Raw genomic sequence first — 57,671 nt, 5'->3', positions numbered from 1 at the left:
AACTCGGAGCCGGGAGGAGGGTCAAGGCTTCTCCAACGAATCGCAGGCTAAAAAATACGCCACTGGCAGGCCCTCCATGCAGCCCTTTTGCCCAGATCCGGGCCAAGAAGACGCCCCAAACCGCATTTTCAGCATTCCCTTTCCAGCACTTGCGTGTATTTCCTGCGCCCATGCGTTACTGGCTGCTCAAATCCGAACCCGACGTTTTCTCCTTCGACGACTTGAAAAAACGTCCAAAGAAAACCGAACCCTGGAACGGCGTGCGCAACTACCAGGTGCGCAACATGATGCGCGACGAAATGGCCCTGGGCGACCTCGGTTTCTTCTACCACAGCAGTTGCCCCGTCCCCGGCATTGCTGGCATCGTCAAGATCGTCAAAGAAGCCTACCCCGACCACACCCAGTTTGATCCCTCCTCCGAATACTTCGACCCAGGTAGCAAGCAGGAAGAACCCCGCTGGCTCATGGTGGATGTGAAGTGGGAAGCTGCCTTCAAGACCTTCGTCACCCTAGAAATGCTGCGTGCCGAGCCCACCCTGGCCGACATGCTCATTCTCCGCAAAGGCAACCGCCTCTCCATCACAGCCGTGGAGCTCAAGCACTGGGAAAAAATCTGTGAACTGGGCGGGCTATGAGGTGACGCAGAGACCTACTTCTCCACCCTCACCTCCTTCACACGGACGGTCCCAAAACTGAAACCGATGCTCAAATTGGTCTTGGGTCGTGCAAGGCTGGAATGCTCATAGGTATGCTCAAAATCGCCCATCTTCACCGTGGCCTTCGTCCCTTTTAAAGTCACTACCACGGGCACCCAAGCGCCTGGTTTCAAAGCCGGCCCTTCTGTCCCCAGCGAGATGGATTTGTGATCCTTCGCGTCTATGGGGAAAGCGCGGATCCCCGTGCTCTTAGGCCCCGTGACAAACCGGAAGATGTGCCCATCTTCTCCATTCGAGGTGAAGACCAAACTCTTCACCGCCGCATCCGCCTGGTAGCTGAAGCGAATCGTCGCATCTTCATACCCTAAATCATAGAAGATGATGGGGCCGTGGTTTTTGAACTTTTTGTAAAGCTCATCATCCTGGGTGCAAGTGGCTATGCCTTCCACGAACTTCCACTCTCCTCGCGAGGCTCTGCGTGTTTCCAGCTTGGGATTGGCAAAGTCATCCTTCAGAAGCTCCTCCGCTGCGAAGAGGTAGGAGGAAAACAAAAGGGCTGCAAAAATAAGTCGTTTCATCATGTTTGGTTAGGCTAAAGACGAATCAAGGCAGCTTCTTCACCACGCCATCAAAACCCACGCGCACGGTGCCGTCGGCACGGATGAGGGGCTGTGGATTCGCCACACGGCCCAGCGGGCGCACGCCTGGAGCATCAGGTCCATCCAGGCCCAGGTCATCTTTCATCGCGTCCGCCAGGGCACGCAGGCGTTTGACTTCGTCGGGGTATTGCGCCGCCACATTTTTCTCCTCGGCGATGTCCTGGCCTAGGTGATAAAGCTCTCCCTTCTCCAGATGCAGCTTCCAAGGGCCGCCACGTACGGCCTGCAACTGAAAGCCCCGGTAATAATGGAACACGTCATGCCCGGTCGCACCATTTTGGCCTTGAAGCAGAGGCGAGAGATCTTTGCCATCCAGCTTGCGTGTGGGCAGCTTGGCTTCAGCCAAGGCCGCAAAGGTGGGCAGCCAGTCCATGTGGCTGGTGACCTCCTCCGTCCGCGAGCCAGACGGTACTTTCCCCGGCCACCAGGCCAGCGTGCAGACGCGGATGCCACCCTCGTAGGTCTGGCCTTTGCTGCCGCGCAGCGGCTGGTTGTTCGACCCATGCGGGATAGAGCCCCCATTGTCACTGGTGAAGACGACCAGCGTATTCGTGTCCAGCTTCAGCTCCCGCAGAACGTTCAGCACCTGGCCCACACTCGCATCTACCTCCTGCGCCCAGTCGCCTAACAAACCATTCGGTGACTTGCCCATGAACTCCTTCGAGGGATAAAGCGGGAAGTGCACTGCTGTGTGCGGCATGTAGATGAAGAAAGGGCCATCCTTGTTCTGGCGGATGATGTCACACACCTTGTCCGTGTAGCGCTGAGTCACGGTGAACTGCTCCGCTGCCTTCACCCGTTCGATCACGTTGTGATTCTCTAGCAATGGCAATGGCGGCTGCGTGGGGCCCTTGATCCCCGTCTCATCGTTCACGGCTATCGCTTTCTTTTTTGCCTGCCCTTTCGGCTGCGGCAGCGGCTTACCAGGATTGCTCTTGGAGCCATCCACCCCCGGGCCCATGTCGTTGGAATAAGGGATGCCGTAGTAACTATCGAAACCCTGCGCGGTGGGCAGAAACTCAGGCTGGTCCCCCACATGCCATTTGCCCACACAGGCGGTTTGATAGCCCGCTTCCTTCAGCACTTCCGCGATTGTCGTTTCATCTCCGCTCAGGCCCACCGCCGCGCCGGGGAATAACACATGAGGAATGGGCAGCACCCGTTTCGGGTAGCAGCCTGTCAGCAATGAAGCCCGCGAAGGACTGCAAACCGGGGCCGCATAGTGACTGGTCAGCTTCATCCCCTCCTTCGCCATGCGATCCAGATGCGGCGTGGCATTGCTGGAACCAAATGGCCCGATATCAGCATACCCCAAATCGTCTATGTTGATGAGGATCAGGTTAGGCTTCGCCGCACTGAGCAAAGCACAGGGAAGCAGAACAAAAGCGGAAAAACACAGGCGACGCAAACTCATGGAACGCACATCAACGACGCAAAACCGCAGGGCTTGCAGGAACTTCACCGACTGACTTTTTAAACCCAACGATGCACCCGACTATCCAGCTGAAACACCTGACCGCTGACGTTTTCCATGGTGTGCAGAAAGGCGATGAAACGTGCAGCCTCCTGCGGGGTGTTGAGCCGTCCCAGGGCATGCGCGGCCTTGATCTGTGGACGCTGTTTCTCTAGCAGAGGTTGGCTCATTTTCGTTTCCAGAAAACCCGGCAGCACGCAGTTAGCGCGGATGTTTCTCGGCCCGTATTCCGCCGCTAAGCTTTGCGTCAGCGCGATCAAGCCCGCCTTGGCTGCCGCATAGTTCGCCTGCCCTGCTGGAGCCGATAAGGCGCTGAAGGAACCGATCGTCACGATGTGTCCGTGACGCTGCTTGACCATGATTTTGAGAGCCGCTTGCGCCGTGAGAAATGCCCCTTTGAGATGCACCTGCAGCACCTCATGAAAGTCACTCTCCGTCATCTTCAGCAGGCTGGCATCTCGCAAAAAACCAGCATTGTGAATGAGCAGGTCCAGGCGTGGCAGCGCGCCCATGACGGCCTGCACCTGGGACTTGTCCGTCACATCCATTTTCATGCGGCTCGGCACATGCACTAGCCACCCCTGAGCCTCCAGTTCCGTACGCATGGCCTTGGCCAAATCGCCCTCACCACCCGTGATGAGGGCGATGGGGGAAGCGCGGGGAGCCGGATCTTGGAAAGACACGTGAGCGAAGCTTTAAGGCGCATCTTCCTTGGCTGGCAGGGCACGCGGCACATCCGGCGGGGCCACGGGTTTGGCCTTGGCCTGAAAGGAATCAAACACAAGCACGCCCTTCAGCGCATCCACCGCGCGCTCCAGTTGGCGGTCGCCCAGATTGGCGATCTCGATGGCCGCCGCCTCACCCGTGCCGTGGTTATTGCGCCACTTGGCCACCTTCATTTCTTCATCGGTGGTGAGAACAGAGACAATGTTAGGCTCCACCCCATGTTCATGGATGGTGCGATGGCTCGGCGTGTAATACTTGGCCGTGGTGAGGCGCATGGCAGCCCCGTTTTTCATGGGCAGGATGCTCTGGACGGAGCCTTTGCCGAAGCTGGTGGTGCCCACCACGATGGCGCGTTTCAGATCCTGCAAAGCACCGGCGGTGATCTCCGCCGCGCTGGCGCTGCCGTGATTGATCAGCACCGCGATGGGGTAGCGGCGCGGCTTTTTACCATCGCGTGAGGGCGTGCGGTAAGGCGGCGGATTTTGGGAAGCGATGCGCCCCTCCGTCGTCACCACCACCGTGCCTTCGGGCAGGAATTCGCCACACACCGCCACGGCACTGTCCAGCAGGCCACCGGGATTGTTACGCAGATCCAGCACAAAGGCCTGCATGCCTGCCTTTTCCAGTTCATCCAATGCCTCGCTCAAATCCCGCGTGGTGGATTGAGTGTATTGTGAAATGCGCGCATAGCCCACCTTGTAATCACCCGCCAGTTTTGGCACCAGCAGCATGGCATCATGGACGGAGGTCTCGATGAGCGTTTCACGCACCAGACTGAACTCCAGAAACTGCCGCGTGCCAGGGCGGCGCACGGTGAGCTTCATGCTTTCGCCGGCCTTGCCTTGCAGGAGTTGCACCGCCTCGGCCACACCCACACTGTCCGTCAGCACCTCGCCGATGCGCACCATCTGGTCCCCGGCCAGCACCCCGGCACGGGCGGCGGGGCCGTCATCGCGCACGGTGATGATCGTCAATGTGCCGTCCCGCAGGGAAACGGTGATGCCCACACCTTCTGAGGTATCGCTCTGCTCCCGCTGCATGTCCTCAAAGAGGCTGCGGCCCATGTATTCGCAATGCGGATCCAGGCGGCGCAACATGCCTTCCAACGCACCTTCCACCAGTTCCTCATAGGTGATTTTGGACTCATCCACATAACTCTGGCGGATGGTTTCCATGGCCCGAGTGAGCAACTCCATCTGCCGGTAGGCATCCTGCGGCGGCGGTTTGGGCGCTGGGGTGGGCGGCGGCACGGCGGCAGCTTTCGCGGGCGCGTCCTCCTTTTTAGGAGCGGCTGGGGTGGTGGCGGCAGGCTTGGGGGGCGTTGGAGCGGCAGGGGCGGGTGCGGCCACCGGGCTGGCTGCCTGGAGGCTGAGGCCTGCGGCCAAGTAGATGCAAGGAGCCAAAACAATGCGCATGGGAAAACAGTGCATCATCCGCAGCCAAAGCGACAGAGGAAAAATATCCCCTGCCCCAGACTTCGGGTCCCCACAAACTTCCTCCATCTTCCCATTGAAAAACAGACCTCTGGCGACGTTTTATTCCCATGGATTTTCCCGCCCCTCAGCCGCTCCTCCCCCTCAAGGGCCCGCGCCCGCATCCCCGTGCGGCACCCGCAGAGCAGCCTGCTGCCTCGCTGAATCGCCGTGGATTCATGAGCCGTCTCAGCCTGGCCTCCATGACCGCCGCTCTTGGGGCCGAAATCGTGTTTGGCGATCAAATGCCTGCTGGGCTCGTCCCTGCTGCGCTGGCTCAAAACGCAGCTCCCCAGCCCATCCCAGGCAAAGAAGCTCTTTCGGTCTTTAATAATCGCCCCCTCGTGGCCGAAACACCCGCCCACCTGCTGGATGACGAGATCACCCCGGCCAAGTACCTCTTCGTCCGCAACAACGGACTGGCCCCGGCCCCTGAGCTACTGAACCCGGAAACATGGACCTTGGAAATCGCTGGCGAAAGCTGCGTGAAACCAGTCACGCTCACCCTGAAAGAGCTGAAGGAAAAGTTCCCACATCACACCCTGCAAATGGTGCTGGAGTGCGCGGGCAATGGCCGCAGTGAATTCAATCCTCCCGCCACGGGCAATCAATGGACCACCGGCGGAGTCGGCTGCCCCACCTGGACGGGCGTTCGCCTGCGCGATGTCCTGGAGCACGCTGGCATCAAGCCCGACGCCGTTTACATCGGCTACTACGGGGCCGATTTGCATCTCTCGGGTGACATCCAAAAGGCCGCCATCTCTCGCGGTGTCCCCATCAAAAAAGCACTGGAGGATGAGTCCCTCCTGGTCTTCGCCATGAACGGCGAAGATCTGCCGCTGGAAAACGGCCACCCGCTGCGGCTGATGTTCGGCGGCTGGGCGGCCTCCACCTGTGGCAAATGGGTGAAGCGCATCGTCATCCGCGACCGCGAGCATGATGGGGAAAAGATGAAGGGCCACTCCTACCGCATGCCGCGTTATCCCGTGGCCCCCGGCACCAAGGTGCCTGCCGAAGACATGGACATCATCGCTGCCATGCCCGTGAAGTCCCTGGTCACCTTCCCCAAGTCCGGCAGCACCCACCCCACGGGGGACTTCCTCAGCATCCGTGGTCATGCCTGGACGGGCGAGGGCGACATCAGCGAGGTGCATGTCTCTGTGGATTTTGGCATCACCTGGCATGAGGCCGATCTGCGTGCCGCGAGCAATCGCTACGCCTGGCAGCACTGGAAGGCAGAGCTAAAACTGCCCCAAAAAGGCTACTATGAGATCTGGGCCCGCGCCACCGATAGCCAGGGCCGCAGCCAGCCCATGGTCCTGCCCGGCTGGAACCCGGAAGGTTATCTCAACAACACCTGCCACAGGGTTGCCATCCAGGCCGTCTAACCATGAGCCCTTTCTTCCGCAGCCTCGCCCTTGCCCTGCTTTGCCTCCCCGCTTTGCAGGCGGAAGACGTGCCCCTTGATCCCGTCACCGGCATGAAGATAGCCCCAGACTGGGAGATCGTGCGGAACCACTGCATCATCTGCCATTCCTCCCAGACCTTCCTCCGCCAAAAAGCCACTGAGGCCAACTGGACCTCCGTCCTCACTTGGATGCAGACCAATGGCGGCCTGTGGAAACTGGAGCCCGACGTGGAAAAAAAGATCGTCCAATACCTGGCCACCCACTACGGCCCGGGCGATACCGCCAACTATCGGCGTGCCCCCATCCCCGCCACGCTCATGCCGCCAAATCCCTACGCCAGTGAGGCCAAGCTGGAAGCCGAGGCGAAAAAACAGCAAGGCCTCATCAAGCCGCCCGCAAAGTAGCAGGCCCCGAGCCTAACCAACTTCTATTCCAAAGAAGCACGCTCATGTGAGCGCGTGGGCTGCTATTTTGAGGATAACAGCCAAGGACCGCTTGAGGCGACCGCCAATCGGCCCACCCCGCCGCCGATTTTTGGAAATCAGTGTAGGATGTTTTAACAGCTAGGCCACAATCTCAAAGATGGCCTCCACTTCCACGGCGGCCCCGGTAGGAAGTTGGGCAAAACCCAGAGCGCTGCGGGCATGATAACCATCGCCGTCTTTGCCAAAGATCACGTGCAGCAGATCGGAGGCTCCATTGATAACTAGGTGCTGATCTGTGAAGTCTTGGGTGGAGTTCACACAGCCTAGCACTTTGATCACGCGCAGACCATCCAGTGTGCCGTGAGTGTTCCAGACGGATTTCAGGATCTTCTCCACGCAGTTGCGGGCGGCCTGATAACCGGCATCCACCGTGGTGCCATCGCCCAGCTTGCCCTTGAGGTCACTGACGTGGCCGGAGGTGAGGAGCTGATTGCCAGACTTGATGCAGAGATTGAGGTAACCCGGGGTCTGCTTTTCAAAGACGATTCCCTGGGCTTCGGCGTTTTTTTGGTAGGACATGGTGGGATGAGTGAGGGTGCGAGATGAGGCAGGCTTGGGGGGAGGTCAAGAGGTCAAGGCTTTACCGTCAAGAAAGGGTCAGGAGAGGTTACTTGGGTATGGAGACGGAGGGCAAGGAGTCAAGGAGTCAAGGAGTCAAGGCTTTGCTGGTCAAGGGAAGGTCAAGAGGAAGAGCGGGGTTCCCGTCACTTTTGACCTCTTGACCTCTTGACGCTCACCACGTCAGCCGAGCGCGCTCATCATCTCTTCGAGCTTGGCCTTCTTCTCTTTCCAGTCGGCTTTCCGCTGCTGGTGCTCATCCAGCACTTTCTGCGGGACTTTGGCGGTGAAGTTTTCATCCGCCAGTTTGGCGCAAACCTTCTGGAGTTCGGCATTGGTTTTGTCGAGTTCCTTGGTGATGCGGGCGCGTTCGGCGTCCACGTCAATGAGGCCATCGAGCGGCAGGTAGATGGTGCCCAGCGGGGTGAGCGCGCTAGGCGTGCCTTTCGGCGCAGCGTAGTTGGCATCCACATCCAGCGGCTCCGCATTGAGCAGGATGCGCAGCACTTCGATCTCATGCGCAGGTAGTTCCTGGTTCGGCTTGAGGACGAAGCGCACCTTCTTGGTGATGTTGAAGCTGCTCTTCAGGCCACGGCCTAGATTGACGGCTTCATACTTTTCGTTAGCCGCTTTTTCGTCTTCCGGCAGGATGCCAAAGTAGGCGAGTTCATCGGCGTCCAGGGGCTTCGGCCAAGGCGCGAACATGATGCTCTTGCCGCCCTGGTTTTCCGGCAGGTCTTCATTGAAGCCCATGCCGTGCCACAGCTCTTCCGTGATGAAAGGTAGGAAGGGATGGAACAGGCGCAGGGTGTGGCCCAACACGAAGTCAATCACCGCCAGGGTGTTCTCCCGGCGCGTCGAAGCGACGCCTTCAGCCGTAGAAGCGACGCCCCCGTCGCTTAATCCGGTGTCAGCGGCGCCCTCGCCGCTTTCTTTCCCAGCACCCCCTTGCAGCACCGCCTTGGAGGCCTCCACATACCAGTCACAGTACTCGCTCCAGAAGAAGCGGTAGAGCGTGGCCGTGGCGTCACTGAAACGGTATTCATCCAGAGCGGTGGTGACTTCGGCAATCGCCGCGTTCAGACGCAGCAGGATCCACTTGTCGTCGCTGGAGAGCAGGGCGGGATTGATTTCCAGTTCGCGGTCGAAGCGGCGAGGCGAGGGCGCCTCGTTCACCGGATCAAGCGACGAGGGCGTCGCTTCTACGCCGGACTGCATCTGACGGAAGCGGGCAGCGTTCCACAGCTTTGTGCAGAAGTTGCGGCCCAGCTCAATTTGAGGGAACCGCCCCGGACTCAGAGGATTGGCCTCGAAATCGTAACGCTTTTCTTTTCCGTATTTGTCAAATTCACGATCTTCAAAGATCATATCTTGGCCTAGCGGCGTGGAACGCATCATCCCGAATCGGAGAGCATCTGCGCTGTAGCCATTGATCAATGCAATGGGGTCGGGCGAATTGCCCAAACTTTTGGACATCTTTGCCCCATTTTTATCTCGAATGATGCCGGTGAAGTACACGTTTTTGAACGGCATCTCACCCATGTATTCATACCCCGCCATGATCATGCGGGCCACCCAGAAGAAGATGATGTCCGGTCCGGTCACCAGATCGGTGGTCGGGTAGAAGGCCTTCAGGTCATCCGTCTTGTTAGGCCAGCCCATGGTGGCAAACGGCCACAGCCAGGAGGAGAACCAAGTATCGAGCACGTCGGGGTCTTGGGTCCAACCTTCGCCCTCTGGCGCATCCACACCACAATAGACTTCTTCATCGCGATACCACACCGGCACGCGATGGCCCCACCACACCTGACGGCTGATGCACCAGTCCTGTAGGCCGCCCATCCAATGGTCGTACACCTTGGCCCAGCGGTCGGGATAAAACTTCATCTCGCCCTGGGCCACCACGTCCTGGGAGGCCTGCACGCTTGGGTATTTGAGGAACCACTGCTCGCTGAGGCGAGGCTCGATGGGCACGCCGGCACGCTCGGAATAACCGACGTTGTTCTGATGCGGCTCCTCTTTGATGAGGGCCTCCATTTCCTTCAGCAGCTCGACGGCTTTCTTGCGGCCTTCGAAGCGATCCAGTCCGGCGAGGTCCACGCCTGCGAGGTCATTGAGTACGGCATTCGGATGCAGCACATCAATGATCTCCAGGTTGTGACGCTGGCCGATCTCAAAGTCAGCCTTGTCATGCGCCGGGGTCACCTTCAGCACGCCGGTGCCGAATTCGAAATCCACGTGCTCATCCCCTACGATCGGGATGGCAGCCTGGTTTTCCAGCGGCAGCGGGCGGCGGATGTGTTTGCCGATGAGGTGCTTGTAGCGCTCATCGTTCGGGTTCACGGCCACGGCGGTGTCGCCAGGAATCGTTTCAGGTCGCGTGGTCGCGATGGTCAGCCAGGTATCCGGCTCCTCCACCACCTGCACCTTGAAATGATACATGAAGCCGTTCTGCTGCTTCATCTCCACTTCCTCATCGCTCAGCGCGGTGAGGGAGGAGGGGCACCAGTTCACCATGCGTTTGCCACGGTAGATGTGGCCTTTTTTATAAAGGTCCACAAACACCTGCATCACGCAGCGGTTGTAGTCTTCATCGAAGGTGAAACGCTCGCGGCTCCAGTCGCAGGACGCGCCCAGTTTCTTGAGCTGCTGGATGATGATGCCGCCGTGCTTGTCCTTCCACTCCCAGATTTTTTCCACCAGCTTCTCGCGGCCCAGGTCGTCGCGATGCTTGATCACACCCTGCTTCTTGAGGGTCTTTTCCACCACGTTCTGGGTGGCGATGCCGGCGTGGTCCGTGCCGGGAAGCCACAGCACTTCCTTGCCCAGCATGCGGGCGCGGCGGCAGAGGATGTCCTGAATGGTGTTATTCAGCACGTGGCCCAGGGTGAGGATGCCCGTGACGTTCGGCGGCGGAATGACGATGGAGTAAGCCGGACGTTTTTCGCTGACGCGGGCCGGGTCGGCTTCAAAGCACTTGTCGTCCAGCCAGCGCTGGTACCAGCGTTCTTCGGCTTCGCTCGGCGTGTAGGTCTTGGGCAGTTCAGGCATAAAAGGGCCGCCAAGATGGGGGAAACTGCGCCTTTTGCAAATGGCGAGCGGAGAAGACACGCCGCAACGACTCAAGGAGTGAGGGCTTCCAGCCCTCATGATGAGGCCAAGATGGCCTCACTCCTTGTTAGATATCGAGGCTGCGAACCCATTCTGATTCAAAATGGCAGTATTCCTGAGGTTTGAGTGCTGCTTTTTCGGGATTGCGGCGGATGTAGCGGACACAATTTCCAAAATGATCTGAACTACGCACGATTCGATCAAAGTAAGTTCGTTGCCAAAGGTTACCTTGGGTATCGAATTTTGGATTGATCTTGTTAGCGGTGAAGCTCTTCCAAGAGTGGAGAATGTCACTTAAACGATGGCCTTTGATGGGAGTGAACAGTACGTGAACGTGATTGGGCATGACAACCGATGCATGACGAATAGATCGGTTATCTTCAAAGAAATTTAGGGCTGAATCGACGATCCGTGCACATTCGGGCTCCCGGAGAACGCATGCTCCATATCCCCGGTCCAACCAATGTTCGACGGTCTTGGAAAAACGTTGGTGGTATTCTTCCTCGATATCAGACGTCCACGGCGGAGGATGAAAAGCCATCCAAGCCTCTCGTTCAGCCTTCCACTGACCAAGTTTTGACTGAGGGATGGAATCCGCCAGACGAAATGTGACAAAATACGTGACTTCATTTTGCTCCCAGTGGGGAAGGACATGATGTTGCCTGACAATGTCCTTGTGTGGGTTGAAGTAATGGAACTCATGATCGCGGCCATCCATTGAGGATAAGCTAATTGGGCATGAATAGGATGCAACACAGACATCAAGGAGTGAGGCCATCCCTGTCCCGCGACTGCGGGATTGAGAGGGCTGGAAGCCCTCACTCCTTGAATCTCAAATCAATCCCCGCCTCACTAGCGACTCCTCCATCGCCTGCTCCACCAGGCGAACGGCCAGTTCCTGGGTGGCATCATCCAGGGCCTGATTAGCCGCTTTGAGGGCCTTGGCATCGTGCTCGGGGGCCTCCAGGGCGGTGCGGACTTTCGCGGCGGCGGTCTCGATGACGGCACGTTCCTCAGCCGTGACCGCATCGCCGAACTGCTCCAGCGCGGCAGCCACGGCGGGAAGGAGTTCCTCCGCCTTCAGCCGGGCCTCCGTCCACACCCGCTCGTTCATGTCCTCAAAGGCGTATTCCACACTCTCGGCGATCATCTGCTCCACCCGCTCATCGTCCACATTGACGGCTGTGTTTTGGATCTCCAGGACAGTGTCCGTGTTCATGGCCGTATCGCGGGCCAGCACCTGCAGGATGCCATTGGCATCAATGGCGAACTGCACCCCCACACGGGCACTGCCTTTCGGCCCTGGGGGAAAGGGAACCTCCACACGGCCTAACTCCCAGTTGTCCTTGGCCAATTCACGCTCGCCCTGCAGCACGCGGATGAGCATGTCCGCCTGATTGGCCACGGCATTGGTAAACATTTCCCCGGCCTTGCAGGGAATGGTGCTGTTGCGCGGGATGATGATGTTCATGAGGCCGCCAAAGGTCTCGATGCCTAACGACAAGGGTGTCACATCCAGCAGCAGCACATTTTTCAAAGAACCGCTCAAAATTCCCGCCTGGATAACCGCGCCCAGGGCCACGGCTTCATCGGGATTTTGGGAAGTGTTCGGCGCGCGGCCAAAGATCTCCTCCACGTAACGATGCACCAGCGGGATGCGCGTGCTGCCGCCCACCAGGATGACTTCATCCAGCTCTTCCGGCTTCACCCCGGCATCGCTCAGGGCCCGCAGGCAGTGGGCACGGGTGCGCTCAATCAAAGGACGGATGAGCTTCTCAAATTCAGTGCGGCTGATCTCCAGGCTGAGGCTGTTCGCGCCATCGAAAAAGGGCAGTTCAATGAGGGTGTTCTCCTCGGCAGACAGGCGCTTTTTGGCCACTTCAGCAGCGACAAGGAGTGAGGCCATCCTGGCCTCATCATGAGGGCTGAAAGCTCTCACTCCCTGGGTGCCTTGCAAAACGTGCTCCACCAGGACGCGGTCTAGGTCATCCCCTCCGAGCTGCGTGTCCCCTGCCGTGCTCAGCACCTGAAAGACACCCTCCCGCATCTCCAGCACGCTGATGTCAAACGTGCCACCGCCAAGGTCATACACGGCGATCTTTTTCCGCTCGTCCAGCTTGTCCAGGCCATAGGCCAGGGCCGCAGCGGTGGGCTCGCTGACGATGCGCTCCACCGTCAGTCCGGCCAGCTCCCCTGCCTGCTTGGTGGCATTGCGCTGGGCATCATTGAAGTAGGCAGGAACCGTGATCACTGCCCGCGAAACCGGCTGTTCCAGCGCCCGTTCGGCGATGGCCTTCAACCGCCGCAGGATCTCGGCAGAGACTTCCACGGGAGTTACACCTAGTTGACGCAGGTCATAGGGCGGCTGCCAGCCCCCCTCCCCCGCACGGCGGCCGATGAGGCGCTTCACACTGGTGACGGTGCGCTGCGGATCCAGCGCGCGCTGACGTAGAGCGGGGGCACCGACGGTGCGAGCGCCGTCCTGGCTGAAATGCACCGCTGAGGGCGTCAGCCGCTGGCCGTGCTCATCCGCCAGGAGGATGGGAAAACCGCTGTCCACCACGCCAACGAGGGAATTTGTGGTGCCGAGGTCAATGCCGAGGATGGGAGAGGGATCAGGCATGTTTTTTCCTCTCATAGCCACGCCTTGAGCCGAAAGACAAGGAATCGTTGCGCGCTGGCGATTGCCAAAAGGGGTCTCCTCTGTCAGCATCCGCGTCCCATGCAGACCTTACTCACTCCCCTCGCAGAAGGCAAAAGCCTGACCGAAGCCCAAGTGCGCGAAGCCGCCGCCTTTCTGGTGGATGCGGAAGAGTCTGCGGAAACCAAGGCCAACCTGCTGCGGGCCCTGGCCAAAAAAGGCGAAACCCCGGCTGAAATCGCCGCCTTCGTCCAGGAATTCCTCCGCCTGGCCGTGGACCCAGGACTGGACCGCGCCAAACTGCCCGGCCCCATGCTGGACGTGGTGGGCACGGGCGGGGACAAGCTGCACCTCTTCAATGTTTCCACCACCGCCATGTTCATCCTGGCCGCGGGCGGTGTGTGCGTGACCAAGCATGGCAATCGCGGCGTGACCAGCAAGGCCGGTGGAGCCGATGTGCTGGAGGCCCTGGGCATCCGCATTGATCTGCCAGTGGACCGCGTGGCGCGGGGTATGGAGACCAATGGCCTCGGCTTTTTCTTCGCCCCCCTTTACCACCCTGCCTTCAAGGCTGTGGGAGAGGCCCGCAAGATCCTAGCCAGCGAAGGCCAGCGCTCCATCTTCAATCTCCTAGGCCCCCTGCTAAACCCTGCCCGGCCCGATTACCAGCTCCTGGGTGTGTTTGACCCCACCCTCACCCACTCCTTTGGCGAGATCTTGCGCACGCTGGGGCGTAAAAAAGCCTGGGTCGTCCACGGCACGACTCAAAGTGGCGGTGGCATGGACGAACTGTCCACCCTGGGCCACAACCACATCTGCGAAGTGAATGAGGGGAAAGTGACTGACATCGCGCTTGATCCTAGCACTCTCGGGTTTACCCCCGGGCCGCTCGAAGACCTCGTGGGTGGCGACGCCGCAGAAAACGCCGCCATCATCGAAGGCATCCTCAGCGCCACCCTCAAAGGCCCCAAACGCGACATCGCCGTGCTGAATGCCGCTGCTGGCTTTGCCATCACCGGCATCACCCCCGACCTCACCGAAGGCAAAACCCTCGCCGAATCCCTCCTCGATCGCGGCGCCGCCCACGCCAAGATGGTGACCATGCGGGACTGGTGCTGAGGGGTTAATCAAGGGCTTCGTAGTAGCGGTATTGTCTTTGTGCCGGACGCAGGGAATCATAAATTGTTCGTGGAGGCAGAATTCTCACCGAAGAAGGCTCGCCTCCGGGCGATTTCTGCTTCATAGCAGTCATGCCCGCATCCCAACAATGTAGCTCCCATGCGCCGCAGCATGGCTTTTACCTCGCGTAAGTCTCGGTCAAACCAGTCACCGGATATTCTCCGCTCATACAGTAGGGAAAAAAGCAAATCCCGGCTACCACCAACTTCGCTGGCAGGCAAAGGTGGAGGAATGCTTTGAAACACAATTTTTCTCCGGCCTCTGTTGAATACAAACGTTGAGGCAGTTGCTTCGTCTCCATTTGGGCGAAATGGACCGGACGCCTCAATCCTCATGCCAGGACGGCCTGGAATAGAATCAGGGAAATTACGGCAGGCCTCCTCGGATAGGCTGTAAATTTCGTGGATCATTGGGTAGAGACCTCGCTATAAAGCTCATTGAAATCCAGGAGACGATGCCCGTGGATAACAACGTGCCGTCGGTCCACGACAATGACGAGAAATACATTGGGGGTCTGGGTGCAAACGTGAACCAAGTCGTAACGGTCGTTCCCTGAACGATAAATGAACTCTACGAACTTATCCCATAGTTCATGTCCGCCCATCTGAGCCGATGGGATCGCATGAACGTACGGCCATATGTCGAGCAATGGATTTGCCATATCGGTCACATTTCTCATGGGCTCAACAAGCAATGCCACATAAGCCGCTTCGTCGAGCGGATGAGTTTGAAGGGACTTTGGACTCATTTGGGTTAGTTGATTGACTTGCCCTGTATGCCACTCCGAGACTGTCTCAAGCAAGCCAGGAATAACACCCAGGATTGCAGTTGAGTGCCTGCCAGGGCCGCGTAATGCTTGCCCTCCCGCCATGTCTGACCTTTTGCGCCATCCTCTCTGGGAAGCTGATTCCCTGGGATCTCCCCTGCCTGACAACGACTTCGGAGTCAGCGTCTCCCTGCCGCTGTGGAAGCATGTCGTGGGCTATGAAGAGGGGGATCCGGATGTCGTCTCCAAATTCCGCTCCGGATATCCGCGCTTTTGCTGCCCGCCCGCTATCAGCACGCTGTTTGTCCAGGCAGAAAAGGAGATTGGACAGGAGGGGGAGCGCGCCATCGTTTTCCCGCGCCTAGTTCATGCCCAACGCTGCCTGGAGTTCATCGCCCGCGACGGTTTTGCCGGGCGTACCTTGGAATGGCGCGAGCAGAAGTTGGGCGTGGCTCTTTTCCCTGCCGAGGCCTATGTGAAAGCGCGCAAGTTCTGGCGCTTTTGCGGTGAAGTGGTGAGCACCCGACAGGCCGCGCATGTGCTGGGCCAGACGACGAGCAGCACCTCCGCCCAAGCCGGGGCTGCGGCCAGTGCGGCGATCCGTCAGCGGCTGGCTGATCTGGCCGGGCAGCAGCCAGAAGACATCTTTCTTTTCCCCTCAGGCATGGCGGCAAATTATGCGGTGCATCGCATGCTCACCACTCTGCGCCCAGCTAGCCGCACAGTGCAGCTGGACTTTCCCTATGTGGATGTGCTGAAGCTTCAGCAGACCTTCGGCAGTGGAGCCCATTTCCTACCGCTGATTGATGACAGCGAGTATGAACAACTGCGCATCCTCCTGGCGGGCGAACCCCTCGCCGGGCTGTTCTGCGAAGCGCCGAGCAATCCCCTGCTGCGCTGCGTGGACCTGCCGCGCCTGCTGGCCATCCGGGCTGAGACACAGCCGGAAGTTCCTATCATCATTGACGATACGGTTTCCACCTCCGTGCATGCGGATGCCTGCCGCGTGGCTGATGTGGTGACTAGCAGCCTAACCAAAAGCTTTTCCGGTGCGGGAGATGTGCTCGCAGGCAGTGTTATCCTCAATCGTGCCTCCCCACATCACGTAGCCTTTTCCGCTTTTCTGAAAGAACATGCGGACCATGAGCTGTGGTTCGAAGACGCGGTGGCGCTGGAGCAAAACTCGCGCGACTTTGTCCAGCGTGCCGAGACCATGAGCCGCAATGCCCTGGCCCTGGCGGAATACCTGGCCCAGCACCCGAAGGTGGAGCGTGTGTGGCATGCGAAGCAGCAGGGCGGGCCCGGTTATGAATTCGTGAGACGTGAAGGCGGTGGTTACGGCTGCCTGTTCTCCTTTGTACTGAAGGATGCCGCAAACACAAGCGCACCATTTTACGATGCTCTGCGAGTCTGCAAAGGCCCCAGCCTGGGGACCGACTTCACCCTCGTCTGCCCCTACACCCTGCTCGCTCACTATGAGGAACTGGACTGGGCCGAAAGCTGCGGCGTGCCCCGCCATCTCATCCGCGTATCCGCCGGCCTGGAAGACATCGCCGATCTCATCACCCGCTTCGACGAAGCGCTGAACGCCTAACCAAAAGCGCGGAGCGTCCCGGAGTGCGGTGGCAGAGAAGCCGGAGCCGTGAGGCTTCGGCGACACCGCTCTCGTGCGGTATCGGCGCATCCTAAACACTTGCCGAGCCCGAGCGTGCTAATCTTCGAGACTTTCCTCAGCTCGGGCTCCACCTCTTCCCTGCCTCAAAAGCGGTGTCGCCGAGGCCCAGGAGTCCCCTGGCCTCTCTGCCTCCGCACTCCAGGACGCTTCGCGGATTTTGGCCCCTGAATTTGCCGCTAAAAAAACGCAGCACCGTTGCCGATGCTGCGCTGGGGTTTGGGGTTTTTAAAAGATGGAGGTTATTGGACTTCGATCCGGCGAGGCTTGGCGGCTTCCTTGAGGGGGAGCTTCAGCGTCAGCACCCCATTTTCGAGGTTGGCGGTCAGCTTGTCCTCATCCACGGGCGTGTTGAGACGCAGTCGGAGTTGGTAACCGAGGGTGGAGAGCTCGCGATGGAGCGTTTTCCAGCCTTCAGGGGTGGCCGACTGGCGCTCGCCACGGATGGAGAGCACATTATCCTCCAGGTCAATCTTGACACCGCTCTTGGCGACCCCAGGCAGTTCGACACGGACTTCGTAGGCATCGGCATTGCCGATGACGTTGTAGAGGGGTTTTTGCAGGCTCTCTGTCACGCCCACGCTAGGGGCAGATTGAGTGGCGGTGGAGGCAGGGTTGCAGCAGGTAGCGTTCATAAAAAAGATCAGGTCGTTTGTTAAATCGAGGTTGGGTGAAGGAAGGAGGCGGGCTGTGTGCCCGCGCTCCCTGGGGGTTGGGGGTTAGTTGACTTGGATCAGCTTGGGTTTCCTCTCTTCCTGCTTCGGCAGGGTCACGGTGAGGATGCCGTCTTCCATCTTCGCGGCGATGGCATCGGCACGGACGCTTTCCGGAACGGAGATGGAGCGGCTGAGGCTGTAGGATTCCTCCTGCCCTTCGTCCTTCGTTTGGCGCTGGGTGGAGACGGTGAGGAGGCGGTCATGTACCTCCACCTTCACGTCTTCCTTCTTCACACCGGGAAGTTCAAAGCGGGCGTAGTAGTTGTCCTGGTCCTCATAGACATCGGCAGCGAGGCGACCGGCAACGCCGGGCAGAAAGTCACCGAGGAGCTGGCCCACGGCGGGGAAACCAGCAAACGGATGACGCAGCCATTGGTCAAAGTCGGCGACTCGACCGAGATCAAAGGAAGGAGTGTAACGTGCGAGTTTCATAGGTTTGAATGAGTTTGAGTTGATCAAGAATGTCTTGTTAAGACGGTTCTAAAGAAGTGCATCCTCTGTGCCAAAGTGAGGCGCTTGGATTTAATCCACTGGTAATCAACAGACTAAGTGAAATTGACTTTTACGAGACGGCATTCATTAAAGCCATTATGTCACTATTGGAGAAACCTCCTGTCACACTCAATAGCCAAAATGGCGCAGTGCATGGGCATAAAAAACCCCGAGCCAGATCGGCCCGGGGTTTTTCAAATAAACGCGAGGATGAAAGGGGGAAATTACTTCCCTGCGGCCAGAGCAGCGGCTTTTTTCTCGGCCTTGCTCTTCATGCGAATGTTCAGAAACTCCACCATGATGGAGAAGGCCATGGCAAAATAGACGTAGCCTTTCTGGAAGTGAACGTGGAAGCCCTCCGCAATCAGCGTGGTGCCGATGAGCAGGAGGAAAGAAAGTGCCAGCACCTTCACGGTCGGGTGCCTGCTGATGAAGTCACTCACCGTGCCCGCGAACACCATCATGAAGCCGACAGCGATCATCACAGCGATGACCATGACCATGATGTCATCCACCATGCCGACGGCGGTGATGACAGAATCCAGCGAGAAGACGATGTCTAGAATGGCGATCTGGATGAGGATGGAACTCAGGGCTGCGCGGCCTTTGCTGGCGGTGTGGGCCTCTTCGTGGGCACCTTCGATCTTGTGGTGAATTTCCTTGGTGCTCTTCCACAGGAGGAATAGACCACCCAGGATCAGGATGAGGTCCTTACCCGAAATCTGATGGCTGAAAACGGCAAAGAGCGGGTTTTTGAGCTGCATGACCCAAGTAATAGAGAGCAGCAGAAGAATGCGGGTGACCATCGCAAAGGCCAAGCCCAGGAAGCGGGCACGGGCGCGCTCGGCCACAGGTAGCTTATCCACCAGGATGGAAATGAAGACGATGTTATCAATCCCCAGGACGATCTCCATCACCGTCAGAGTGGCGAGCGCGATCCATGCCTCCGGGCTAGAAACCCAAGACATGTCGAAGACATTGACGGCGAGGAGAGGGAGGATATCCATAGGGAGTGAGAGAGTGGGCCGATGCTAGCGCATCTTGTGCCAACGGCAACGCGGGACACACAGATTCCAGACAAAGGCCAAATGTGTAATGACCAGCGAGTTCGCAACCGGGATGCTTTTTGGATTTACGGAAGCGATCTGGCCTGATGAATTTAAAGACCTATGACCGCCGCTGTTTGCCTGGAATGTGGACGCATGAAAACGGGTGCCTGGAAGGCCTGCCCGGTGTGTCGGTTTGTGCCTGAGAGTCTGGAAGATCGGGCGCGGCATCTCATCACGACGGATCATTACTTGAAGCCGGACAAGCTGGAGGCGATTTCGCGCGAGATCCAGGCGGGGCAAAAGCCGCAGTTTGTGGACGAGCAGGTACGGGCGGTGATGGAGCAGTTGGAGCAGATTGATAAAGATCCGCGTGAAAAGCAGCGCATGCAGCGGGTGAAGCTCCAGGTTCGTCTGGTTTTGATCGCTCTCGGTGCGCTCATCCTGTCCGGGATTTGGCTGTGGGTAAACCGAGGCTGATGGGCATTTGAAGATTTGCGATTCCGCGACTGTTCACGTTAGTCTGCGGTCATGAATCGCGATGCCAACCCTGCCCCCACAGAGACCCTGCATGGGCTGGTGGAGCGGGTGGTGTATCACACGGAAGACACGGGCTACTGCATCCTGAAGGTGATCCCCCAGGGGCGGCGGGAGGCCGTGAGCCTCATCGGCAAATCTCCGCGTGTAGTGGCGGGTGAGCAGTTTGAAGCCCAGGGCCGCTGGGAGGCCACGCGGGAGTATGGACAGCAATTTAAGGCGGACACGCTGAAGCTGACGCGGCCAGACTCCAGCGAGGGCATCGAAAAGTACTTGGGCAGCGGTTTGATCGAAGGCATCGGCCCGGCGTATGCGAAGCGGTTGGTGAAAAAATTCGGCAAAGGCATCTTCGAGATCATCGAGAATGAATCCTCAAAACTGGAAGGCGTGGAGGGCATCGGCAAAAAGCGCCGACAGGAGATTCGTGAATCGTGGATGAAGCAGAAGTCTGTGCATAACATCATGCTCTTTCTGCATCAGAACGGCATCAGCTCTTCCCGGGCGCTGCGCATTCACAAGACCTATGGGGAAGAGGCGCTGTCCGTGCTGACGACCAATCCTTATCGCCTCGCCCAGGACATCCACGGCATCGGTTTTAAAACGGCGGATAGCATCGCACATCAAATGGGCGTGGCCAAAGATGCTCCCGAACGTCTGCGTGCAGGTCTGCTGCATGTGCTGGAGACGGCGGCCAGCAGCGGCCACTGCTGCCTGCCAGAAGGACGGGTCATGGAGCAGACGGCGCAGCTTCTGGGCGCGGCAGATTCCTTGTTGCAGCCGGAGGTGGAAACACTCATCACCGCTTCGCAACTGGAGCGCCATGCGCTGAATGGGCAGAGCTTTCTTTATCTGCCCTACCTGCGCGCGGCGGAGCAAAGCATCGCCCGCTCCATCGCCACGCTGGTATCTTTCCCGCCCGCTTACCCTCGAATGGATGTGGAGGCTGCGATGGCGAAGGCTGCCCAGGATACCGGCAAGGTACTGGCCGAAAGCCAACAGCGCGCCGTCAAAGAGGCCCTGAAAAATCGCTGCCTCATCATCACCGGCGGCCCAGGGGTGGGCAAGACGACCATCCTGCGTACCATCCTCACAGTACTGCGAGATCAAAAGGTGAAGATGGTGCTGGCTGCACCGACGGGCCGTGCGGCGAAACGGCTGAATGAGAGCACAGGCCTGGAAGCGAAGACATTGCATCGTTTGTTAGAATATCAGGGTCTGGGAAACTGGGGACGGCACAATGGCCATCCGCTGACGGGCGACCTTTTTGTGGTGGATGAGTGCTCCATGCTGGATGCGCCGCTGATGGCACAGTTCCTCTCGGCCCTGCCCGCAGGGGCGCATCTGCTGCTGGTGGGAGATGCAGACCAGCTCCCCTCCGTGGGCCCGGGCATGGTGCTGAATGACCTCATCTCCAGTGGCAAGGTGCCCTGCGTGCAGCTCACGGAAATCTTCCGCCAGGCTGCCACCAGCCGCATCATCACCAGTGCGCATGAGATCAATCGTGGCTGTGTGCCGGACCTGAAACCGCAGCGGGAGAGCGACTTCTTTTTCTTGGAGACTCAATCGCCGGAAGAAACCCGCGACCTCATTGTGCAACTGGCGCACCAGCGCCTGCCTGCAAAGTATAAGTTTGATCCCATCCAGGACATCCAGGTGCTGACGCCGATGAATCGCCATTGGTTAGGCACGCGCAGCCTCAATGAATCTCTGCAATCGGCCCTCAACCCGGCGCATGAGATGAAGTATGAACTGGAGCGTTTCCAGACCACTTACCGAGTGGGGGACAAGGTCATCCAGACGCACAACAACTACGACAAAGAAGTCTTCAATGGCGACATCGGCCATATCGTCACCATTGAGACCGATCCGCTGAAACTCAGCGTCCGCTTTGAGGGAGATCGCCTAGTGGACTATGAGCCAGGGGAGCTGGATGAGCTGCAACTGGCCTACGCCCTCACCATTCATAAAAGCCAGGGCAGCGAGTTTCCCTGCGTCATCATTCCCGTGAGCACCCAGCATTATGTCTTGCTAGAGCGTAGCCTCATCTACACCGCCGTCACACGGGCGAAAAAGCTGGTGGTGCTGGTGGGGGATCCACGCGCCCTCAGCATGGCCGTGGGCAGGCAGGAAAGCCGGAAACGCTGGACGGGGCTAAAGGAGCTGCTGTGACTACTGGCCGCTGGGCTGGTAGGTGCCGGAGGTGGTGACCTTGCTGAGAAACTCACCCACAAGGAACAAAGATCCAGTGACCAGCACGCGCTCGGGGAATTGGCGAGCGACGTCGTAGGCATCGTCCAGACTGCGGGCCTCCATCGATTCGATGTCGCCTTCGGCATCCGCCATGGCTTCGGCCAGTGCTTCAGAAAGGGTCTCCACGGGCACGGAGCGCGGTGATTGAAAAGGGGTTAGCACCCAGCGTTCCGCGATCTCGGCCAGGGGCCACATCACATCCACCAGATCCTTGCCCGTCGAGCCGCCGAAAATGACAGTGGCTTTTTGCCCGGGGAACTCCGTCTTCCATGTCCAGGCCAGAGCCAGGGCCGCATCGCCATTGTGCGCCCCATCCACCACCACGCGGCCTTCTTCCAACTGATGAAAGCGCCCAGCCCAGTGAACGTTTTGCAGGGCAGATTCCAGCACCACGGCAGGCACACGGATGCCTGCTTCCCGCAGTCCCTCCAGGGCCAGTGAGGCATTCCAGGCCTGGTGCGGCCCCATGAGGCCTAACTTCACGTTCGACAAAGGACCATCCACTAAAGTGAAAGGGGCTTTCAGGGACTTGGCGGTGCGCTCGATCACTTTCAGGGCAGACTCCTCCTGCGGGGCTGAAACCACGGGCACGCCTTGTTTGATGATGCCCGCTTTTTCTCCGGCGATTTTGGCGATCGTATCGCCCAGTTGATCCCGATGATCCAGGCCGATGCGGGTCAGCACACTGACCTCGGGCGTGATGGCATTCGTGGCATCCAGGCGGCCACCCAGGCCCGTCTCTAGCACCACCCATTCATTGCCGCGCAGGCGAAACCAATCCAGCGCCAGGGCCAGAGCGATCTCAAAAAAAGTCGGGTGTGGAGTCCAGTCGGCCACCAGCGTGCGGATCTTCGTCAGGCCAGCCTCCAGTTCCTCATCAGAGATCTCACGCTCTGTATCGCGGATGCGCTCGTTGAAGCGGATCAAATGAGGCGAGGTAAAGAGCCCTGCGGAGATGCCAGACTCCTTTAAAATGGCGTGCATGAAGGCACAGGTGCTGCCCTTGCCATTGGTGCCTGCCACGTGGATGAACTTCATGCCCGCCTGCGGCAATGCCATGGCCTCCAGCAGCTTATGGACATTCTCGAGACCGAGTTTGATGCCGTAAAGTTGCGTGCTGTAGAGCCAATCGAGTGCGGGTGTGGACATGTGAGGATAGAATTTGCTGAAACTGGCCCCGCCTTGTAATCTTGTCCATCATGCAAGTCCTTGAAGCTCCATCAAATGCCGGGCTAAAACTGCCTGGTCTGCCGCGGAGGTTCGTCTTTACGGCAGATGCGTTTCATGAAATGGCCCGCACGGGGCTGCTGGGGGAAAATCATGCGCGGCTGGAACTGCTAAATGGAGAAATCTTTGAGCTTATGCCCATTGGACATAGACATGCGGCCCAAACCAATCGCCTCACCCGAGTGCTCAGTTCTTTTTTGCCTAGTGGGGTCACACTTCAGGAGCAAAACCCGATCCGCATCAGTCGTGTTTCGGAACCTTTGCCTGACATCAGCATTGTTAAGGGCTCGGAACTCGATTTCCTCAAAGCGCCTCCAGGCCCTGAGGAAACGCTTCTGATCGTTGAAGTCGCAGACACCACGTTGAGTCATGACATCGGCGACAAAGCTCGGGTGTATGCCAAGGCTGGCATTCAGGAGTATTGGGTCATTGATCTGGAAAGCAGCCGAATCCGCATGTTTCGCGATCCTGAAGGTGAGGAATTCCGCCAGACCCGCATCGTCGCTCATGGCGATTCCGTGGCTCTAAGCTGTCTCCCGAGTTTAGAATTTCAGGTCGCAGACTTACTGCTCCCGGCCTGAGAACTCATGCCCCAGTACTGCCAGCGCAGAGACCACGGCGGTTTCGGCGCGTAAAATCAAGGGGCCGAGCGTCACGGGGATGAAACCTTGCTGCTGGGCCAGGGCTTCCTCGGCCGGGCTAAAATCTCCCTCAGGACCGATGGCGATGTAGGCCTCGCGGTGACCGCTGGCGATGCCATGCAGGGTGCGGCTGTGCTCGCTGAGGGCGGGCAGGACTTTGAGGCTGTCTGCGGGCAGGCTGGCGATCACTTGGGCAAAGGACCGGGGTTTTTCCAAGCGGGTCACAAAGGGCGTATGGCACTGCTTGGCAGACTCGATCATGTGGCGGCGCCATTTGGCCATCTTTTTGTCCAGATGCTCGCCCGCCAGATGCACCACGGTGCGCTCGGTGACGAGGGGTTGAATGCTCGTCGCACCCAGCTCCACCGCTTTCTCCAGCAGCCACTCGAAGGGCTCGGCCTTGATCATGGCAGGCAGCAGGTGGATGCGATAGGGCAGAGGCGCATGGCGCGTGTCCGAGGTAGGGCACAACTGAACGCTGCTTTTGCTCACCGCCGTGATCGTGGCCTGGGCCACACGGCCTTCGCCATCGAAGACTTCCACCACATCTCCCACCTGCCTACGCAGGACGCGAGCACAGTGGGCGGCCTCGTCCCCGGTTAGGCTAAGGGCCTCTGGCTGCCATTCGGAGGCGGGGAGATAAAAACGACTGAGGGACATGGGCGCACTTTGGCCGGAGATGGCGGCAGGGCAAATGCTGTCACTCCGCCCCTAGCCGGATGGCCACCACCTTTTCCGTATCCCGCGCATACAGGACGCCATTGGCAAAGGCCGCATGGCTGCGGTGGCTGGAGCGCAGGATCTGCACGGTGGCGACTTGATCAAACTTATCTGGAGAGCCTTTGACGATCCATAGCTCACCCTGCTCCGTGACGACGAGGAGCTGATCCCCCACCCGCAGCAGTGTGCCGCCGGGGATGCCCGGAGAGTCCCAGCAGACCTTGCCTGTGGCCACCTCGATGCAGCGCAGCGTCTGCCCTGTTTCCTGGCGGCCATCGAAGCCGTAAAGATGCCCGTCTTTAAAAATGGGTGTGCTGTAGTGGCAGTCCAGCGTCTTTTGCTTTTGCCATACCGCCTCAAACGCAGGCTGCTGAAACGGCGTGATCTTGAAGAGATTCGCCCCCACGCCATAACCTGCCGAGACAAACCACTGGCCTTCGCCGCAGGGGACTGGAGTCGCAGCATTGACGGAGGCCTCCATGCTGGCGCGCAGGGGCAGGGAATCGAGCACAAAACCCGTCTCTGGATTGACTAACCAAAGTTTGTTACGCATCCAGGCCAGCACGGTTTCACCCAGCATCACCGGGGAGGCATAACCAGCTTCATCTTCCACACTGTTCCAGACGAGTTTGCCCGTTTGGGTATCCAGCGCGATGAGGCCCGCTGGTTTGTCGCCCAGGCTGCCACCCGCGGCGATGATGACTTTTCCGGCAACCACCAGAGGAGAGGGTGCACGGCCAAAGAAACCCGGCTGCGAATTCACGGCGGAGGCGGTGTCATAGGCCCACAGTTCCTTGCCCGTCTCCAGATCCAGCGCCGTCACACGCCCCTCTGGACCATGGGTGAAGACCTTCCCCTCAGCCACGGCAGGCACCGCGCGCGGCCCGTTGTCAAAACCGAAGCTGTCCACGTAGTCCGTCACATAGGTGGTGCGCCACAGGGGTTTGCCCGTCTTGGCCTCCACCGCTTCCGTGGTCATGTCGCTGCCTTCGCGGTGAAAGAGGATCACCTTGCCGCCGCTGACGACGGGGCCCGCAAATCCCGCCCCGACCGATTTTTCCCAAAGCTGATCTGGCTCACTCTTGAAGGGACCTTTTAAAGCAGGCTCTTCCGCTGCTGCGATACCCTGGCGCTGAGGCCCGAGAAACTGAGGCCAATCCGCTGCCACCAAGGACGATAGGCTGAGACCGCAAAAAGGAAGAAGGAAAACGAACCGCATGGGATACCATACGCCGCCCGCCCACCGCGCCAGCACAAAGCGTGTCGGGGAAGGTAAATGGCCGATTTGTCCTAAAATTTGTCTGTTAGCCTCTCGGTCAGAGTCGGTACTCTCTCTATCAACCATGAAGATGTCCCTTTTACTGCTGCTGACCTCCGGGCTGACCCTGGGCAGTGCTCATGCCAAGGAATTGGTGGGGGCCTACACCCCGGCCTCCGAGATCTGCCCCACGCCAGAAGAAGCGCGGGCGAAAATGACCGTGCCCGAGGGGTATGAGGTGCGCTGTTTTGCCCATGAACCCATGGTGCAAAATCCTGTGGCCATGACCTGGGATCACCGGGGCCGTCTTTGGGTGGTGGAGGCTTACGAATACCCGAATGGGTCAGAACATCCCGCTCCCTTTGGCGGCGAGGCGAATGATGACCAGTACCATCCTCTGCCTCAGACCAAGGGTGCGATCCCGAGAGATCGCGTCATCATTCTGGAAGACACGGACAACGATGGTGTGGCGGACAAGCGCACGGTTTTTGTCGAGGGACTCAACCTAGCCAGTGCCATCCTGTGCGGGGACGGTGGCATCTATGTGGGCCAGCAGCCGCACCTCATTCATTTTCGTGATGAGGATGGCGATGACAAACCGGAGGCCTGGCGCGTGTGCCTCACGGGCTTTGGCCGTGAAGACACGCATGAGCTGGTGAATAGTTTTACTTGGGGCCCGGACGGCTGGCTTTACATGACCCACGGCGTCTTCACCAACAGCAAGGTGCGCCGCCCCGGGCAGCCGGAAAAGGAGGGCTTTAAATTTGATGCGGGCATTGGCCGAGCGCGGCCCACTTCGCGGGAAAAAGAAAGCGCATGGGAGTTCGAGGTCTTTGCCGATGGCACCAGCAATCCCTGGGGCTGCGACTACGATGCGGCGGGGAATTTTTTCATCAGCGCCTGTGTCATTGATCACTTCTTCCACATGGCCCCCGGTGGCATCTACGTGAGGCAGGGTGGTGCGCCGGAGAATCCTTACTCCTATGAGCTGATCCCCAGCATCGTGAAGCACAAACACTTCCGTGCCGCTTATGCCGGCGTGCAGATTTACCAGGGCGGTGTTTATCCGGCAGACACGCATGGCCATGCCTTCATTGGCAACATCCATGACAACGCCATCCATGAGGAGGTGCTGACCCCCGTGGGTGCTACCTTCAAGTGCGAACCCCGCCGCGACTTCCTGCGCGCCAACGATGGCTGGTTCCGTCCCGTTTCCACCCAGACCGGCCCCGATGGAAACCTGTGGATCATGGACTGGTGCGACAAGTACCCATGCTACCAGAATGCCAAGGCGAACCCTGAAGGCGTGGACCGAGACCGGGGCCGTATTTGGCGTATTGTAGTCTCAGCCGGTTCTGAGCCGCCTAAACGCGGAACTACAAAACAGGAACCCCTGGACCTGAAAAAGCTGACGGTGGAGGAGTTAGTGAAGAACCTGGAACACCCGAATAACTGGATGCGGCGCACTGCCCGAAGGATGCTCGTGGAAAGGCCAGACGAGGCTGCTCAGAGAGAAATGGAAACCTTGTTAGGCCAAACCACTTCCCCAGCCCTCGCTCTCGAAGCTTTGTGGAGCCTCCATCAAACGAATCAGCTTGAGGCTGCGTTCCTCGACCAACTCACTCAACATGCCGCCCCTGCCGTTCGTGCCTGGGTGGCAAGGTTGAGCGGTGAACGTTTCCATGCGGCGGATCTGCATCTGGCGACTGTTTCCGACAGCGATGTTTTAAAGTCGTCCCCAGCCGAGAAAGAGGCTATGGCAGCCCTGACGGTAGATTTACAGCGTCTCGCTAAACTGGAAGCCGATCCAGAGATGAGTGTTCGCTCGGCTGTAGCCACGGCCATGCGGCAGGGGAGTGCGGGGGATCTCACCACCAACCGACCTCTGGCCTCCGCTAACAAACATTGGCGACCTTTGGTGCGGATGCATAACCAGATGGGGAACCTCGTCAAAACTTCCGCCAGCCAACATGATCGCCTTCTGGCTTTGCAAATTTGGATGGTCATCGAGCACGGGCTTGCCACAGATGCTGAAGAGACACTGCTAGGAGTGATGGCCTTGGCTCCAGAAACACAACCTCTCTCCCACATCCTGAGTCACAAAGCCATGCGCCGCCTGTGCGACACGCGGGATGCTAAGAACTTGGATCTTGCTATCGGCTTTTGTCAAAAGATCGCGGCGCATGACACGTTGCTGGCACAGGCACTCGAAGGCCTGGTGAAAGGCCAAGAAGGCGGCATCATCAAACCGACGTTGGATGCCTCCGCCAGTCTCTCTGAATGGCGTAACCATAAGGATGACAAGGTGAAGGCCCAGGCGCAGCAGCTTTCCGTCCTGTGGGGTGACCCCGAAGCGATTGGTCAGGTGGTGCAGACCTTGCTGGACGGCAAGCAGTCTGTCAGCGCGCGTCGAGCCGCCTTGCAGTCCCTGCGCCAGGTCAAAACGGAGGCGGCCAAAGCAGGCTATGCGACGCTGATGAAGAACAAACCGGAGCCTGCCCTCATGATCGAGGCCATGCGCGCGGCGGTGGATCTGGGGGGCGATGCCTTTGCCCAGGATGCCCTGGGTTTATGGAAGGCGCTGAATCCGCAGGAACGCATCGCCACGGCGGAGTCGCTGGCTTCGCGGTCCGTGTGGTCGCGCGCTTTACTGGAGGCCATGGCCGCAGGCACGGTGGCGCGTGGGGATCTGCCCATGACGGTGGCGCGGTCTTTGACGAACCATTCAGACCCGAAGATCAAAGCCCGAGCGGGAGAAGTCATCGGCGTGTGGAAAGACTCCTCCGAGGATGTCAAAGCCCTCATTGCCGCGAAGAAAAAAGCCGCTCTGACGGGCGAGCCAAACCTGGCCGATGGTAAGCTGATGTTCCAGGCCACCTGCATGGTCTGCCATGAGTTCCACGGCGGAGGTCAAAAGGTGGGGCCAGACCTCATCGGCAGCGGACGCAGCAACCTGGACGCGCTTTTGGCCAACGTCATTGATCCCAACCAGATCATCGGCAACGGCTATGAAAACATCATCGTGGCGACGAAGGATGGCCGCACCCTCGCCGGACGTATGGTAGAGGATACGCCCAGCCATGTGAAACTCCTGGGCGCAGGTGGGGCCGCGCAGATCGTATCGCGGGATCAGGTGGCCAGCCTGACGAATACGAAGCAGAGCCTCATGCCCATGGGTTTTGGGGCGCTGCCGGATGAGATGTTCCGCGACATGATCTGGTACATCCTAGCACCACCCGAGGAGGGGCCGCTGACGAAAGAGAAAAAAGACCTGCTCACTCGCGGGGTCGAGGCCGCCCCGGCCACCCCAGGCAAGCCCAAGACCAACTGGCGAGCCATTGACTGGGAAAGCGTGAGTTTGTGGAACCCCGACTGGAAGGTGGACGCGCCCGATTTCGAGCGCACGCCAGTGAAACTGGCGGACTACTACGGCCGCAGCAATGTCCTCATGTTTCACCCCTTTGAGGACCGCAAGAAACCCGCCAGTTTCGAGCGCACGCTTACCCCCTCACCGGGAAAAAAACGCTTACGCTTTGCCGTGGCGGCGGATGATCGGGGCGACTGGAAACTCATCGTCCGCGTCAATGGCCAGATCGTCCAAGAAATGACCGTGGGCCATGACAAACCCCGGTGGAAGGAGGTGGCGGTGGATCTCAGTGCCCATGTGGGGAAAAAAATCACCGTGAAGCTGGAGGCCCAGGCCACTGACTGGCACTTCGAATTCGCCTACTGGCACGAAATCAAGCTGGGGAACTGATTTTTCGAACAAGATGGAGCAGAAACGCGTCCATTGACGGCTCAAGAGCGGTAGAAAAGACGTATTTCGGAAAACTTCCGCCTGCGGGCTTGACTTCCCGCTCGCTAGTTGCTTCAACAGTTGTCCGATTAAATCATCATGCCTGCCTTTCTCCGAGCTCACGACAAAGGAGTGGAGTACTCACTCGAGGACTTCACTCTCCTGGGCCGTAGCCCCGATGCCACCATTCGGCTGACGGATGCAGGCGTTTCCCGGCAGCACGCCACCATTCGCCGGGATGGGAACCTTTTTTGGGTCTCAGACCTCGGCAGTGCCAATGGCAGCTTCGTCAATGACGTGGCCGTGACAACAGCCCGGGCGTTGCGCCATGGGGATCGTATCCAACTGGGCACCTGTGTTTTCATCTTTGAAACGGACGAGGGAGAGCATTCCCAAAACACCGGCAGCGGCACCCAGATGCTGCACACCATCGCCCTGCCCATGCGCACGGTGAAGGCGACTCTTTTGGTGGGAGACCTGCGTAATTTCACCAACATCTCGGCCCAGCTCAGTGCGGAGCAGGTAGCCACGATGTTGCGGGAATGGTATGCGGACTGTGAGCGCATCCTAAAACCCCGTGGGGCGATCATTGATAAATTCATCGGCGATGGCGTCTTTGCCTACTGGGTGGGAGACAGTGATGAGATGCGCAGTCAGGCCACCGAGGCCGCGCGCCTGCTGAGTAGCCCTGAGGCTAGCGAATCCCCCGTGCGTAAAATGATGCGCGATGAGATGAACATGGAAGTCTATTGCCACGTGGGCCTGAATATCGGCGATGTGGCCCTGGGTGCCATGGGCCGTGGAGTGAATACCGCTGTGGGGGAAGCCGTGAACGTGACCTTCCGCATTGAGAGTCTCACCCGCAAGCTCCAGGTCCCGGTCCTGGCTGGTTCTTCCTTTGTGGAAGGCTGGTCCGATGGCACCAAAGAGTACAAAAACGTGGGCATCCACGCCGTCAAAGGCCAGCCTGAGCCCGTGGAAGTGTACGCCCTGGTGGAAAGCAATCCGGTGCTGTCCTGAGCCCCGGCTCAATCCGGGAGGAGTCGCAAATCATGACCCCCACCCCCGAATTCCGCCAGCATCTGCGACTGGCACCGGCGCTGCCTAAGATCATGTTCCAGCGGTGGGAGCAGCTCCTTTTCCTGCATTGGAAAATGGATCCCGCGCTGATCCAGAAGACCCTGCCAGAGGGGCTGACGGTGGATACCTTCGATGGCCACGCCTGGGTGGCGGTGGTGCCTTTTTTCATGCGCGGCATTCGTCCGCGTTTCCTCCCCGCAGTGCCGGGCATCAGCGATTTTTTAGAGCTGAATCTCCGCACCTATGTGCACGATGCCCGGGGGCGGCCAGGAGTGTGGTTTTACTCACTGGATTGCAATCAAGCCCTGGCCGTGTGGATCGCCCGTACCTTTTTCCACCTGCCTTATCAGCGGGCGCGAATGAGCCAGCAGGTGAGCCCGGATGGCGGCGTGACCTACACGTCCCAGCGGCTGGGAGAGGACCACACCGCGACCTTTCGCTATCGTCTGGCTCAGGAGACCCGCGAGGCCGAACCTGGGAGCCTGGATTTCTTCCTGACGGAGCGTTACCTGCTGTTTTCCCAGACGCCCAGCGGCCTGCGTCTCGGCCGGGTGCATCACCGCCCCTATCCCCTCTCAGAGGTGACCCTGGCGGCGTGGGACGCACAACTCTTCGCCCTCAATGGCCTGCCCGTGCCTGCCACGCCGCCAGACCACATCATCGGCTCTGCCGGGGTGGATGTGAGCATTTACCCGCTGCAAAGCATTGCATGAAGGGTTGCAAGATTTAGGCTGGGCCTGGGTTTCCTCTATCACCATGCAAGACCGCCGCTCCTTTCTGAAAAATGCCGCCCTCATCGGCGGTTCCCTCGCCCTCAGCAGCACCCCAGCCCTGGCGGCCAAGGCGCGACCCAACAAGCTCTGCTTTTTCACCAAGCACCTCCAGGGCCTGTCCTATGACGACATCGCCAGCCTGGCAGCAGAAATGGGCATGGACGGCATCGAGGCCCCCATCCGCCCGAAAGGTCACGTGGAGCCCGAGGCCATCGAGACCGAGCTGCCGAAGTTCGTCGAGGCCCTGAAAAAACAAGGGCTGGAACTCACCATCATGACCTCTGGGATCAATGAGGTGAGTGCCGAACAGCACACGGAAAAAGTCCTGCGCACCGCCGCCGCTCTGGGCGTGAAGCGCTACCGCATGAATTACTTCAAGTACGATCTCACCCAGCCCATCTGGCCGCAGCTCCAGGAGATCAAACCGAAGATCAAGGACCTCGTCCAGCTCAGCTCTGAACTGGGCATCCAGCCGCTGTTTCAAAACCACTCTGGCAAGGACTACGTGGCCGCGCCCATCTGGGACATGTACTCCATCATGCGCGAGTACACGCCGGCGCAGTTCGCCTTCGTGTTTGATATCTTCCACGCCACCCTTGAGGGCGGTTACTCCTGGCCGATGAATGCCAAACTCACCGAAGGGCATTGGGGCGGCGTTTATTTCAAGGACTTCCAATGGCAGGGCCGCAAGGCCGAAGGCTGCCCGCTGGGCCAGGGGCAGGTGAGCCCAGACTTTGCCAAAATGGTCGTCAAAAACGGCTACTCCGGCCCCATCTCCCTGCACGTGGAGTACCTGAAAGGCGATGCCAAAAACCCTGCTGTGCTCAAGGAATTCCGCGAGGCCCACCTGCGCGACCTGAAGGTGCTGAAAGAGTGGATGGGGTGGAGCTGATCGCCTGCCCAGCTATGCGCGGAGGTTGCGCAACGGAATGCGTTGAGCCATAGGAGGCTCGACGCATGGGCAAATCCAGGAAACCGAAGAACCAAACGCTCCAACTCATCAGCCACTGGCTGGTGTATGCGCTGTTTCGCTGCATCGAAGGCCTGCTGTGGCTGCTGCCGGTGGAGATGGTGTGGTACCTGGGGCGCATCCTGGGCACCATCGGCTTTTACGTTTCGCCGAAGTATCGAAACTTGGCCAAGCACAACCTGCGCATCGCCTTTGGCCGGGAGAAAAAGGAGCACTGGATCCACCACACAGCCAAGGCCCACTTTCAGTCCCTGATCTCCAATGTTCTTTGCGGCTTTAAGCTGCCGATGATGGCCCAGGCCGAGGTGGAAAAGCGCGTGACGGTGGAGGGCATCCACCACACGCATGAGGCCATGGCAGTGGGTAAGCCCATCCTCTATCTCGTCTGCCACCTGAGCTGCTGGGAGATCCTCACCCAGGTGCCCTCCCTGTTTGTCTTCGGTCGCCAGCCCGCCACCGTTTACCAGCCGCTGCGGAACCCGTTTTTGAATGCCCTGCTCATCCGTCGTCGTCGCAAGCTGGGTTACACGCTTTTCGACCGTCAGGATGGCTTCACCGGCCCCATGAAACACATGAAGGAAGGCGGCTGCCTGGGTGTGCTGGTGGATCAGCACGCGGGCGACCACGGCGTGTGGGCACCGTTTTTTGATCGCCTGGCCTCCACCACCCCCATCGCAGCCATGATGGCCCACCGCGCACGTGGCGTGCTGATGCCCCTAGCCATCTACGATGACGGCCCGGGTCGCTGGCGCATGGTGTGCAGCGCCCCGGTCGTCTCCCCTGAGGCCAAACAGACCGTAGAAGGCCTGACCACAGAGATGAATCACCGGGTGGAGGAGATGGTGCGCCGACAGCCCGAAAACTGGTTTTGGGTGCACAACCGCTGGAAGCTGCCGAAACCCCGCTTCCTACTGCACGACTACAAACGCGGCATCGCCCTTCCTGCCGGGTATGATCCCGCCCGTTTGCAGCCCTTTGAGCTTCTGGTGCGGTCGCCCAACTGGCTGGGCGATGCCTGCATGGCCTTCCCGGCGGTGCGCGCCATGAAGGCGGGCCGTCCCGACCTGAAGCTGACCGTCTTTGGCCCGGAAAAACTGCGCGAGCTGTGGGAATCCCAGCCTGAAGTGGACCGCTACATCGGCAAAGACAACAAGGAAGGCCTCTTCAGCGTGGCCTGCCGCATCAAAAAGACCGGTGTCCGTTTTGATGCTGCCATTCTGCTGACAAATTCCACCCGCAGCACCCTGGAGTTTTGGCTCGCTGGCATCCCACGGCTGGTCGGCTACAAAGGTTCCCTGCGCTCCCGCCTGCTGACCCAGATCATCAAAGAGCCGAAGAAAGTCGAAGGCCCACCCATGCACCACACGCTGCGTTACCTGCACGTGGCGCGCAGTTGCGGGGCGCAGACGGAAGGGTGGGATGCCACCCTGCCCGTGAACACGGTGCCCGCAGGCAGCCCCCTGCGCGTCGGCATCTGTGCAGGCGCCGAGTACGGTCAGGCGAAACGCTGGCCCATGGATCGCTACGCGGCAGTGATGAAACAGGTGTCTGCGGGCCATCCGCAGATCGAGTGGGCCTTCTTCGGTGCTCCGGGTGAAGCGGCCATGGGGGAGCAGCTTTCTCAAATGGTCGGCCCGGAGGTTCCTCACGTGAATCTGGTGGGGAAAACCAAGCTGTCCGGCCTCATCGAGCAACTGCGCACCTGCACTCTCCTGGTCACCAATGACACCGGCACCATGCACCTCGCCGCTGCCCTGGGTGTGCCCACGGTGAGCATCTTTGGTTCCACGGAACCTGTGCTCACCGGTCCCCTGGGACCCCAGCACACCGTCATCCGCCACCACGTGCCATGCAGCCCCTGCTTTAAACGCGAGTGCCCCTATGGCCACTATGACTGCATGACCCTCGTCACCCCCGCGCGGGTCGCCGCAGCGGTGGAAGACAGGCTTGCCTCATCCCGGGTTTCAAAGTAAACGTTGGTTCATGTCCACCGTCGTTTCCAAAGCACGCTCCAAGGGGGCTACCGCTGCGAAGATCAACGGACGGATGATCACTTCCGAAGAATTTCTGGACTGGCTAGAGCCTGGCACTCTAGCTGATTTGATTGGAGGCCAAGTTTTTATGCATTCGCCTGTCAATTTGCGTCACGCCAGTCTGGTGAATTTTTTAGACCGTCTCCTGGCGGCATATTTGGAAGAAGCCGATGTAGGCGGAGTTCTTCATCGAGAAACCGTCGCTGTGCGCTTAAGTGCGCGAGAAACCTTCATGCCGGACCTGGGATATTTCACCGCGTCTCAGGTTTCTCGCATGGGTAGCACGCATGCCGCCTTTGCTCCCTTGTTTGTGGTGGAAGCCCTATCCCCCTCCACCGCGAAACGAGATTTGGGCATGAAATTTGCCGCTTATGAGCTGCATGACGTTCAAGAATATTGGGTACTGGACCCAGACAAACTGGCGCACCGATTCTTCCGCCGTGCTGGGGATCTGCTGGAGGAATTCGCGCTCGATTCGGACAAGATCAGCAGCACCAGCATCGCTGGATTTTGGGTCAAACGAACTTGGTTGGATCCCGATAAAATCCCCAAAGTGAGCGCCTGTCTCAAAGAGATTCTGCGAAGTTCCAAGCGGCATTGAAGAGGCCTGGCCTTTTGCCAAAAAGGACCTGCCTCTACATCCGCCTCTGCCCTTGCCTCCGGGCTGATCCTCGCCATCTCTGAGAGCCGCACGCATGACCTGGCTCTACCCACTTCTCAAAAAGCTCCGCGCAGTCGCCCATCGGGTACGCACGTGGCCGTTTCTGGGGCGGTCGGCCTTTTCCCTGGCGCTGCTGGTCATGATCCTCCTGGCCACCCAGGGACATCACCTGGATCACCCGCCTGAAGTCGCCGGGTATGACATTCAAAAGGGCAAGCTCATCGCCCAGCAAGGGGTGGGGCCTGCCGGGCCGGTGCTGAAGACCGTGAGCCTGCTGCTGCCCTACCTGGATAGCTGGATGCTGGTGGGCGGTGCGGTGTATCTTTTCATCCTCCTGCGCCAGTGGGGAAACCCGCCCAAGCTGGTCTTCCCCACCTGGGTAGCCTCCATCTCCGTGGCCGCATGGGCCATCGGTTCAGACATCGCCCATCAACTCGGGGCCATGCAGATGACCGAAATGGGCGAGCCCCTGGCCATGACGGCCTACTGGATGAAGATGGTGATGATCTACGTGGCCTGCATCTGCGTGCCGCTGCTCATTCACTACTACGTCCGCAGTGGGGCGCTGGAGCGCTACACCCTGCGCACCTTTTTGGCCCCCTTAGTCTTCTGTTTTGTCGCCTTCTGCTCCCTGTGGATCATCATGGATCTGCTGGATAACTTGAAGGAATTCCAGGATGCCAAATCAGGCCCTGGACGCGTGGTGAAGTTCTATTTCAGCATCGTACCTTTCATCTTTGTTTCGGTCATGCCCGCCTCCCTGCTGCTGGCAGTGCTTTATACGCTGACCAAAATGTCCCGCGCCAATGAGATCGTGGCCATGCTCAGCGCCGGGCGCAGTGTGATGCAGATCTTGCAGCCCATCTTTGTCGTCGTCATCACCGTGGCCACCATGAGCCTGGCCGCCAACTACCACTGGGCCCCCCGTGCTGAGGGCAACCGCGAGGCCGTGATGCGCGCCCTGGGGGCCAAGCAAAAAGACTCCATCATGGCCTCCTCCGTCCTGCACCGAGATCCCGTGACCGACCGCGTCTGGTATGTCTCCTCCCTGCCATTCTCTCTCCGGGGTGAAAGCCTGCGCGGCGTGCAGGTGCGTGAGATGGACAAAGACGGCAAAGTCGCCCACGTCATCCATGCAGATTCCGCCATGTGGTGGCCCGGCGGCCTCTGGCGCTTTTACGATGGCAAAGAAGTCTTCTACGCCGATGACAAACCGAAGGAGATCAAACCCTTCCCCACCGATGCCGAAGGCCGCCAGTCACTGGAGGTGAAGAACTTTGAAGAAACGCCCTGGGGCATGATGAGCTACGCCCTCCAGCCTGACTACATGGGCGTGCCGGAAATCGTCTCCTACCTGAAAGCTCACCCGAAAGATAGCCCCGAGCGCCTAGCCCCCTTTCAGGCGCATTATTTCCATCGGTTTGCCCTACCTTGGCAGAGCTTTGCCCTGGCCCTGGTCGCCGCACCGTTGGGCATCGCCTACTCCCGCCGTGGGGCCGTGGGCGGCATCGCCGGTTCCATCTTCATCTTCTTCGCCATCCTCTTCCTGAATAACCTCTGCCTGAACCTGGGCAAAGGCGGGCATCTCCCGCCCTGGTTCAGCCCCTGGATTCCCCACCTCTTGTTCGGCATCCTCGGCACCGTGCTGCTGCATTATCGCTCGCAAAATAAGGATCTGCCCAAGATCTCCCTCCGCCTCTTTTCCAAGCGCAAAGCCCAGGTGGCCCGACCTCGCAATCGCACCGCTACTTAACCCAGTCCTCCGCTCCTGAGATGATCCAGAACTGGTCCATTCGTTCACGCTCCCATCAATGTGCCCTCTCCGGGCGTGCTTTTGTGGAAGGGGAAGTCTTCCACACCGCCATCTACTTTGACCCCGAAACCGGCGGCTACCTGCGCCGGGATGTGGGCCTGGATTCCTGGAAAGCTGAGCTGGCCGAGCGCACTCCCATCGCCTACTGGCGCACCACTTACACCCCCCAGGTCACTGAGCAGCGGCCCGAGGTCACCAGCAAGGAAAGCGCCATGGCCCTCCTGCAGCGCTTTGTGGAGGAAGACGAACCCCAGACTGAAGACGCCCGCTATATCCTGGCCCTGATGCTGGAGCGTAAACGCATCCTCAGCCCCACTGCCTCCAAGGAGACCGAGCAGGGCAAGATGCTCTTTTACGAAAACAAAAAGACCAGTGAGGTCTTCATGATCCGCGATCCTGAACTGCGCCTGGATGAACTGGCCCAGATGCAGGATGAAGTGGCCATGCTCCTAGGCTTCGGCGGCCCTGCCGCAGAGGCCGCGAAAGTCGCGGGCATGAAATTCACCCCAGAGGGCAAACTGGAAACAGCCGAGGCAAACGCGCCCGCAGAAGCCACGCCCGAACCTGCACCAGCCGAAGAAGCCCCCACCGCTGAAACGGAAACTACCGACAATGAAGACACCGCCGCAGCCCCCCATGCAGAGTCCTCGGAGGATGAGGATGTGGCGGAGGATGAAGTGAAGTCATAAAGGACACACTCGCCGGAGCCATCGCGAATAACCAAAAGTATTTTTGCAACGCTGACGGTTAGGACCGTAGGGCATGGTGAACCTCTTCACCCTCCGAATGCGCTGACTCAAGCGTTTGAAAAGTGCCGTAATCTCACGGATTCACCGCACCCGTGGTTCCCACACTGTCCCCTTCCCCGGCCTTTAGCCCAGTCACCAGACGCTGGATGCCATTGCGTGCAAATTCACTCGGCGGATAGAGACGACGGGCCTTGAGATACCAGGCGATGGCGGAGCCGCTCTGCTTCCGCTGCTCATGCTGCTTGGCCTTCTCGATGGCGCTGACAAACTCACTCGCCTTCACGCTGAGTTCTGAGCGCATCTTAGTGATCTCCGGATCATCCGGGAACTGCTCATACTCACGCTCGATCGCCTCCCAGGCGCCGAAGCTGTTGCCATTGCGCGCAGCCTCACCAGCGGCATGGACCACCATGTTCACACGGTTCATGTCCGTGAGCACTTTTTTGAGCTGCTCCTGCCGCACCGGATCATTGATGGCGGAGGCAAGGAAACGCCCCTGATCATTGAACACCTGACGGAAATTTCTCTGACTGAGCAGGCGATCCAGATCCAGCAGGGCCTGGGCCTGCACATCACTGTTTTGGCCGATCATGTTGGAAACTTCGCGCAGCTTCGGGTTCGTCGGCCAGATCTCCGCCGCGCCTTTCAGCTCAGCCGCCACACCAGTCTGGTCCCCCTTCACCGCCGCCGCCCGCGCTGCCGTGAGACGCATGTCACTCAGCGTGCGCGCCGTTTCGATCGCGGCCAAAGGTTTGGAAAAATCAAAGTCACGGGAAGACAGCCGCATCTTTTTCACCAGCTCTTCAGCGAGGCCAAAGTCACGCATCTCCAGCGAGTTGATGAGCTGATTGCCATCCCGCACATAGTCCAGCACCTTCAGCTTCGTGACCATGGGCAGGCGGCGGATGCGCGGCAGGTATTCGCCGATGGCATAGGCCTCCATCAGGCGCTTGCTCGCACTGTCATAGTCCTGGCGCAGCACCAGTTGCTCAAAAGCCACCACCGCTTCATCCACCCCGCGGATGGCCTCGGCGGCAAAGCCATCAATCAAACTCACCGTAGGCGGCACGCCCATGCTGGCGGAAAACATCTTCTTCAGATCGGAGTTATCATCCAGTTGCAGCACACTGTCGCCATCGCGGAACATGTGCGGATAAAGGCGACAAGCGATGATGGCGTGCTCAAACCGGCGCTGCATGAAAAGCTGCACCATCAGGGCCTGGAACTGCGTCTTGCTGGTCACTTCAGAAAGACCAATGGCCGTCTCATTCAGCTTCATCCGACCTTCGATCTCGGCGATGCTTTTGATGTAGCCCGATACGCGGCCCAAGGTCATCGAGGTGTTTTGCTGCTGCTGCACCGCTTGCTGGCGATTGTTTGCCGTGCCCTTGGTGGACCCACCTGCGGTGGAGGGGGCCAGCGGGGCGCTGTTCATGCCCTGCTCCGTGTTCCATTCCAGGTCCCGGCGGCGCTTCACCATGGCCTCATTCGCCTGGCGCAGATTCGTCACTTTACGTTGGGCCAGCCACACATCCCACACACCATTGGCGATGGTATTGCAAAGCCCGCCATCAATCTGGAAAGCACCCGCTTCTGGCAAAAGGGCAAAGGCTTTGGAAACATCAGGGCCCCCGGCACGCGTGGGTGCCAGCAGCAGCGTGATTTGCGCCATCAGGTCACGGTAGGCTTGGTCATCGGCACTGTTAGCTTCGGGGGTGGCCAGGTAGATCTCGAACTTCGCCCGCGCGATGCGGTTGTTGTTCATGTTCCACATCTTGCCATCCCAGCTCACCGTTTCACTGCCGCCATCCACATGCGGCAGCAGACCACCAAAGATGGAGCTCTGCCCGCCCCCACCAGATGAAGAGGAAGCCGCCGGGGCAGGCGAACTGGCAGGGGCAGCCTGAGGTGCTGGCGCTGCCCCTGGGGAGGGGAGAACCTGGGCAACTAACCATGCGGGGACACAACAGGCCGCAGTCAAAATCAGCTTCTTCATAAAGGCATCAGGCTTTCAGCAGTTCCAAAACTTCCAGGATTCCGGTTTCCAAAACCCGGACCTTAAACACATACCGCTGCCCCCTCTGGATGTTCGTCTCCAGATTCGCAGGCACCCACACAGGCAAAAAGGAACCCGCCTCAGAAACCTGCACGCTGAACAGGCGGCCATCCATGGCACGCCAGTTGTCCAGGCGATCATCCACCGTCCCCTCGATGCGGTAAGTGTTCCCGCTCAGGGCGGTGGAGCTTTCCAGATACTCCTCCGTGCTCAACGCCGTGATACCCGTCATGGGGTCCGTCGTACGATTCAGCATCACATACCCCAGGCCGATCAAGGCCCCTAACAAGAGCAGCAGACCGACAAGATGAATGGGTTTGAGTCCTGATTGAGCGCGGCGTGCCATAAAAATTTGTTCAGAAGTCTAACGGAGGGCACTCTGCACGGCAACATTTGCAGTTCTTTTTTCAGAAATTGTCCGACCTCCCCCAACCCAAGCGAATTCCAGCGCGCCCGGAGGACTTCAACGCTGCAACATCATGAGAAGCTGCCGCGCCTCCTGGAAACCGGGCTGGAGAGTGAGAGCGCGCTGCGCTGCCGCGATGGCGGCCTGCTTTTGCCCGAGCTGCGCCAGGATGGTGGCGCGGGCGTAGGGAATGCCGGGGTCGTTAGGATCTGCCGCTTCGCCTTTTCGCAGGGCATCCATGGCCTCCGCCGTGCGGCCCAGGCCATTCAAAGCCAAGCCGAGATTGTACCAAGCCCGTCCGTACTGCGGTGCCACCCGCACGCACTCTTTCAAGGCGGCGATGGTGGCCTCCATGTCCCCAGTTTCACTCAGCGCCAGGCCTAACTCATAGTGAAACTGCCCCTCATTGGGTGCTAGGCGAATGGCATCGCGCAGTTTCTCGATGAGCTTGGGGGTATTGCCCGTCGCCATATGCAGCATGGCTAGATCGTGGTGAAAGGGGGGCGAATTTGGGTCCCACTGAATGGCGGTCTCCATGTGCTGGATGGCACGTGGCACGTCCCGCAGGGCGTAGTAAAATTGGCCTAACTGCATTTGCCCACTCGGCTGGTCACCATTCAGTCGCAGCATGTGCTGCAGGTCCTGGCCTGCGGGACTGTCCAGTTTCAGCCCTTCCCGCAATGACCACGCGGCGGTGACGCGCACACTGCGCACCGGGTCTTCCAGCAGCTTTTCCGTGGTGGCGCGCAGGCGGCTGTCTTGCAGCGCAGGCTCCAGCACACGGGCAGCCGCCTGGCGCACCATGGGGTGCTCATGCGCGGTCTGCTTTGCCACAGCTTGCTGCACTTTAGGTTCGGCCATCCAGCGGTCCAGCAGCAGGGTGGCGCTGGCTTTCCAGTGGGCGGTGTCGTCGCTTTCCAGCAGGACCAGCAGCCCGTCGCGTCCTTCGGGATTTCCCTGGCGGGCTTTGGCGATGGTCTGCGCACGGCTGCGAGTGCGGCGGTTCATCTTGTCGCCATACCATTTTTCCGTCGCGGCCAGGGCCCAGTCCACCGTCTGGTCCGTGTGGCATTTGTTGCAGGCATTTGGCACGCCATGCTCCTTCGTCAGCAGCGGATCCGGAATGGTGAAACCATGATCATGCCGGGGATGCCGCTGCATGTACGTCGTCTGCGGCATGTGGCAGTTGATGCACTGATTCCCCACACTGGCAGTCTGGTGAAAGCTGTGGGCCTCCGGAACGATCACGGGCGCATTCGGGTAGCCTCCCGGTGTGTGGCAGCGCACGCAGAGCTGGTTCCCCGGCAGGATCGTCTTCATGCTGTGCATGTCATGGCAGTCCATGCAACGCACGCCCGCATGGTGCATGCGACTGCTGAAGAAACTGGCGAATTCATAGTTCTCATCGCGGATCTGGCCATCTGGATAATACACATCGGTGTGGTCCGTGATGGTCAGCAGGTAATGATCCCAAAAGGAGTCGCCCGGTGCAAAGTCCCCAGTGATCTCCCCGCGCCGGGCGTGGCAGCCTGCGCAGTTTTCCGTGTGCTGGTCCCGGCTCCAGGCCACCAGTGTAGGGTCTTTTTCGCCACCCGGTTTGCCCTTGTATTGACGCTGCCAATCATCGTGCGCCTTCATCGGCCCGTGGCAGGATTCGCAACTCACCGTCATCTCCGCCATGCGGGTCTGGTAGCTGTCCGTCTCCAGGTCATAGTTTTTGCGCACGCGGGTGTTGTGGCAGCTCGCACACATCTGGTTCCACACCATGCCGCGCCCGGTCCAGTGGCCCCACTCGCCGGGCTTGCGATCTTCATCGCCATAGACATTGAACCAGTCTCCCTTCACCGGATCAAAGCAGGCCTCCATGGAATGCAGACGCCCTTTTTTCCCCTTCACCAAATACTGCCGCAGCGGCGCATGGCCGATGACCCGCTCCACCGACCAAGGCTTCGTTTCGCCATCAAAACCGAGGGAGGTGATCTGATACACGCCGCCCTCTTTCCGCGCCTCAGAGGTCTGCGTGCCGTGCTTGAAAATCTGCGGCGGCTGGAAGCCTGCCAGATCCAGCTTGTCATCCGGCAACCGTTCCGCGAGGCCGTGGTGAGAGCCCTGCCATTTGTCGAATTCCACCGCGTGACACTCCTTGCAGGACTGCGAGCCCGCATACTGGGCAAACGTAGCCTTTTCATCCGGCATCACAAAGGCCTGCACGGGCTTCTTCGGCTCTGCCACCACCGCCACCGGCGTGTAGGCGGGCTTTTTCGGCCACAGAGCCCAGCCAATACCGCCCACCACCACCAGCAGGCCCACCACCACCCACACCATCCCCGCAGACGATCCACCCTCGCCAGACGGCGGGGAGGGCGGAGCTGGAGGGGAATCCGGGCGGCGTTTTTTCATTCCGATTCAATACGTGGCAAAGCGGACCTGCGTCAACGTTCCGCCGCCGCCAACCTGTCAACAGAATGAGCCCCCTGCCCCTCGACCCCGGCACCTCGCCTTTTTTAGCGCCCTCAAGATGGGGAAAGACACCCCTTGTTCCTCGGCCTCCCCTCGGTAAACTCCGCGTTCCCTTATGGCACTCAAAGCCACCATCTACAAAGCCAGCCTGGATGTCTCCGACATCGATCGCAATCTCTACAGCGATCACAGCCTCACCATCGCACGTCACCCTTCGGAAACCGATGAGCGGATGATGATCCGCGTTTTGGCCTTTGCCCTCAATGCCCCGGCGAACAATGACCAAGGCCTGCTGGAATTTGGCAAAGACATGTGGGAGCCCGATGAACCTTGCCTTGTGCAAAAGGACCTCACCGGCTTGCTCGTCCACATCATCGAAGTCGGCCAGCCCGATGAAAAACGCATCACCCGCCTGTGCAGCCGCGCGGCCAAGGTCACCGTTTACAGCTTCAGCTCCAGCACCCCCACCTGGTGGGCAGGCATCGCCTCCAAACTCACCCGCCTGCGCAATCTCACCGTCTGGCAGATCCCGGCGGAGCAAAGTCAAAAGCTGGCCGCCATGACCCAGCGCTCCATGAGCCTACAGATCACTCTTCAAGACGGGGCCCTCTTCATCGGCGATGGCACCGATTCTTTGGAGATCACCCTCCAGCGACTCCACGGCCAGGATTAACTCCTGGTTAGACTGGTTTCCAAAAAGATTGTCCGATTGAAAAGGCGGGCGCGGTGGGATGAGTGGCAAGGCAAGAGCGCAGGCTGCTATCATGACGATAACAGCCAAGCGAAAAACGCCGCCAATCGTCCCACCCCGTCGCCGCTTTTCGGACAAGATTTTTGGTAATCGGTCTAAGCCGGATTCAGCCGCCACAGGGTAAAATTCAGCGCTGTGGCAAAGGACACCCAAGCCAGATACGGAACGAACAGCAACCCGGCTGCCCGGCTTACCTGCCAAAAATGCAGCAGCGTGAGGCCGATGAAAACCCACAAGGCCACGATGACGGCAAGCGCTGCACCCAACTGGTGCGCACCAAAGAAAACGGGGGTCCACGCGGCATTCAGCGCGAGCTGGATGAAGTAGAGACTGAGCGGACACTTTTGTGCGCCGAAGCCCCCACGCTTCCACACCAGCCAGGCCGCCACTGCCATCAGCGTGTACAGCAGCGTCCAGGCCGGGCCAAACACCCAGGAGGGCGGGTTCCAACTCGGCTTGCTCAGCCCCGCATACCAGCTCCCCGGCAGTGAAAAAGCCCCAAACGCAGGCGCACAAAAAGTGATGAGGATGAAGCCCAGAAGCACAAGCCCCTGGCGTAAGGTGGATGATGATGAGCCCATAACTTCACATCATACGCAGGAAGTCGGCCCTGTGGACCTCTGTCCAAAAAAAGACCTTGGCCTTTCTTCAAATCCAGCCTTGCTACACCAATCCTGGTAAGGCAAATCGTGGGAACTCTGCTGCCCAGCCTCACCTCGGCAGGCACCTTGGCCCCCCACTGATCTCGGCAACGACCCGACCCCCCGCTAGAACAAGGCGCTGCACATCATGTACATGAAGGACGCGTACGGCGTGAGCAGCGTCGTGGTAAAAACGAACACGTGCTGCCCGAAAGCTTTTAGGGTCCCCAGGACCTGAGCGAGCTACGCACCTGGCTCCTGGCCACCCGTTGGAAAGGTGAAAAGGGCGAGATCCAGTTCCACGCCAGCGGCGCCCTCACCAGTCCCGACCTGGAGGGCGCACCCACCTGGGAAACTCTGGCTAACAACAAGTTACGCATCACCTGGTCTGACGAGCAAAAAACGGAGCACCTCTTCGACGACACTTGGTCCAGCTACCACCAGCCAGACCATGCCGCCGAAGCTTTCCATCCGTTGAAGTGATCTGGGCTTGACGCGCGATAGGTTCTTTTTGCAGATTGGTTAGAAAATATGCCCTTTCCTCCCATCAATATTTTCAGCCAGCACCTGGACCCAGAAGGCACCCTGGCCAAGCTTTTGGAACGGGTGCCCGATGCCAAAGTCACCCGTCGTGCCGATGGCACATGGTCGGAAGTTCATCTGACGTTTAAACGAGGCTGGCTGAAAAAAGCCCTGACCATGAAGGCACGTCAGGATCCCGATTATTATGCCGGCGAGGGCTGGGCGCAGCAGTTGTCCGGCATGCAGGGTTACTTTCAAACCTTCCCCAATGCGATGGAACGAGCAGACCTGTTTGAATACCTGCCGGGCCTACGTTTTGCCTTCAATTTCATGCTGGATGGGGAGCCTGAAGAGGGAGATCCCCGGCTGGCCTTGGTGTATGAAATGGCGAGCCAAGTCCATGGAGTCATCTTTCTGCCCGGCCGCCTGCTGGACTCTTCAGGCCGCGTCATCTTGGATGCAGATGGCGAGCATGATCCGGAAGCTCAGTTGCCTGAGAACCACTCCCTGAGTGTGGATGAGCGAGTTAAAAACATCCTGGCAGCTGCGGGTTATGATCAAGAGGAGCTCTCCGATCCCCCGACTCAGGACCAGGTCTTCAAACGCTTTTTGCTGATGTGCAGTTTGACCCAGCGCGGCTTCATGGAAGGGGCTGCCGGGGCTGAAGAATACCGTCATGAGATGATCGCTCATTTGAAAAGCAACGGTGTGTGGGAGGCAGCCGAACCGTCGGAGGCTGAGGCCCTGGAAACCCCAGTGGATGCTCTGCCTGAAAAATTGAAATGGAATCTTCCTTGGCAGTCTGAGGGGGCCATCATCCTCGCGTGGGCACTGAAGCTTGCGGAACTGCCTGCCTATGACCAGGAAGTCCATGTGGACGGGCTTTATGAAGTCGCCCATAAAGCCGAAAATGGGCAACTCACCCCTGAAGTGCGGAGTCTTGAGGAGCTGGAAGAATTGTCGTCTCAGATGCTCGCCATTCACTGGCGCATCCGGCAGTTCTCGCTGGATGGCAAGGCCATGGACTTCGTCGCCTTTGCCCCTACAGCGTGGTGCGGGCCCATGGATCTTTCTCTCGCACGTCTAAAGAACAACGACCTGGAACTGCATGGCCAAGCCATCGCCGATAGCTCCCCCGAGTCTTTCCAGCGTACGGGCGGGATCATGGAGGAACGGCGCAAAGCCTTGCATTGGGTGCTTGGGCATCATCCTGTTTATTCACAAAACGATACCAGCACCTAAAGCCTCGCCCCGCTCCCTAGATTCCCTCTTTTGAGACCGACAGCAGGCACGCTGGTTAGCGCTTGTCACAAACGGAAGATTTCTGGTTAGCACTTTCATCCATGCCTTCCCTCAACACCCAAAACCTCAGCTTTGACCAGTTGCAGCAGAACCTGACTGGAAGCACCGACCATCAAATTCGCTCGGATCAGGCAGGTCAGGTGAGGACCAAAGACCACTCCCAAGGCTTCTTTGGTCGTTTTCTAGGCCGTAACGACAAGTTCGACAGGGCCGCTCAGGAAGTGCAGGATGCTCTCCAGCGCGCAACGGGGCAGCCCATCAGTCCAGAACTGCAACGGCAGATCCGCGCAGGAGTGGCCGGCAAGACGGGTCTCCCCGTGGACCAAATGCTGGGGCAAATCCGCGACTCCTGGCACCAGGAGGCCACGCAAAAACACACCTCCCCGGCTGCCCTCGATACCCACTTTTCACGAGTCGCCTCCCTCGGCCTACGCCCGGAAGGGAAGCAGATGGTGGCAAACGAGGTGCGCGCCGCCATTGCCGAACAAATCTCCCATGCCAAGGCCCAAGGGATCACCCTCAGCGACAACCAAATCAAAGACGCTACCAAGCAAGCTTTTGACTCCGCCGCCCTCAAGGTCAGCCTCCTGGCCAAGAGTGTCACGGACGTGAACGAACTCCAGGCGGGCAAACGTGGGGAGGTCTTTAAGGTCACCTATGGCGATGGGGCCTCCACCGTGGTCAAATTGCAGAACGAAAATCCTGCGGCCAACGTCGCTGCGGCGCAGATCCTCGCAGAGGCCCAAGTCAATGCACCCGCCATTGCCGCCTATGACAATCCTGCCAGGAATAGCTTGGCAGACCAGGCCGATTCCATCTCACACATCAGCCAAGCGGCGCAGAAACTAGCCGATGGGTTGAGAGCCGATACCCGCCCGCATGTGGTGGAGATGGCTTTCGCCAAAGGAGAGTCCTTGCAAGACCGCCTGGATTCCCCTGGAGCCGCAGCCATGCTGACCCAGCCTGAGTTTCAGGAACAGCTCGGCAAGATCCTCGCCGCCGATGCCTTCATGGCCAATCCAGACCGCGCTTTCGCCGTGGAAAAAAGGGGCAAGCTGGAGGGCTGGTACAATCCAGGAAACCTGATCATTGATGGCACCGGCCCGGATTTGGTGGTGACGCCCATTGATAATGAATTGGTGGCTGGGTTGAATACAACCAGTAGCAAGCTCTTCGGCATGAAGACGGATGATTGGCAGCATAGCAGTCTGGCTGCGATGAAACCCGAAGAGTTTGAGAAGGAAGTGGCAGCAGTCTTAGACCGCATGATCCAGGAGGGTAATAAGGCCGCAACAGCCCAGGGAAGACCGCCCATCACCCTGACCGCCGCTCAAAAAGCTGACTTTGTAAACACCGTCAATCAAAGCGCTCAAGCCACCCTCGACAAGCTGCTGCAGCATGGTCAGGACAGGAAGCAAAAGCTCGCAGATGCAGGCGTGAGGCAAGACACCATTGATGGATTCGCCGACCATAAACGTGCCATGCGCCTCCTCCGAGGGGAGGGGGACAACAAGGACGTAGATAAGCCCCATATTTCCGTCAAAGAAGCCCTCACATTAGCCAAGGATCGTGCGGCTTACCGCCAGCACATGGGCAAGGATGTCGGCGGCTCTGGCGGCGGCCAGCACCTCTGAGATCAGACCTCACGAAAGTCCCGCTCACTCCCCCTCCGCCCGCAGATGCTGGACGAGGAAGGCAGTGATATCCGTTTTCGGTCCCTCTTGATCCTGCAGCACGATGCAGGACACCTGGGCCGTGACGCATTGCTGATGCACCGCCCGGGCATGGTGGATGCAGTGCAGCCACTCGCCCCGGTTCGTCGGGGCCGCCACCACTTGGGCATTGTTCACCAGCAGGGGTGGATCATCGGACGTGATCCAGGCCAGCATGTCACACTCGCGCAGGATGGCCTTGCCAGATTCCGTGGTCATCGCCTCGATGGATGGCAGGTGGTAAAACAGCGCCGCCTCCAGCGGACTGGTGCCAAATTCAGGCTTCGCCGGACCCATGAAGGACTCCCAGCGCGAGACATCGTAGGTCGCCTGCGTGGCATTGCACACCGCGCAGACGAGGCGGGTGGATTCACGCAGCACCGGGTCCACCGCTTTCGGGTCGGCCAGGTCATCGCGTGTGGCTAACCACAGGGAGGTACCTGCACCTGCGGAGCCGCCCATGGAGGCAAAATGCGCCTTGTCCAAATTCCACTCACCAGCATTCGCGCGCAGAAACTGCACAGAGCGGGCACAGTCCCGCAGGATGTCCTGAATGGGCTTGTCCGTGAGAAAGGGGTAATTGATGGCTGCACAGGAGATGCCCTGGTCCAGCAGCGCCTGCACCGTCTTGTCGCTGGCCCAGCGGCTTTTGTCACCCCCACGAAAGCCCCCACCGTGAATCAGCAAGACCAGCGGCGCTGGCGTGGCCGTCTTTTTGGTTAGGTAGAGATCCAGCTTATGCCGCGCATGGGGACCGTAGGCCACATCGGCCACATCTGGCTTCAGCGCCCCAGGTTTCTTTTCCGTCGGTGTCGGGCCCAGTTTATTCTTCGCCAAATAGGCCTTCGCTTCCTCCAGAGAAAGGACGCCATTCTTGTTCGTGTCGGCTGCTGGATAACGCTTCAGCCCCTGCCGCAGGCGGTCGTTGTTTTCAGACGTGATCTGGGCATGGCCCAGGGTCGCCATGCAGGCCAGGAACAAACAGAGGACACGCAAATTCATGATGCTAAAGGAACGAATTAAAACATCGCCCCGTCAGGAAAGTTGCGCTCCTTCCACCGTCCTGCCCGCCGTTACTGGATGACAGGGCGGCCCAGGGGTTTCAGGTCCGCATCGCGCAGGCCGGTGAGCACGCTGTTCCCCTCGGCATCCACCTTCAGCTCACCGTAGCGGCCGTTCTCATAGAGTGCGGCATCCCCCTCCTGAAAAAAGAACGACTCAGCGCCGATGCGCAGCCCTTGGCGGTCGCGATAAATGAGCAGTTGCTCGTCCGGCCCCAGCGCCTCGCCTTGATGCAGGCGCAGGCCTTTGCCCACGCCCCGCTCATCCAGCTTCAGCACCAGCAGTCCTTTTTGCGCCAGTTTCTCCGGCTGGTTTTCCATCTCCTGGGCCAGGCTGTAGCGCAGCACCATGTAGTCTCCCTGCATGAGGGAGCGGGGGTCTCGCGGCGCCAGCTCCAGCAGCACCAGTCGACCTTGGGCCACGGTCTGTTCCTTTTGCCACACCAGGTAGCCCAGCACGCCAGCCACCACCGCCAGCCAAAGGATGAGGAGGGCGCTTTTCATGCCGCCTCCTTTCGCAAAGATCGGCCTAACCAAAAACGCATCGCAAGCAAAAACGCCCCACTGCCTGCGATGATCCAGGACTTCTGTGCGAGGCTGATGTTCAGCGCATAATAAAACAGGACCAGGAAGGCCGCGAAAAAAGCATGGCCGATCACCGTCAGCACCCGCTCATCCTGCGCCCGCCCTAAAAACAGCAGCACCATAGCCACCGTGATGCCCGGCGTGGTGAAGCCCGCCAGGAACAGCGTGGCCAAGACCAGCCCCCACCACCAGCGGCACCGCATGGCCTTTATCCCACCGGCATCCTCCGTCACCATCCAGATGAGCAGTAGCCCGGCGATGAGGCTGGAAGGCCAGAGCGGAGTCGGCTGCCGTGGAGACGGGTTCAGGCCATGCTCCATCTCCGTCAGCAGAATGACCCCCGGCAGGGACACCACCGAGGCCCAGGCCACCACATCCCAGATCAACGGACGTTTTTCCCAGCGGTAAAGGAGACCAGTCGCCAAGGCCAGCCCGGCGGTGATGGCATGCAAACCATGCAAAGAGTTGCCTGAAAACACCCAAACCACGGCCAGCACCGGCACCCCGATCAGGGTGATGAAACGGCCCGTCACTCCCTGGAAAAGGCCACAAGTCACCGCCGCCAAGACGGCCTGGACGAGCATGGGCAACGCTTCTCTCCCGTCATTCGGAGAGCCGCTCAGATAGACCCCCAGCAGCACGAGCGAATTCCCACTCAACAGAGCACTGAGCGCGAGCTGGCTGAGAAACACATGTGTGGACCTGCGACTCATCACCACCGCCCCGGCAAATAAAATCAGCCCCAAAACGGCGCAGGAGGACGCATGGTCAAAAACATCCGCCATGTAAAAAAACGGCAGCATGAACAGCGCTGAAAACCACGCCCCCACACCCGCAAAAAAGTTCAGGATGCGCGGCTGCTCGTCCTGCTCCGCCTCCGCCGTGAGACGCTGTTCCACCTCCTCCGGCCCCAGAGAGGCAGGCAAGTGGGCCAGCAGTTCGCGCCAGGTGAGAGGGGACGTTTTCATGACAGCAAAGGCTTCATCGCCCGGTGTTCTCGTGCCAGCCACAGCGTGAGTCCCGTGGTGACTCCCACCACGATCATGGCCATCAAAAAGAACAGCCCCAGGCCGTCATCATCCATCCCGAAATAGAGGCCCCGACACAGAAGCGCCACCACCATCACCGCCATGTTCGCCGAAGCTAAAGCAATGCAGGCAAAGTCTGGCCTAACAAAACGGTAGTACCCATAGCTTCCAGCCAAGGCCGCCAGCCACAGAGGTACATACATCAGCCGCAAGGAATGATCCTCCAGCCCGTCAAAGATCACTGAGATGGCAGGCAACGTCAGCGCCACCAAAAGACTGAGCAATAACAGCGTGCGGAACCAGCCCCGTCCTGGCAGCGGCGTGAATCGCTCCCGAATCACCAGCGCGGCGGTGTTTAAGGCAGCCACGGCAAAGGCCACCCCTTCCTCCGGCCACCTCCAGCCTGGGTGAGCCACCTGCGACCAAAACAGCACCAGCCCCGTCTGCACGATCACCAGCCAGAGAAACCACAGGGCCTCCATCCTGGCCAAAAGCACCCAGACAAACGTCAGGGCGGCCCAGCCAGTGAAGAGTTCATACGCATCTGCCCCGGTCTGGTACGTCTGTCCGAACACGGCTAAAAACACCCCCGTCATCACCGTGCCCGCAAGCACTAAGATCTGCCCGCCGAGGCGATTCACCCCCACGACACTGGCCCCGACGATGCAAGCCACCATCGTCACACCGATGAGGCCCAGCTTTTCAAATCGGGTGATGGCCTGCCAGTTGTAGGCAAAGAAAAACACCACGCCAGAAAGCACCAACGCCATACCCGCCAGCAGCAGCTCCGCCCGTAGCCAAGTAAGCCAGGCAGATGCGGGATGAATCTGCTGCCGGGCTGCCTCCAGGGCCTCACGATCAATCAGTCCCTCGCGCTGCCAGCGGCGCAGCGTATGAAGGGAGACTGGCTGATCCAGCGGATGCAAAGACATGAGATCAAAACGCTACAGGATGGATCTGCCCACGCCATCTCAAAGTGCAACTGCCCTGAGATTGATCCCGCCACACGGTTACCTCATGGACGACTACGGGATTGCTTCAGCAGTTGCAACCAGTCCACCAGATTGCGGATGAGTTTTTGATTCGCTTCGATCCGCTCCGGCTGGCCTTTATTGGTGATGATCGTGGGGTCCATGCCCTGGTTCATCCAGCCACTGCCACCGCCGAGGATGATCACCCAGCCAAAACCACGCGGCACCACAGCGAGGCACGGCTCCTTATCCAAAAAGGCCAGGGGCACCGCCTCGCGATTGGTCAGCTTCAGTGTCGTGCCATGGCAGGGATACAGCACCTCGATGTCTCTGACCAAAGGATGCTCCTGATCACGCAACGTCGGTGTCAGCGCTCGCCCCGTGCGGCCCGGCCCCGGCAGCACCTCCACACCATAGCGGCTGGTGAGCGGATTGTAAAAAGGCAGACTCACCCCTCCGCTCAGCCCTGAGCCCCCTGAAATGACCAGCAGGTAACCGCCACGGATCACATAGTTATCCAGCGCCTTCAGCACCTCTGGGGAAAAAGTATCCGGCTGCCGCTCACCCGAGTAACGCCCGTTCATGATCACCAAATCATAGGCTCCGAACTCTGCCTCGGTCAGCTCCTCCACCCGTTCCACCACCCGGTGAGATTCGGCCACCTCGGCCCCTTCCTCCTTCAGGACCTGGGCCATGATGGTCTGGCTAAAATTCCTGCCAGGGATCAGTCGCGACTGATGATGCAGCGTCTCCAGCAAAACACGGATGGCTGGTCGCTCAGACGGCTCTGCGCCACTGGCCGTGCCAAAGATGCCCACACAGATGAAAAGCAGCCGCCAAAGATTCATGCAGCCTTTTTATCATGATGTCTTGCCTCCTGGCAAGTCCCGCCACTCCTTTGCCAAACAAGTCCAATACACCCAGGCGATGAACACCCCCTGAAGCGGCAGCCGCGCCCACAGCACCCAACGCGGGATATCGTAAGCCGCCCAGCCATTCAGAGCTAAGTGCAAATTCGCTGGGAAAATAGCCACCAGCAGCGCCAACAGCCCCCATCCTGCCCACCTGCGAAAACGGGGCATGAGGATGCCCACACCACCCGCCACCTCCGCCACACCACTCACTAGATTCAGCACTTCTGGGTAGGGCAGGTAGGGAGGTATCATCCCCACATACACCTGTGGATTTAAAAAATGATTCACCCCCGCTGCGATAAAAAACAGGCCTAACAAAAGACGAAACAACGTTTTTAAAGACACTCGGTTCATAAACATAAAATCCCCTCCGCAGTTACGTTTCGTTTCACCCAAACGGCCCTCTTCTTGGCCAAGTCTCACAGAACACCTTCCACTTCACTGTTGCCACAACCAACTCGCAGCCTTCACACGATGTAAGGTCATGAGCGACCAACCGCCTGCCCCCAGCGCAGACCCGCCGAAGAAAAACCGGCGTACCCGCCTGAAGGAAGGCTACTTTAACCTACTGCTGCGGCGCTGGGGAAAGCTCTCCGTGCGCGGTTGGCTGGAGCTGCTGGCCTTCCTCCTCGTCGGCTTCGTCATTTACAGCATCCTCTTCGTCAAACGGCAGGTCATGGACTTTCGCCCCCCGCACACCTTTGCCGTGGCCGACCCCGCGTTTTTTGGCTCCGCCCATGCCATTGCGGATCCCGTGCCCATCGGCGGCAACAAGATCACCCTCCTGCACAATGGCAATGGCATCTTCCCCGCCATGCTCCAGGCCATCCGCAGTGCCGAGAAGACACTCAACTTCGAGGCCTTCATCTTCCACTCCGGCAAGGTCGGTACCCAGTTCATGGACGCCTTCTGCCAGCAGGCTGCCAAAGGCGTGAAAGTGCGCATCCTCATTGATGGCATCGGCTCCGGCATCGGCCTCAAGAATGAAGAGATTGATCGCCTCCGTCATGCAGGCTGCCAGGTGGCCTACTACCACCCCGCCAAAGGCCTGCGCTTTGACCGTATCAACCGGCGCACCCACCGCCGCGTGATGGTGGTGGATGGAAAAATGGGCTTCACCGGCGGCGTCGGTTTTGCCGATGAATGGCAGGGCAATGCTGATGCTGCCGATCACTGGCGGGAGGTTCATGGCCAGCTCGAAGGCCCCATCGTGGCAAAACTCCAGACCGCCTTTCAGCAACATTGGTTAGAAGCCACCGAGGAACTGCTCAGTGGGCCAGATCATTTCCCCGCACTCCCACCCGTCGGCACGCTCATGGCCCAGGTCGTCACCTCCCGCGCGTTCACCGTCGCCCCCATGCCCGTGCTCCAGGCCGTGGCCATCGCAGCCGCGAAAAAGAGCATCTACATCACCAACCCCTACTGCACCCCCAGCGACGACTTTGTGCATCTCCTGGCAGAGGCTACCCAACGTGGTGTGGATGTAAAACTCCTCATCCCCGGCAAGCACAATGACCAGCCCGCGACGAAATCCGCCGGCAGTGAAAGTTATGGCAAGCTGCTGGAGGCAGGCGTGAAGATTTACCAATACAGCCCCACCATGGTCCACTCCAAGACCATGGTCGTGGACGGCCATTTCTCCATGTTCGGAACCTCCAATCTCGATCCCCGCTCCTCCCAGATCAATGAGGAGATCGACATCAGCATCTACGATATCGGCTTCGGCGCTGCCATGGATCAAATCTTCCGTGACGACCTCCAAAAGTCGAAACCCTATCTCATGGCTGATTTCGAAGCTCGATCATTAAAGGATCGTTTCCTGGAATGGATCATGATTCCCATCCGCTCGCAGCTTTGATCCGCCCCTGACGCTAGCCATGCTAGGCACGCAGCATGGGCGGAAGGTTAAGGTTACTCGTCTGCAACAGGGCCTTCCTCTGGCCAGCGGTCGGCCTCCTGAAGAAGGCCGGCAGTGCTGCACCGCAGGCGTTGCATAGTGCGTGACAAAATTCGCGGCATTTAATATATTTCGATTTCCAACTAAATATGAAATCGTGGTCTACATCCATGCCTATCCCCCCTTCGCGTCATGCTCGTTTAGCCATCGCCTGCCTGATGGTGATGCAAACCGTTTCAGCTCCCAGCACCCTCCGGGCTGATTCTGCCGCCCTACGCTTTTCCTTGTCTCCAACCACCGCAGACGCCGATGCCAGTGGTAAAATGAGCGGCTCCTTTGGAGTCAAAAAGTCGCTATTTAAGGTTGAAGTCGCCAAGCTGGCTCCGAGCAGCACTTATGACCTCAAGGTGAATGATCTGGTGCAGGCCACCTTCACCACCACCTCCAAAGGCACTGCCCGGATTGAATTCCGTGCCCCAGCCAAATCAGGTCAGGATGCCCTGGATTTTGATCCTCGCGGTGGCTTGGTTTCCATCGTTAAAGAAGGAGTTCCTCATCTGGAAGGCATCTTTTCGGGTGCCGGTGAAAGCGCGGGCTCCAGCGTCAACGAACAAGCTTACCTAACCAATCTTACCCAAAACCCCAAAGCGCGCGCGTCAGTCCGGTTCACCCAGGATACCAAAGGGGTGAAACGTTTCACGGTGGATGTATCCAATGCCCCGGACGGTCTTTGCAAGCTTCTGGTGGGTGGCCAAGAAGTGGGGGAAATGACGATCACCAAAAAACGCGGGAAGCTGCTTTTTGAAGCAGGTAAAACTGGCTCCAAAGCCATGCCTCTTACCTTCGATCCCCGCGGTGCCACTGTGGATCTGATCCAAGGGGAAACGAGCCTCTTCACCGGCACCATGAAGGCCCAATCCTTCGGTGCGAATACCGACAAGAAAGCGGCCTACCTGCTGGCCATTCCTCCTGTCTCCGAAGAGACGGTCGGCCAGGCCAAAGCCAAATGGACCGTCAGTGAAAAAGCAGTCAGGAAATTCTCCGTGGAACTGGAAGACGTGGCTCTCGGCAGCTATGAATTCAGCGTCAATGGCATCCGCAAAGGCCTCATCGAGATCACGGGCGAATCCGGCGAACTGGAATTCAGCAATCAACCCGACGGCGAAGCCCTCCTGCTGGATTTCGATCCCATCTTGGCCACCCTCAGCATCAGCCAGGATGAAACCGTCCTATTCTCCGGTGTGTTTGATCCATCCGTCCTGGCTACTAAACCCGCCCCGGAAGCAGAGTCACGTCTGGACGAAAATCTCACCTCCACAGGTCTGGTTCCAGCCGCTAGCGCCAAGGCTCGTTATGAAGTGGACAACAAGGGCTATCACCGGTTCAAGGTGGAGATGGAAGACAGTACGGTGGGCGTTTACAGCCTTCTGGTCGGCGGAGTTCACCGCGCTTCCATCCGTGTGGTGCAGACCGTAAATGGCCCTGAAGGGGAAGTGGAGTTTGGCACCAAGACGGAACCTGGAAAGGTTTCCCTGAAATTCGATCCGCGCGGTCAGCTCGTCGAGATAGCCAACAGCAGTAGAGAAGTGCTCTTCTCCCACATCCTGGGCTCGGGTTCAGCAGCAGTCGGTGGTGGCGGTGGAAATGTCAGCACCCCCCTTCTGATTCAGGGCTCCTTGTTTGCGTCTTCTGGCGCATCCGGCCTCGTCAGCTTCTCTTTTCAGAAAGACGAAGACGGCGGTGCCAGCTTCAAGCTGCAAGCACGCGGCCTCTCGGCGGGTTCCTACGATGTCGTCATCGGCGGTATCACCCGCGGTACGCTGATCGTCGAGGAAGACGACAGCGTGACTGAAGGGGAAGTCGAATTCGATGACACTCCAAAAAGGGACGAGGTACTGTTGAACTTCGAAGTGCTGGGCCAAGAAGTCGCCATCAAGCAGGGCGAGACGATCTTTTTCAGCCGCGTCATTCCACTGGAGTGACCTGGCGCTAGATACCCATTGACATGAAGAGCCGGCCGCCAGCCGGCTCTTTTTTTGCGCACTTGAGGCATCACCACATCGTCTCCGCCGGATCCCGCATGCCAAAGGCACCCCGAGCTGTAAGCAGGGACCGGCAGGTGCCGGGGTCCTCTTTGGCCAGTCTTCCACGTGACTGCAGGATTCACAAGGCCGGGCATCCCAGCCCCTGCGAAATCCTGAAGACCAAGCTGATACTCCGGCCATGGGCAGGACAACACTCACCCTCTACCCTCATGAAACAACTCGCCGAAAACCTCTGGCTCCTGCAATACCCGCTCACCGTCCTGGGCACGCAGCATGGGCGGAACGTCACCGTCATCCGTCTGCGCTCTGGGCAGACGGTCCTGCACTCCATGGCCCCTTTCACCCCGGCAGATCTGGCCACCCTTCAGTCGTTAGGCACGCCCGGCTGGTTGGTAGAGGCCATGCTGCTGCATGACACCTATGCCAAAGAAGGCCACGCCGCCTTTCCCGCCCTGCCCTTCCTCGGTCCGCCGGGTTTTTCAGAAGTCGTGAAGTTCCCCACCCTGCCCCTGCTGCCAGCGCCTGCGGCATGGGCGGGCGAGCTGGAGGTCTTCCCCGTCGAAGGCACCCCGAAGCTCAAAGAACATGCCTTCCTTCATGTGCCCACGCACACCCTCATCGTGGCAGACCTCATCTTCAATTTTGATCCCAACGAACACGGCTGGGATCGCTTCTTTCACCGTTACATTGCCGGTTTCAAACGCTACCCAGGCATGAGCCGCATCTTCAAGCTATGCCTCAAAGATCGCCCTGCTTTTCAGGCCTCCGTGAGGCGCATTCTGGATCAAGACTTTGACCGCATCATCGTCGGTCACGGTCGCGTCATCGAAAGCCACGGCAAGGCACTGCTCTTGCGCGCGCTCGAAGATGCTGGGGTGCTCTAGCCTCAGCCACAGTATCTTTTTCACACGCCCTAGGCTCTAGAGCCTCTGCTGGCGCGAAGATGACTGACGGGGATCCGTCTTCACCCCAACGGCACCTTTAAGCGTGTCACGGAGAGACGTGCCTTGGCCGGCAGCATCCTTCTTCACTTTGTCCACCTCACCATGGCGCTGCGCATACTCCAGCTCCTTCTTGATGAGCGGATTCTTTTTCTCCATCGCCTTGATTTCGTTCTCCATGGTCTCCAACAACTTCAGTTGACGATTCGTCTCTGTAGAGTCCAACCCTTTTCTACCACTCAGTGGAGCAAGAGCCTGATTCGCAGCATAGGCAGCATCCACCTTTTTCATTTTCTCAAAGCCCGCTTTTAGATCCCGATACCTCTCCAGCTCCGCTTTCTTCTCCCCACCGTTATGCAGCGCCTGGTTGAGGTCATCTTTTTGGCCTTCCTTCAAGGAGGAATGCGTGACAAAGCGCTTGAAGGAACCCCCTGCAGATTTCAAGGAATCTAGAACACTCGTTTTTTTGTGCGAAGCCTGGCTGGCATCGTCGGCAGATGAAGAATGGTCAGTGGACATATCGCGATGAGTCTAACGGGTGAAATTGAGAATCCTTCCTTGGATAGCTGAAACTGTTCCGTCTGTGACATAAAATGGCGCGACTAGAGCGGCTGTAAACTGCGGCCTGCACTCCTAGCGCGCACGTTTTAGCCCACCGCCCTCGGCTGCGCCCATTCGCAGACGCAGAATTTGCAGCCGATCAGCCCTCATGCAGCTCTTCGGTGCCCAGCTCAATTCCGATGTGCGCGAAAGCGTGCTTAAGCAGATCCACGCCAAAGGTCGAGTGCTTGAGGCCAAACTCGTACACG

At 59.1% G+C, this 57,671-nt stretch carries 48 protein-coding genes (1 of these 48 only partly in view); 23 read left to right on the top strand and 25 right to left on the bottom strand.

Annotated elements, in window-relative coordinates:
* Positions 1-170 precede the first annotated feature (170 nt).
* Complete coding sequence (locus HNQ64_RS13090; RefSeq protein ID WP_184209268.1) at positions 171-635, top strand: EVE domain-containing protein; 465 nt, start codon at positions 171-173, stop codon at positions 633-635.
* A 14-nt stretch (positions 636-649) separates the two neighbouring features.
* On the opposite strand, the gene HNQ64_RS13085 is transcribed toward HNQ64_RS13090, so the two are convergent.
* The 4 genes from HNQ64_RS13085 to HNQ64_RS13070 are packed head-to-tail and all read right to left on the bottom strand — an operon-like array spanning position 650 to position 4,930.
* Positions 650-1,237, bottom strand: coding sequence for a hypothetical protein (locus HNQ64_RS13085; protein WP_184209266.1), 588 nt, complete (start codon positions 1,235-1,237; stop codon positions 650-652).
* Between the two features lie 22 nt (positions 1,238-1,259).
* The gene (locus HNQ64_RS13080; protein ID WP_184209264.1) at positions 1,260-2,729 is read right to left on the bottom strand and encodes a sulfatase family protein; all 1,470 of its coding nucleotides are present in this window, start codon (positions 2,727-2,729) and stop codon (positions 1,260-1,262) included.
* Positions 2,730-2,788: 59 nt separating this feature from the next.
* On the bottom strand, positions 2,789-3,472 hold the full coding sequence (locus HNQ64_RS13075; protein WP_343075895.1) for an SDR family oxidoreductase: 684 nt from the start codon (positions 3,470-3,472) through the stop codon (positions 2,789-2,791).
* 12 nt (positions 3,473-3,484) lie between these two features.
* Positions 3,485-4,930 (bottom strand): S41 family peptidase, encoded by a 1,446-nt coding sequence (locus HNQ64_RS13070; RefSeq protein WP_184209262.1) that lies wholly within the window; start codon positions 4,928-4,930, stop codon positions 3,485-3,487.
* 128 nt (positions 4,931-5,058) lie between these two features.
* Here HNQ64_RS13070 and HNQ64_RS13065 point away from each other — a divergent pair, with 128 nt between their 5' ends.
* Positions 5,059-6,375, top strand: coding sequence for a sulfite oxidase (locus HNQ64_RS13065; RefSeq protein WP_221305445.1), 1,317 nt, complete (start codon positions 5,059-5,061; stop codon positions 6,373-6,375).
* 2 nt (positions 6,376-6,377) lie between these two features.
* Positions 6,378-6,800 (top strand): hypothetical protein, encoded by a 423-nt coding sequence (locus HNQ64_RS13060; RefSeq protein WP_184209260.1) that lies wholly within the window; start codon positions 6,378-6,380, stop codon positions 6,798-6,800.
* Between the two features lie 159 nt (positions 6,801-6,959).
* Here the strand turns inward: HNQ64_RS13060 and HNQ64_RS13055 are convergent, their stop codons facing one another.
* The 4 genes from HNQ64_RS13055 to HNQ64_RS13040 all read right to left on the bottom strand — a co-directional run bounded on the left by HNQ64_RS13055 (position 6,960) and on the right by HNQ64_RS13040 (position 13,173).
* Positions 6,960-7,400 carry a RidA family protein gene (locus HNQ64_RS13055; protein WP_184209259.1) on the bottom strand — a complete coding sequence of 147 codons (441 nt, stop codon included), beginning with the start codon at positions 7,398-7,400 and terminating at the stop codon, positions 6,960-6,962.
* Between the two features lie 222 nt (positions 7,401-7,622).
* Positions 7,623-10,490: a valine--tRNA ligase gene (locus tag HNQ64_RS13050; RefSeq protein ID WP_184209257.1), complete on the bottom strand. Its 2,868-nt coding sequence runs from the start codon at positions 10,488-10,490 to the stop codon at positions 7,623-7,625.
* A 127-nt stretch (positions 10,491-10,617) separates the two neighbouring features.
* Positions 10,618-11,328, bottom strand: a complete 711-nt coding sequence (locus tag HNQ64_RS13045; RefSeq protein ID WP_221305444.1) for a transposase — start codon at positions 11,326-11,328, stop codon at positions 10,618-10,620.
* Between the two features lie 54 nt (positions 11,329-11,382).
* Positions 11,383-13,173 (bottom strand): Hsp70 family protein, encoded by a 1,791-nt coding sequence (locus HNQ64_RS13040; protein WP_184209255.1) that lies wholly within the window; start codon positions 13,171-13,173, stop codon positions 11,383-11,385.
* Between the two features lie 99 nt (positions 13,174-13,272).
* Here HNQ64_RS13040 and trpD point away from each other — a divergent pair, with 99 nt between their 5' ends.
* Positions 13,273-14,310, top strand: a complete 1,038-nt coding sequence (gene trpD, locus HNQ64_RS13035; RefSeq protein WP_184209253.1) for an anthranilate phosphoribosyltransferase — start codon at positions 13,273-13,275, stop codon at positions 14,308-14,310.
* A 929-nt stretch (positions 14,311-15,239) separates the two neighbouring features.
* Positions 15,240-16,730 (top strand): PLP-dependent transferase, encoded by a 1,491-nt coding sequence (locus tag HNQ64_RS13030; protein WP_184209251.1) that lies wholly within the window; start codon positions 15,240-15,242, stop codon positions 16,728-16,730.
* A gap of 320 nt (positions 16,731-17,050) precedes the next feature.
* Here HNQ64_RS13030 and HNQ64_RS13025 read toward each other — a convergent pair whose 3' ends face one another.
* From HNQ64_RS13025 to HNQ64_RS13015, 3 genes are all read right to left on the bottom strand, one after another.
* A complete protein-coding gene (locus tag HNQ64_RS13025) occupies positions 17,051-17,443 on the bottom strand; it encodes an Hsp20/alpha crystallin family protein (RefSeq protein WP_184209249.1) in 393 nt (130 codons plus the stop codon).
* Between the two features lie 84 nt (positions 17,444-17,527).
* Positions 17,528-17,956 (bottom strand): Hsp20/alpha crystallin family protein, encoded by a 429-nt coding sequence (locus HNQ64_RS13020; RefSeq protein ID WP_184209247.1) that lies wholly within the window; start codon positions 17,954-17,956, stop codon positions 17,528-17,530.
* A gap of 284 nt (positions 17,957-18,240) precedes the next feature.
* Positions 18,241-18,984, bottom strand: a complete 744-nt coding sequence (locus HNQ64_RS13015; RefSeq protein WP_184209763.1) for a TerC family protein — start codon at positions 18,982-18,984, stop codon at positions 18,241-18,243.
* Positions 18,985-19,185: 201 nt separating this feature from the next.
* On the opposite strand from HNQ64_RS13015, the gene HNQ64_RS13010 reads away from it, so the two are divergent.
* Both HNQ64_RS13010 and recD2 read left to right on the top strand, forming a co-directional pair.
* Positions 19,186-19,542: a hypothetical protein gene (locus HNQ64_RS13010; protein WP_184209245.1), complete on the top strand. Its 357-nt coding sequence runs from the start codon at positions 19,186-19,188 to the stop codon at positions 19,540-19,542.
* A gap of 51 nt (positions 19,543-19,593) precedes the next feature.
* Positions 19,594-21,768: an SF1B family DNA helicase RecD2 gene (gene recD2 / locus HNQ64_RS13005; RefSeq protein WP_184209243.1), complete on the top strand. Its 2,175-nt coding sequence runs from the start codon at positions 19,594-19,596 to the stop codon at positions 21,766-21,768.
* Here the strand turns inward: recD2 and HNQ64_RS13000 are convergent, their stop codons facing one another.
* The gene (locus HNQ64_RS13000) at positions 21,769-22,998 is read right to left on the bottom strand and encodes a bifunctional folylpolyglutamate synthase/dihydrofolate synthase (protein WP_184209241.1); all 1,230 of its coding nucleotides are present in this window, start codon (positions 22,996-22,998) and stop codon (positions 21,769-21,771) included.
* Positions 22,999-23,048: 50 nt separating this feature from the next.
* On the opposite strand from HNQ64_RS13000, the gene HNQ64_RS12995 reads away from it, so the two are divergent.
* Positions 23,049-23,657: a Uma2 family endonuclease gene (locus HNQ64_RS12995; RefSeq protein WP_184209239.1), complete on the top strand. Its 609-nt coding sequence runs from the start codon at positions 23,049-23,051 to the stop codon at positions 23,655-23,657.
* Here the strand turns inward: HNQ64_RS12995 and HNQ64_RS12990 are convergent.
* Positions 23,640-24,377, bottom strand: coding sequence for a 16S rRNA (uracil(1498)-N(3))-methyltransferase (locus HNQ64_RS12990; RefSeq protein WP_184209237.1), 738 nt, complete (start codon positions 24,375-24,377; stop codon positions 23,640-23,642). The genes HNQ64_RS12995 and HNQ64_RS12990 overlap by 18 nt on opposite strands.
* Before the next feature lie 40 nt (positions 24,378-24,417).
* Complete coding sequence (locus tag HNQ64_RS12985; protein ID WP_184209235.1) at positions 24,418-25,656, bottom strand: PQQ-binding-like beta-propeller repeat protein; 1,239 nt, start codon at positions 25,654-25,656, stop codon at positions 24,418-24,420.
* Between the two features lie 124 nt (positions 25,657-25,780).
* On the opposite strand from HNQ64_RS12985, the gene HNQ64_RS12980 reads away from it, so the two are divergent.
* The 8 genes from HNQ64_RS12980 (at position 25,781) to HNQ64_RS12945 (ending at position 37,510) form a co-directional block, all read left to right on the top strand.
* Entirely contained in the window at positions 25,781-29,452 is a 3,672-nt protein-coding gene (locus HNQ64_RS12980) for a PVC-type heme-binding CxxCH protein (protein WP_221305442.1), read from the top strand.
* 138 nt (positions 29,453-29,590) lie between these two features.
* A complete protein-coding gene (locus HNQ64_RS12975) occupies positions 29,591-30,511 on the top strand; it encodes an adenylate/guanylate cyclase domain-containing protein (protein WP_184209231.1) in 921 nt (306 codons plus the stop codon).
* A gap of 32 nt (positions 30,512-30,543) precedes the next feature.
* Positions 30,544-31,284: a YqjF family protein gene (locus HNQ64_RS12970; RefSeq protein ID WP_184209228.1), complete on the top strand. Its 741-nt coding sequence runs from the start codon at positions 30,544-30,546 to the stop codon at positions 31,282-31,284.
* A 43-nt stretch (positions 31,285-31,327) separates the two neighbouring features.
* Complete coding sequence (locus HNQ64_RS12965; RefSeq protein ID WP_184209761.1) at positions 31,328-32,236, top strand: sugar phosphate isomerase/epimerase family protein; 909 nt, start codon at positions 31,328-31,330, stop codon at positions 32,234-32,236.
* Positions 32,237-32,301: 65 nt separating this feature from the next.
* The gene (waaF, locus tag HNQ64_RS12960; RefSeq protein ID WP_184209226.1) at positions 32,302-34,287 is read left to right on the top strand and encodes a lipopolysaccharide heptosyltransferase II; all 1,986 of its coding nucleotides are present in this window, start codon (positions 32,302-32,304) and stop codon (positions 34,285-34,287) included.
* Positions 34,288-34,297: 10 nt separating this feature from the next.
* On the top strand, positions 34,298-34,948 hold the full coding sequence (locus HNQ64_RS12955; protein WP_184209224.1) for a Uma2 family endonuclease: 651 nt from the start codon (positions 34,298-34,300) through the stop codon (positions 34,946-34,948).
* Positions 34,949-35,042: 94 nt separating this feature from the next.
* Entirely contained in the window at positions 35,043-36,761 is a 1,719-nt protein-coding gene (locus HNQ64_RS12950; RefSeq protein WP_184209222.1) for an LptF/LptG family permease, read from the top strand.
* Positions 36,762-36,781: 20 nt separating this feature from the next.
* A complete protein-coding gene (locus tag HNQ64_RS12945; RefSeq protein WP_184209220.1) occupies positions 36,782-37,510 on the top strand; it encodes a hypothetical protein in 729 nt (242 codons plus the stop codon).
* Positions 37,511-37,643: 133 nt separating this feature from the next.
* Here HNQ64_RS12945 and HNQ64_RS12940 read toward each other — a convergent pair whose 3' ends face one another.
* The 3 genes from HNQ64_RS12940 to HNQ64_RS12930 all read right to left on the bottom strand — a co-directional run bounded on the left by HNQ64_RS12940 (position 37,644) and on the right by HNQ64_RS12930 (position 42,432).
* Positions 37,644-39,566, bottom strand: a complete 1,923-nt coding sequence (locus tag HNQ64_RS12940; protein WP_184209218.1) for a hypothetical protein — start codon at positions 39,564-39,566, stop codon at positions 37,644-37,646.
* A 7-nt stretch (positions 39,567-39,573) separates the two neighbouring features.
* Positions 39,574-39,972: a hypothetical protein gene (locus HNQ64_RS12935; RefSeq protein ID WP_184209216.1), complete on the bottom strand. Its 399-nt coding sequence runs from the start codon at positions 39,970-39,972 to the stop codon at positions 39,574-39,576.
* A 117-nt stretch (positions 39,973-40,089) separates the two neighbouring features.
* Positions 40,090-42,432 (bottom strand): tetratricopeptide repeat protein, encoded by a 2,343-nt coding sequence (locus tag HNQ64_RS12930; RefSeq protein ID WP_184209214.1) that lies wholly within the window; start codon positions 42,430-42,432, stop codon positions 40,090-40,092.
* Positions 42,433-42,607: 175 nt separating this feature from the next.
* Here HNQ64_RS12930 and HNQ64_RS12925 point away from each other — a divergent pair, with 175 nt between their 5' ends.
* A complete protein-coding gene (locus tag HNQ64_RS12925) occupies positions 42,608-43,165 on the top strand; it encodes a YaeQ family protein (protein ID WP_184209212.1) in 558 nt (185 codons plus the stop codon).
* Between the two features lie 173 nt (positions 43,166-43,338).
* On the opposite strand, the gene HNQ64_RS12920 is transcribed toward HNQ64_RS12925, so the two are convergent.
* Positions 43,339-43,824 carry a TspO/MBR family protein gene (locus HNQ64_RS12920; protein WP_184209210.1) on the bottom strand — a complete coding sequence of 162 codons (486 nt, stop codon included), beginning with the start codon at positions 43,822-43,824 and terminating at the stop codon, positions 43,339-43,341.
* A gap of 591 nt (positions 43,825-44,415) precedes the next feature.
* Here HNQ64_RS12920 and HNQ64_RS12915 point away from each other — a divergent pair.
* Both HNQ64_RS12915 and HNQ64_RS12910 read left to right on the top strand, forming a co-directional pair.
* Complete coding sequence (locus HNQ64_RS12915; protein WP_184209208.1) at positions 44,416-45,648, top strand: DUF4272 domain-containing protein; 1,233 nt, start codon at positions 44,416-44,418, stop codon at positions 45,646-45,648.
* A gap of 101 nt (positions 45,649-45,749) precedes the next feature.
* The gene (locus HNQ64_RS12910) at positions 45,750-47,342 is read left to right on the top strand and encodes a hypothetical protein (RefSeq protein ID WP_184209206.1); all 1,593 of its coding nucleotides are present in this window, start codon (positions 45,750-45,752) and stop codon (positions 47,340-47,342) included.
* Between the two features lie 24 nt (positions 47,343-47,366).
* Here HNQ64_RS12910 and HNQ64_RS12905 read toward each other — a convergent pair whose 3' ends face one another.
* The 6 genes from HNQ64_RS12905 to HNQ64_RS12880 all read right to left on the bottom strand — a co-directional run bounded on the left by HNQ64_RS12905 (position 47,367) and on the right by HNQ64_RS12880 (position 52,333).
* Positions 47,367-48,422: an alpha/beta hydrolase gene (locus HNQ64_RS12905; protein ID WP_184209204.1), complete on the bottom strand. Its 1,056-nt coding sequence runs from the start codon at positions 48,420-48,422 to the stop codon at positions 47,367-47,369.
* 71 nt (positions 48,423-48,493) lie between these two features.
* Positions 48,494-48,985 (bottom strand): GDYXXLXY domain-containing protein, encoded by a 492-nt coding sequence (locus tag HNQ64_RS12900; protein ID WP_184209202.1) that lies wholly within the window; start codon positions 48,983-48,985, stop codon positions 48,494-48,496.
* The gene (locus HNQ64_RS12895) at positions 48,982-50,034 is read right to left on the bottom strand and encodes a DUF4401 domain-containing protein (RefSeq protein ID WP_184209200.1); all 1,053 of its coding nucleotides are present in this window, start codon (positions 50,032-50,034) and stop codon (positions 48,982-48,984) included. The genes HNQ64_RS12900 and HNQ64_RS12895 overlap by 4 nt, the downstream gene beginning before the upstream one ends.
* A complete protein-coding gene (locus HNQ64_RS12890) occupies positions 50,031-51,026 on the bottom strand; it encodes a DUF2157 domain-containing protein (protein WP_184209198.1) in 996 nt (331 codons plus the stop codon). The genes HNQ64_RS12895 and HNQ64_RS12890 overlap by 4 nt, the downstream gene beginning before the upstream one ends.
* Positions 51,027-51,109: 83 nt before the next feature.
* The gene (locus HNQ64_RS12885; RefSeq protein ID WP_184209196.1) at positions 51,110-51,913 is read right to left on the bottom strand and encodes a hypothetical protein; all 804 of its coding nucleotides are present in this window, start codon (positions 51,911-51,913) and stop codon (positions 51,110-51,112) included.
* A gap of 12 nt (positions 51,914-51,925) precedes the next feature.
* Positions 51,926-52,333, bottom strand: coding sequence for a DoxX family protein (locus tag HNQ64_RS12880; protein ID WP_184209194.1), 408 nt, complete (start codon positions 52,331-52,333; stop codon positions 51,926-51,928).
* 130 nt (positions 52,334-52,463) lie between these two features.
* Here HNQ64_RS12880 and HNQ64_RS12875 point away from each other — a divergent pair, with 130 nt between their 5' ends.
* From HNQ64_RS12875 to HNQ64_RS12865, 3 genes are all read left to right on the top strand, one after another.
* Complete coding sequence (locus HNQ64_RS12875; protein WP_184209192.1) at positions 52,464-53,837, top strand: phospholipase D-like domain-containing protein; 1,374 nt, start codon at positions 52,464-52,466, stop codon at positions 53,835-53,837.
* A 209-nt stretch (positions 53,838-54,046) separates the two neighbouring features.
* A complete protein-coding gene (locus HNQ64_RS12870) occupies positions 54,047-55,858 on the top strand; it encodes a hypothetical protein (RefSeq protein WP_184209190.1) in 1,812 nt (603 codons plus the stop codon).
* A gap of 272 nt (positions 55,859-56,130) precedes the next feature.
* Complete coding sequence (locus HNQ64_RS12865; protein WP_184209188.1) at positions 56,131-56,805, top strand: MBL fold metallo-hydrolase; 675 nt, start codon at positions 56,131-56,133, stop codon at positions 56,803-56,805.
* 36 nt (positions 56,806-56,841) lie between these two features.
* Here the strand turns inward: HNQ64_RS12865 and HNQ64_RS12860 are convergent, their stop codons facing one another.
* The gene (locus tag HNQ64_RS12860; RefSeq protein ID WP_184209186.1) at positions 56,842-57,381 is read right to left on the bottom strand and encodes a hypothetical protein; all 540 of its coding nucleotides are present in this window, start codon (positions 57,379-57,381) and stop codon (positions 56,842-56,844) included.
* A gap of 190 nt (positions 57,382-57,571) precedes the next feature.
* Between HNQ64_RS12860 and HNQ64_RS12855 the strand changes: the two genes are divergently transcribed.
* Positions 57,572-57,671 carry the 5' portion of a hypothetical protein gene (locus tag HNQ64_RS12855; protein ID WP_184209184.1) on the top strand. It continues 98 nt past the right edge of the window, so 100 of the gene's 198 nt are visible here — the first part of the coding sequence; it begins with the start codon at positions 57,572-57,574; its stop codon lies off the right edge, out of view.

The sequence above is a fragment of the Prosthecobacter dejongeii genome (genome assembly GCF_014203045.1).
GTDB classification, from domain to species: Bacteria; Verrucomicrobiota; Verrucomicrobiia; order Verrucomicrobiales; family Verrucomicrobiaceae; genus Prosthecobacter; species Prosthecobacter dejongeii.
This window is presented reverse-complemented; position numbering and strand designations above follow the sequence as displayed.

Bases quoted from the DNA above. Each gene is read 5' to 3' on its own strand.
- HNQ64_RS13090 (WP_184209268.1), top strand. From the start codon at position 171: ATGCGTTACTGGCTGCTCAAATCCGAACCCGACGTTTTCTCCTTCGAC.
- HNQ64_RS13085 (WP_184209266.1), bottom strand. From the start codon at position 1,237: ATGATGAAACGACTTATTTTTGCAGCCCTTTTGTTTTCCTCCTACCTC.
- HNQ64_RS13080 (WP_184209264.1), bottom strand. From the start codon at position 2,729: ATGAGTTTGCGTCGCCTGTGTTTTTCCGCTTTTGTTCTGCTTCCCTGT.
- HNQ64_RS13070 (WP_184209262.1), bottom strand. From the start codon at position 4,930: ATGCGCATTGTTTTGGCTCCTTGCATCTACTTGGCCGCAGGCCTCAGC.
- HNQ64_RS13065 (WP_221305445.1), top strand. From the start codon at position 5,059: ATGGATTTTCCCGCCCCTCAGCCGCTCCTCCCCCTCAAGGGCCCGCGC.
- HNQ64_RS13060 (WP_184209260.1), top strand. From the start codon at position 6,378: ATGAGCCCTTTCTTCCGCAGCCTCGCCCTTGCCCTGCTTTGCCTCCCC.
- HNQ64_RS13055 (WP_184209259.1), bottom strand. From the start codon at position 7,400: ATGTCCTACCAAAAAAACGCCGAAGCCCAGGGAATCGTCTTTGAAAAG.
- HNQ64_RS13050 (WP_184209257.1), bottom strand. From the start codon at position 10,490: ATGCCTGAACTGCCCAAGACCTACACGCCGAGCGAAGCCGAAGAACGC.
- HNQ64_RS13045 (WP_221305444.1), bottom strand. From the start codon at position 11,328: ATGGCCTCACTCCTTGATGTCTGTGTTGCATCCTATTCATGCCCAATT.
- HNQ64_RS13040 (WP_184209255.1), bottom strand. From the start codon at position 13,173: ATGCCTGATCCCTCTCCCATCCTCGGCATTGACCTCGGCACCACAAAT.
- trpD (WP_184209253.1), top strand. From the start codon at position 13,273: ATGCAGACCTTACTCACTCCCCTCGCAGAAGGCAAAAGCCTGACCGAA.
- HNQ64_RS13030 (WP_184209251.1), top strand. From the start codon at position 15,240: ATGTCTGACCTTTTGCGCCATCCTCTCTGGGAAGCTGATTCCCTGGGA.
- HNQ64_RS13025 (WP_184209249.1), bottom strand. From the start codon at position 17,443: ATGAACGCTACCTGCTGCAACCCTGCCTCCACCGCCACTCAATCTGCC.
- HNQ64_RS13020 (WP_184209247.1), bottom strand. From the start codon at position 17,956: ATGAAACTCGCACGTTACACTCCTTCCTTTGATCTCGGTCGAGTCGCC.
- HNQ64_RS13015 (WP_184209763.1), bottom strand. From the start codon at position 18,984: ATGTCTTGGGTTTCTAGCCCGGAGGCATGGATCGCGCTCGCCACTCTG.
- HNQ64_RS13010 (WP_184209245.1), top strand. From the start codon at position 19,186: ATGACCGCCGCTGTTTGCCTGGAATGTGGACGCATGAAAACGGGTGCC.
- recD2 (WP_184209243.1), top strand. From the start codon at position 19,594: ATGAATCGCGATGCCAACCCTGCCCCCACAGAGACCCTGCATGGGCTG.
- HNQ64_RS13000 (WP_184209241.1), bottom strand. From the start codon at position 22,998: ATGTCCACACCCGCACTCGATTGGCTCTACAGCACGCAACTTTACGGC.
- HNQ64_RS12995 (WP_184209239.1), top strand. From the start codon at position 23,049: ATGCAAGTCCTTGAAGCTCCATCAAATGCCGGGCTAAAACTGCCTGGT.
- HNQ64_RS12990 (WP_184209237.1), bottom strand. From the start codon at position 24,377: ATGTCCCTCAGTCGTTTTTATCTCCCCGCCTCCGAATGGCAGCCAGAG.
- HNQ64_RS12985 (WP_184209235.1), bottom strand. From the start codon at position 25,656: ATGCGGTTCGTTTTCCTTCTTCCTTTTTGCGGTCTCAGCCTATCGTCC.
- HNQ64_RS12980 (WP_221305442.1), top strand. From the start codon at position 25,781: ATGAAGATGTCCCTTTTACTGCTGCTGACCTCCGGGCTGACCCTGGGC.
- HNQ64_RS12975 (WP_184209231.1), top strand. From the start codon at position 29,591: ATGCCTGCCTTTCTCCGAGCTCACGACAAAGGAGTGGAGTACTCACTC.
- HNQ64_RS12970 (WP_184209228.1), top strand. From the start codon at position 30,544: ATGACCCCCACCCCCGAATTCCGCCAGCATCTGCGACTGGCACCGGCG.
- HNQ64_RS12965 (WP_184209761.1), top strand. From the start codon at position 31,328: ATGCAAGACCGCCGCTCCTTTCTGAAAAATGCCGCCCTCATCGGCGGT.
- waaF (WP_184209226.1), top strand. From the start codon at position 32,302: ATGGGCAAATCCAGGAAACCGAAGAACCAAACGCTCCAACTCATCAGC.
- HNQ64_RS12955 (WP_184209224.1), top strand. From the start codon at position 34,298: ATGTCCACCGTCGTTTCCAAAGCACGCTCCAAGGGGGCTACCGCTGCG.
- HNQ64_RS12950 (WP_184209222.1), top strand. From the start codon at position 35,043: ATGACCTGGCTCTACCCACTTCTCAAAAAGCTCCGCGCAGTCGCCCAT.
- HNQ64_RS12945 (WP_184209220.1), top strand. From the start codon at position 36,782: ATGATCCAGAACTGGTCCATTCGTTCACGCTCCCATCAATGTGCCCTC.
- HNQ64_RS12940 (WP_184209218.1), bottom strand. From the start codon at position 39,566: ATGAAGAAGCTGATTTTGACTGCGGCCTGTTGTGTCCCCGCATGGTTA.
- HNQ64_RS12935 (WP_184209216.1), bottom strand. From the start codon at position 39,972: ATGGCACGCCGCGCTCAATCAGGACTCAAACCCATTCATCTTGTCGGT.
- HNQ64_RS12930 (WP_184209214.1), bottom strand. From the start codon at position 42,432: ATGAAAAAACGCCGCCCGGATTCCCCTCCAGCTCCGCCCTCCCCGCCG.
- HNQ64_RS12925 (WP_184209212.1), top strand. From the start codon at position 42,608: ATGGCACTCAAAGCCACCATCTACAAAGCCAGCCTGGATGTCTCCGAC.
- HNQ64_RS12920 (WP_184209210.1), bottom strand. From the start codon at position 43,824: ATGGGCTCATCATCATCCACCTTACGCCAGGGGCTTGTGCTTCTGGGC.
- HNQ64_RS12915 (WP_184209208.1), top strand. From the start codon at position 44,416: ATGCCCTTTCCTCCCATCAATATTTTCAGCCAGCACCTGGACCCAGAA.
- HNQ64_RS12910 (WP_184209206.1), top strand. From the start codon at position 45,750: ATGCCTTCCCTCAACACCCAAAACCTCAGCTTTGACCAGTTGCAGCAG.
- HNQ64_RS12905 (WP_184209204.1), bottom strand. From the start codon at position 48,422: ATGAATTTGCGTGTCCTCTGTTTGTTCCTGGCCTGCATGGCGACCCTG.
- HNQ64_RS12900 (WP_184209202.1), bottom strand. From the start codon at position 48,985: ATGAAAAGCGCCCTCCTCATCCTTTGGCTGGCGGTGGTGGCTGGCGTG.
- HNQ64_RS12895 (WP_184209200.1), bottom strand. From the start codon at position 50,034: ATGAAAACGTCCCCTCTCACCTGGCGCGAACTGCTGGCCCACTTGCCT.
- HNQ64_RS12890 (WP_184209198.1), bottom strand. From the start codon at position 51,026: ATGTCTTTGCATCCGCTGGATCAGCCAGTCTCCCTTCATACGCTGCGC.
- HNQ64_RS12885 (WP_184209196.1), bottom strand. From the start codon at position 51,913: ATGAATCTTTGGCGGCTGCTTTTCATCTGTGTGGGCATCTTTGGCACG.
- HNQ64_RS12880 (WP_184209194.1), bottom strand. From the start codon at position 52,333: ATGAACCGAGTGTCTTTAAAAACGTTGTTTCGTCTTTTGTTAGGCCTG.
- HNQ64_RS12875 (WP_184209192.1), top strand. From the start codon at position 52,464: ATGAGCGACCAACCGCCTGCCCCCAGCGCAGACCCGCCGAAGAAAAAC.
- HNQ64_RS12870 (WP_184209190.1), top strand. From the start codon at position 54,047: ATGCCTATCCCCCCTTCGCGTCATGCTCGTTTAGCCATCGCCTGCCTG.
- HNQ64_RS12865 (WP_184209188.1), top strand. From the start codon at position 56,131: ATGAAACAACTCGCCGAAAACCTCTGGCTCCTGCAATACCCGCTCACC.
- HNQ64_RS12860 (WP_184209186.1), bottom strand. From the start codon at position 57,381: ATGTCCACTGACCATTCTTCATCTGCCGACGATGCCAGCCAGGCTTCG.